This window comes from Pseudomonas sp. NBRC 111138 (genome assembly GCF_001320835.1).
Classification (GTDB): Bacteria; Pseudomonadota; Gammaproteobacteria; order Pseudomonadales; family Pseudomonadaceae; genus Aquipseudomonas; species Aquipseudomonas paracarnis.
In genome coordinates this window covers 1-41,393 of the sequence record NZ_BCBO01000117.1, presented here as the reverse complement: position 1 = coordinate 41,393, position 41,393 = coordinate 1, and the positions used below count along the sequence as shown (strand labels likewise).

Sequence of the window (41,393 nt, the reverse complement as noted above, 5' to 3'; positions counted from 1 at the left end):
GAGCTGGCAGTGAGCAGCCGTTGCGCGCGCAGCAACACCGGCGCATCCACCATCTGCCCATCAATCTGATAAGCCCCTGCCCCATGGGCGCCCGTCTCCACCACCCGCCTGGCCCAGGCCAGCTCTTGGGCGCTCGGCGCTAGCGCGGCATGGATCACCGCCACTTGCTTGGGATGAATGCACAACGCCCCGGCAAAACCCATCTCATAGGCGTGCCGGATCGAACGGTGCAGGCCTTCTGGGTCGTCGATGGCCGGGTGCACGCCGTCCAGCGGCGCCGCCAGGCCCGCGGCGCGCGAATGCACGATCAACGCCAGGCGCGCCTGGTCGAGGGCCAATTCGGCGGCACGGGAGTGACTGCTCAGGTTCAGGTCCAGCGCCAGGTCCAAGCCACCGAACGACAGGCGCTCCACCTGGGGCGCCTGGGCAATCTGCGCCAGTGCCAGCAAACCGCGTGCGCTTTCGATAATCGGCCAGATAGCCTTGCCGGTCGCGGCCACCACAGCCACCTGGGCCGCGCTTTCGACCTTGGGCAGCAATACCCCGGCGACATTTGCATGGGCCTTGCAGAACGCCACGTCCTCAAAATGCTCGGCATGTTGCGGCGCGTTGATGCGCACCCACACCTGGGCCTCAGGATGGGCGTGCAGGAACGCGCCCAGATTATCCCGAGCCTGACGTTTGAGCGGCTCTTCCACCGCGTCTTCAAAATCCACAATCACTGCGTCGGCGCCGCTGGCCAGGGCCTTGGCAAACCGCTCCGGGCGGCTGCCCGGCACAAACAGCGCAGAACGTACTAATGGCTTTGGCATCACGTGATTCCTGATTAGATAACGCCGCGCTCGCGCAGACTGTTAATGGCCTCAATGGAGTAACCCAACTGGTCGAGGATGCCTTGGCTGTGTTGCCCCAGCGCCGGCACGCCGTCCATGCGCGGGGTAAACGCGGCGTTACGGGCCGGTGGCAGCAGCGACGGCAACGGCCCCGCCGGGCTGTCGACGTCACGCCAGCTGTCGCGGGCCTTGAGTTGCGGGTGGTCCCACACGCCTTGCATGTCGTTGACCCGGGCGCTGGCAATTTGCGCGTGCTCCAGGCGCTGGATCACCGCCTCGACGTCCAGTTGGGCAAAGCGCTCCACAATAATCTGGCGCAGCACCTCGCGGTTGGCCGAGCGCTTGAAATTGGCGCTGAAGCGCTCGTCCGTCGCCAATGCCGGGGTGAGCAGCACTTTGTCGCAGAACGCCGCCCATTCGCGCTCGTTCTGCAAGCCGAGCATCACCGTGCCGCCGCCCCCGGTGGGAAACGGCCCGTAGGGGTAAATCGTCGAATGCGCGGCACCCGCACGCGGTGGCGGCGGCGCGCCGTCGAAGGCGTAATACATCGGGTAGCCCATCCACTCCACCAGGCTTTCGAGCATGCTCACATCGATGCGACTGCCCTGGCCGGTTTTGCCGCGCAGCAGCAGCGCCGACAGAATGCCGCTGTAGGCGTACATCCCGGCGGAGATATCCGCGATGGAGCAACCAGCCTTGGCCATCTGCTCTTCACCTGGGCCACCGGTCACCGAGAGAAAGCCGCCCTCGCTCTGGATCAGCAGGTCGTAGGCTTTCTTTTTCTCGTAGGGCCCGCCTTCGCCGTAGCCGGAAATATCGCAGACGATCAGGCGTGGAAAGCGCGCGTGCAGCGCCTCGAACGATAAGCCCATGCGCGCTGCCGCGCCGGGGGCAAGGTTCTGCACCAACACATCGGCATCGGCCAAAAGCGCATCCAGAATAGCGCCCGCCTCGTCCTGCTTGAGGTCCAGGGTCAGGCTTTCCTTGGAGCGGTTGGTCCAGACGAAATGCGACGCCAGGCCACGCACCCGCTCGTCATAGCCACGGGCGAAGTCGCCGGTGCCGGGGCGCTCTACCTTGATGACCCGGGCACCGAGGTCGGCCAGCTGGCGCGTGCAAAATGGCGCGGCAATCGCGTGTTCCAGGCTGACGACGGTGATGCCGTCCAGCGGTCGTTGTTCAGTCATGACAAATCCCTCAAAGCCAATGGGCCATGGACGCGGTAGTGCGCAGGTTCCACACCTGCTCGATCAGGCCTCTGGCCTGAGTCGGGGTAAGGGCGCCACTGAAGTGGGCCAGGCGCTGGAACTTATCCGCCAGTTCGGCCCGACTCAGGGTGTTGCCCGGATCGCCCTTGGGTTCATCAATGGCACCGCGCAGCGTGCGGCCATCGGTGGTGGTGACCGTGACGCGGCCCAGCCAGCGTTGCGGGTAGGCGCTGTCGACTTCCGCGTCCAGGGTCATGCTGACCTTGTCGCGAAACGCCGCGACCGCAGGATCGGTCAACGCCAGCTCATGGAATTCAGGCAACCCGGCTTTGCCATGCACAGCGATCAGCCCAAGCACGGTGCCCATGGAAAATTTGGCCTGGTGCACGGTGGCCGGTACCGTCACTCGGCCGAGTACGTCAATGGCGCCTTGGTGCACGTGGGTTCGCACCTGGGAGATCTGCGCAGCGCTCAAGCCTTCACGCTGCATCACGGCCAGCAGCGCGTCGGCAGCAGGATGGGTGTGGCGACAGGAGGCGTGGAATTTGAACGAGGTTTCCACCAGCGCCCAACGGCTGCCCAGCTCGGCAGACAATTTGCCCGGCTGGGCATCACTGGACATACCTGCCGCCAAACCTTGCTCACCTTCAAGGATATTGCGCGCGCCGGTCAGCCCATCGGCCGTAAGGTAAGCCGCCAGCAAGCCGTCCGCCGCCGCCTTGGCCGTGTGCAGTTGTTTGGAGTCGGCGGCATCGCGCAGAAACTCCCACAGCCCGGCAGCCTGGGTGCCGGCGCTGCCGAGCAGGTTGATGAATTGTTCTTCGTTGAAATCGAGCAACTTGCCCACCGCGACCGCCGCCGCCAGGGTGCCGACCGTGGCAGTGGTGTGGAAGATGCGGTAGTGCGAGCGGCCCATGAACTCACCGATGCGAATCCCCGCCTCGTAGCCGGCCACCGAGGCCAGCAAGAGTTCACGGCCAGACTTGCCGAGGTCCTGGGCAGCCGCCAACGCGGCGGGAAACACCACGGTGGCCGGGTGCAGCACGGAACTGTTGTGCAGGTCATCCTGCTCCACCAGGTGCGAGGAGGCGGCGTTGACCAGTGCGGCGAAATACGCGCTGGTGCCGGTGCCGTTGACGATCACCTGGGCCGGGCCGCTGCTCGGGCCCATCTTCTGCGCGTAGCGTTCAAACAAGGGGATCGGGTGCGCGCCTTGGCTGGCCAAGGCCGACGCGAGCCAATCCAGGTACAGCTCTTCGGTACGCGCCAGCACGGGCTCGGGCAATTGTGAGTACTTCAGCTCGGCCAGGAACCGGCACAGGGCTTGGGTATGATGCATGCTCAAGGCCCTCAGAAGCTGCGTGGCAATTCGAGCAAATGCTCGGCCACGTAGGACAGGATCAGGTTGGTGGAGATCGGCGCCACCTGGTACAGGCGGGTTTCGCGGAACTTGCGCTCCACGTCGTACTCGCAGGCAAAGCCGAAGCCGCCGTGGGTTTGCAGGCAGGCGTTGGCCGCTTCCCAGGACGCCTTGGCCGCCAAATACTTGGCCATGTTGGCACTGGCCCCGGCGTTCTTGCCGCTGTCGTATTCCTCACAGGCACGCCAGCGCATCAGGTCGGCCGCTTCGATCTCGATATGCGCCTCGGCAATCGGGAACTGCACGCCCTGGTTCTGCCCGATTGGCCGGCCAAACACCACACGGTCGCGGGCATAGGCGCTGGCCTTTTCGATGAACCAGCGGCCGTCACCGATGCACTCGGCGGCAATCAGCGTACGCTCGGCATTCAGGCCATCGAGGATGTATTTGAAGCCCTTGCCCTCCTCGCCAATCAGGCTGTCCAGGGGCAGCTCCAGGTTGTCGAAGAACAGCTCGTTGGTCTCGTGGTTGACCATATTGGCGATGGGCTGCACGGTGAGGCCGTTGCCGATGGCCTGGCGCAGATCTACCAGGAAGATCGACATGCCTTCGGACTTTTTCTTTACGTCGGCCAAGGGCGTGGTGCGCGCCAGCAGGATCATCAGGTCGGAATGCTGTACCCGAGAGATCCAGACTTTCTGGCCGTTGATCACGTACTTGTCGCCGCGCTTGATCGCCGTGGTCTTGATCTTGGTGGTGTCGGTGCCGGTAGTGGGCTCGGTGACGGCCATCGACTGCAGGCGCAATTCACCGCTGGCCAGCTTGGGCAGGTAGTAGCGTTTTTGCGCCTCGCTGCCGTGACGCAGCAGGGTGAACATGTTGTACATCTGGCCGTGCACGGTGCCCGAGTTGCCGCCGCAGCGGTTGACTTCCTCAAGGATCACCGAGGCTTCGGCCAGGCCCAGGCCGGAACCGCCGTATTCCTCGGGGATCATGGCCGACAGCCAACCGGCGTCGGTCAGGGCCTTGACGAAGGCTTCGGGGAAGCCTTTTTCTTCATCGATCTTGCGCCAGTAAGCGGCATCGAACTCGGCGCACAAGGCGCGCACGCCTTCGCGGATGGCCTTGAGTTCTTCGTTGTCATGGGCATTCATTAACGGCTCTCCGCCTGTTGTTATCGGGTTATTCGAAATGCACTTGGGCGGTCTGTGCCAGGCCTTCAGTATTGCCCGCCCAGAGTTCTGCGACGCCGGTTGCGGTGATACGCCCGCCCACCTCAAAAGGCTGTGGCGCAATCAGTGGGCGCACGCCGCGATAGGCAAAGCGGCGCAGGGTCGCCTCAGGGTGCGCCCGGCAGAACGCACGCAGGTTCAAAGTGGCGATCAGCGGGCCATGCACCACCAGGCCGGCATAGCCTTCGGTGCCGGTGACATAGGGGTAGTCGTAGTGGATGCGGTGGCCGTTGAACGTGACGGCGCTGTAGCGGAACAACAGGGTCGGCGTCGGCTCGACGGCCTCTGTCCATTCGCCCCGGGCCAGCGCGTCGCCGCTGCCAGGCTTGGGTGGCGTGGGTTCGCGGTAGACGATGTCCTGTTCCTCGCGGATGGCCAGCCGCCCTTCCTGGGAGTAGTCATGGCGCACGGTGACAAATAGTAGTGAGCCGGTGCGCCCGGTCTTTTCTTCGACCTGGGTGATGGTCGACACGCGCGTAGCCGCCTCGCCAGCCCGCAGTGGCTGCAGAAATTCAAGACGCCCACCGGCCCACATGCGATTGCGGTTATCGGCGGGTGGCAGGAACCCGCCGCGTGCCGGGTGGCCGTCGCCGCCCAACGCCACCTCCGGCAGCGGGTCCTGGAAAAAGCACCATTGCCACAACGCAGGCACAGCGTCGCCGTCGGCAGGCACCTCTTCACCTAACGTCGCGGCGATGCGCTTGAGCAGGTTATGACTCAGGTGGTCGTGGGCGGTCTCACTTCGGCCGATCCAATCAGTGGCGCTCATCGGGTGCAGGTCCTCAGGCAGTGGGTGTCTGCCGTGGATCATGCAAGGGCCTGCCCGTTCTGAGAATTTGCATTTCAATAAACCAGCGTTCGGTTAAGCTGAACGCACCATTCCTATGCGTACCTCTTGTGGCGAGGGAGCTTGCTCCCGTTGGGGCGCGAAGCGGCCCCAAAAAACAGGTCTGCTTCGCAGTCCAGCGGGAGCAAGCTCCCTCGCCACGGGTGATCACAAGCCTGGAGTTTTGCATGCACTTCGATCTCGCCGACCTGCGCCTGTTTATCCATATCGCCGAATCCCCCAGCCTCACCCAGGGTGCCAAGCGCGCCTTCCTGTCGCCGGCTGCCGCCAGTGCGCGGATCAAGGCCCTGGAAGGCCAGCTCGACACGCGCCTGTTGTACCGCGACAGCCGGGGCGTGGAGATCACCCCGGCAGGCGAGCGCCTGTTACACCATGCGCGGTTGATCATGCGCCAGGTGGATTACCTCAAAAGCGAGTTCACCCAATACGGCGTGGATTCGGCCGGGCATATCCGTATCTTCGCCAACACCACGGCGGTCACCGAGTTTTTGCCGGAGGTCTTGGCAGGCTTTCTGTCACAGCGCCCGGGCGTCACCGTCGACCTGCAGGAGCGCCTGTCGCGGGACATCGTGCGTGGGGTGCTCGATGGCACCAGTGACATGGGCATCATCGCCGGCCCCGTGGAAGCCTCCGACCTGCAAGTGTTGCATTTCAGCACCGACGAACTGGTGCTGATGGTACCCGTCGGGCATCCGTTGGCCGACCAGCCTTCGGTGACCCTTGAGCAGACCCTGGCGTATCAGCATATCGGCCTGCATGAAGGCAGCACGCTGTTGAGTTTCCTGCGCGAACACGTCGAGCGTCTGGGCAAGCAATTGTCGCTGCGTATCCAGGTCTCGAGCTTCGAGGCGATCTGCCGGATGGTCGAGGCCGGCGTGGGCATCGGTATCATTCCCGAGTCCGCCGCCCTGCGTCACAGCCGCACCATGCAGCTGGTGACGGTAAAACTGGACGAGCCCTGGGCGATTCGCGAGCGCAGCATCCTGGTACGCGAGCTGGAAGCGCTGCCGGGGACCATTCGCGCCCTGATCGCCACGTTGATGCCCGCACCCCTGGGCAAATCCTGATGTTTTTATAAGCGGCCGTTAACAGTCTTTGACAGTTTCCCGACAAAGCACTCAAAGATTCTCGGCCCCCGCCGCCCTAGCATTCCAGCATCCAAATCATCATTCGGGTGCTCTTGATGTTTCGCAGATTGCGCGGTATTCCGCTCTTGGGTTGCCTGTTGGGCAGTATCGGTTGCCACTCGCAACCGCCTGTCCCGCCGCCGATTCAAAAAGGCGATTACGGCGCAATCATCCGCTACCTGCAAACCCGCATTCCCCGGGAGATGGCTCGGGACAATGTGGCGGGATTGTCGATTGCCCTGGTCAATGGCCAGGAGCTGATCTGGGCCCGCGGCTTTGGCCTGGCTGACAAAGACCTGGGGGTGCCGGTCACGCCCAATACCGCGTTTCGCGCAGGTGGCATCTCCAAGCTGCTGACCGCCACGGCGGCGCTGCAACTGGTGGAGCAGCAACACCTGGCGCTGGATGCGCCGATCCAGCAGACCCTGCGTGAGTTCTACGTGCGCTCCCGCTTTCACAGCGATCAGGCCAAGGCGGATCGAGCGATCACCTTGCGGCGCTTGCTCAGCCATCAATCCGGCTTGCCCAGCGAGCACCTGCGCGACCTGCGCAGCACCTATGCCATGGGGCAGATGCCGATGCGTGTGTCGGGTGTGTGGCTGAGCAGCCTGCCGGGCTCCCAAGTGGCGTATTCCAACCTTGGCTATGCCTTGGTGGGCGCCGCCATTGAGCGCAGCAGCGGCAAAAGCTTCGAAGCCCAGTTACAAAGCAGCCTGCTCACACCCTTGAGAATGAACCAGTCCAGTTTCCTGGGCACCGGTGCGCAAATGAGCTATCGCGCCCACGGCTACGAGGATGGTAAGGCCAGCACCGACCCACAGGTGCGTGACCTCTCTGCCGGCGGCCTGTGGACCAGCCCCAAAGACCTCAGCCGCTACGTACGCATGCTGTTTGCCAAGGGCACCTACAAGGGCAGCCAGATCCTCGGTAGCACGTCTATCGACGCCATGTTTACCCAGCAAAACACCGGCAATGCCTTGGATTTCGACTGCCAGATGGGCTTGGGCTGGTTCTTGGCGCCCTGTGGTGACGAGCCCATCGGCCCCAGTGTGCGCACCTACCAGCACAGCGGTGGCGGCGACGACTTCGTGGCCCAGTTGACCCTGCTGCCGGATCAGCAACTGGCCGTGGTCATCATGGCCAACGACAGCAACGCCGAAGACATGGTGGTGTCGCTGACCACCGACAGCCTGCGCCTGATGCTCCAGGCTCAGACCGGCAAGCCCGTATGCGCCGATGACTGCCAGGCCCCCAGCCACGGCCTCAAGCTGCGCCATGTACCGGCGGCGGTGGATCGCAAGCGCCTGGCAGGCTTCTATGCGACCGCCTGGGGCGTGTTCCGCATCAGGGATGAGCATGCGCGCTTGAGCGGTGAACTGGCCGGCTACGATTTCCAGCTATTGCGTGATGAGCAAGGCTGGCTGCGGGCACAGAAAAAGATACTGGGGTTCTGGCGCAAGGACCTCGGCGAGTTGGGCCGCGTGCAGCTGGATGTGCTCACGGTACAAGGCCGCCAAATGCTCACCGCCCGCAGCCACGGCCAACGCATTGCCATCGGCGAGCGCATCGAGCCGCCGCCCTTGTCCGCCGCGTGGGCCAACACGGTCGGCACCTACCAGGTGCTCAGCAGCCATGAACCCGACGCGCCATTGAGTGGCATCAGCGTGCGCCAGGAGGACGGTTTCCTGGTGATTCGCGGCCAATTAAACGGCGAGCCGCTGACCGACTACATCCTGCTGCCCATCGACAACGCCCATGCGGTGCTGGCCGGCAACGGCTACGGCCTGGGCGATACCGTCAGCCGCCAGGTCAACGGCCTGAGTGCTTCGGGCTACTCGTTCAAACGCACCCATTCACCCCACACACCCTTGAACCTCTAACCAGGAAAACACCCTGATGCACTCAAAAAACCTGTGCCTGTCATTGACCTCACTGTGCCTGCTCGCCGCCGCCGATACGGCGCTTGCCGAAGACTGGCAATACAGCCTCGAGGCCGGCATGGCCAACGCCCCCCGCTACAGTGGCAGCGACGAACGTATGACGGCGCCTGTGCTCGGCGGCAGAATCATCAGCCCCTGGGGCGTCTTCCTCGACACTGATACGGGCTTGGGCTGGGGTTACGAAGGCAATGCCCTGAGCTTCAGCGCATACGTTGGCGCAAGCGATTCGCGCAAGGATAAAAATGAAAGCATGCATGCCGGCTCCAAACGCCTCAAAGGCATGGGCGAGATCAAGTCACGTCCGCAATTGGGGGTGAGTGCCGCCTACAACCTCGGCGGTGTGATCATCGGCGCCACCCTGGAACATGCGCTTGAAGAAGATAAACACAAGGAAACCGGCAAGGCTTTTACCCACCTGGAGTTGAGCCTGGGTACCAATCTCTATGAAGGCCGCTACGGCTCCGTCGATGCCGCCATCAACAGCCACTTCGGTGACCGCAACTACCTGCAAACCTGGTACGGCGTGACTGCCGACCAGGCCACCCGCAGCCGCTTCAAGGAATACAAGGCAAGTGCCGGCAATATCAGCAATGGCATGAACCTCTCATGGAGCGTGCCGATCAACGAACACACGCAGTTCTCGACCTTGCTGGATGTGCAATACCTGGCGGATGAAGCAGGCAAGAGCCCGATCGTGGAGCAGCGGCTGCAGGCATCGGTGTTGGGGGAGCTGCAGTACACCTTCTGATCTGACTTGCCCTCTGTAGGAGCGAGCTTGCTCGCGAAAAACTCGCAGGCGCCGCGTTTATCCAGAGAACACGCGTTATCGTTGAGGCTTTTCGCGAGCAAGCTCGCTCCTGCAGGATGGCATTGGGGGAAGCCCCCTTACTCTGCATAGGCCCACGTCATTCGAAACGACGCCCCGCCCCACTCCGAATCCTGCACTTCCACCTGCCCGCCATGCCACTGGCTGACACGCTTGACCAGCGCCAGGCCCAGACCAAATCCGCCTGTGCGGCGGTCGCGGCTGGCGTCAAGGCGCAGGAAGGGTTCGAATATCTTGGTGCGACCCTCCAGCGGTACTCCCGGCCCATCGTCGTTGACCCGCACTTCGTAACCGCTGCCAAACTTGACCAGCGACACTTCCACGCGACGATCAGCATAACGAATCGCGTTGCGCAGCAGGTTGATCACGGCCCGCGCCATAAAGCGTGGCTCGATCTGGATAACGTCCACCTCGCAGGTGCGCAACGACAACTGCACCCCTTCCGCTTCGGCCTCCAGGGCCACGCTGCCGATCACACTGTCGAGCCAACTGTGGGCCTCGATTTGCTCGCGAGTGACCTGGGTCGCGCCTGGCTCAAGGCTGGCATAGGTCAACAGCTCGGAGACCATTTCTTCCAGCTCACCGAGGTCGGCGTACATGTCGTTGATCAATGCTCGGCTTTGCCGTGGGTCGCTCTGCTGCCTGAGCTGGTCCAGCTCGAATGACAGCCGCGCAATCGGCGTACGCAATTCGTGGGAGACCGCGTTGGTGAGTTCGCGCTGGTTGGCGATCAAACCTTCGATGCGCTCGGCCATCTGGTTGAAGTGCCCGGCCAGTGAACGCACGGTGGAGCGAGTCGGCAACAAGATGCGCGAGCCCAGGTCATTGTCACCGAAACGTTGCGCTGCCAGGCGGATGTGCTCCAGGTCGCGCCAGTGTGGACGCACCCAGAAATACAGGACGATGGCCAGGCTCACGCCCAGGAAAGCGTAGGCCCAGAGGTACAACCACTTGGGTTCCTCCGGCAATCTGATTTCGAGCAGTTGCGGGCCGTCGTCGATAGGCGCAAGAAATTTCATGAAGTCCTCGCGCACCACCACCTGGCCAGCCGCCAGGAGTTTCTGTTCCCGTTCGCTCAAATCCTGGGTGTCGCGCTGCACCAGTTCGAGCCGCAAGCCGTAATGCGGTTGCAGTTCGTCCAGGCGTGCCTGGCGCGCCTCTGCCTGCACGGGGCGCAACTGTTCCACCAGGGCCCAGGCCGGGCCGCGCAGGGCTTCACGGTTATAGGTTTCGTTGGACTCGGGCATGTAAGCGTCCAGGCCGAAGTTGACCAACCAGATCGACCCGGCCAGACCGAGCGCGAGAATCAAATAGAGGCGCAGGTACAAGCGCAGCATCTACACCTCCCACGCGAACGGATTGAACAGGTAGCCCTTGCCCCAGATGGTCTTGATGCACACCGGCTCGCGGGGGTTGTCATTGAGCTTGCCGCGCAGTTTGCTGATGTACACGTCTACGCTGCGGTTCAGCCCGTCAAAGGCAATGCCGCGCATGCGGTTGAGAATGTCGTCGCGAGAGAGAATCTTGCCCGCGCTGCTGGCCAGCAACCACAGCAACTCGAATTCCATGGTGGTGAGGTCAATGGTCTCGCCGCCCAGGCGGACCACCCGGCAACTGCGATCAATCGACAAGCGGCCAAATTCCAGGGCACCGCGCACGGTGGGCTCGGGTACCTGGCGGCGCTGCAGCGCACGCAGGCGCGCCAACAACACCGGCGGTTTGATCGGCTTGATCACGTAGTCGTCAGCACCGGACTCAAGGCCAAGGATATGGTCCAGGTCATCTTCCTTGGCGGTGAGGATCACGATGGGCGTGTCCGACACGTTGCGAATCTCGCGGCAGACATGCAGCCCGCTCTGACCCGGCAGCATCAGATCGAGCACGACGATCTTCGGCTTGAAATCCAGGAACGCCACCAGCGCTTCATCGCCCCGGTACACCACCCGTACCTCGAAACCATGCTGCGACAGAAAATGCGAGACCAGCCCTGCCAGCTTTTCATCGTCCTCAACGAGCAGGACCTTGCCCAGACCCAGGTTTTCCATAAGTTCTCAGTGTGGATGCGCGGATTGAAATGGGGCCATTATAGGTGGCAAGCTGGCCGACAGAGGTGGCTGACCAGTCCACAGCGAAGAAGCTTCATGCTTTTAAGAGTTTTTAACAAATAGCCTGCAGTTTTTAACGCCATTGACAGGGAGTTCCATGCGCAAGGATTACCTGGCGTTCTTCATTTCGCTGTTCCTTTCACGGCTGGCCGACCAGGTTCTGCTGTTTATCGTGCCACTGATCGTGTTCCAGACCACGCAAAGCGTGTCGTGGGCGGGGTTGGCATTTTTTGTCGAGTCACTGCCGCGCTACCTGGCGTTTCCGGTGTGCGGGGCGTTGTGCGACAGGTTTTCACCGGTGCGTATCCTGCATATCAGCCAGGTGTATCGGGCCCTGGCCTGCGTGGTGGCGATGGCGCTGTATGGGCTGTTCGACGGTATCCATTGGCTGGTGATGCTGTCCGCGTTGTGCGGCGTGCTGACCACCCAGGGCATCATGGCGCGGGAAGTGGTGATGCCGCATATCTTCGGGCAGTACACCTACGCCAAGACCTTGTCCTATTCGCAGATCGCCGACCAGGGCGGACTGGTGCTCGGGCCATTGGTGGCGGCGCTGATGCTGGAAGTCTGGGCGTGGCCATGGGTAGTGCTGGGCGTCGCCGCGCTGTTTGTGCTGGCAGACCTGGCGATGCTGATCTGGCAGCGCAACACCACGGTGGACCTGCAGATCCATGAACAACAGCCGGGTAACTGGCTGCAACCCCTGCGCACCGCTTTTGGCCACATCCTCAACCGGGTGGAGTTGAAACGCATCATCGTCCTGGCGGTCGGTGTGAACCTGATGGTCGGCGTGACGCTGGCTACCTCGGCTGCCATGGTCACCGGCCACTACGCAGCGGGCAAAGACGCCTATGCCCTGCTGCAAGCCGCCGGGGCGCTGGTGACCATCGCGATTCTGTTCTACCTGGCGCATTCATCACTGAAGCTGAAGGTACTGGGCGGGTTGTCGTACTCGATGATCACCGTGGGCGCGCTGATCACCGCGCTCAGCCCCGGCGTGTGGGCCTACGCGGTGGGTTTCCTGCTGCTGACCGGCTTCGACAAGATGTTCAACGTGTACCTGCGCAGCACCCGCCAACGGGTGATTCCGGTGCAGGACTTCGGCAAGACCGTTGGCGTGATGACCTTGCTCAACAACCTGGCCCAGCCCTTGGCGGGCTTGATGATTGCCGTGTTGGCAGCGCCTTTGGGCACGCCAACGGTGATCCTGCTGCTGACCGGGATCACCGCCTTGATCGGTGTGGCCGTGGCCTCAGGCTGGCACGCCACTGTGAAAGCGGAACTCGACGTCGGGTGATTCGATCAGGTCCTGCTCGGTGGCCCGTACCCGCTCGATCACCTGGGCGATATCCTTGGCGTCGCCGTACTGGTATGCCAGCTTCAAGTAGCCCTGGAAGTGCCGCGCCTCGCTTTTGAGCAAGCCGAAATAGAACTTGCCGAGTTCTTCGTCCAAATGCGGCACCAGCGCTTCGAACCGCTCGCAACTGCGCGCTTCGATAAAGGCCCCCACCACCAGGGTATCCACCAGCTTGACCGGCTCATGGCTGCGCACCACCTTGCGCAAACCCGAGGCGTAACGGCCGGCGTGCAGTTGACGCAGTTCGACCTTGCGCTTTTTCATCAGGCGCATGACCTGCTCGTGGTGCACCAACTCTTCGCGGGCCAGGCGCGACATCATGTTGATCAGGTCAACGTGGCCGTAGTACTTGGCCATCAGGCTCAAGGCGGTGCTGGCGGCTTTGAATTCGCAGTTCTTGTGGTCGATCAGCAGGGTTTCCTGATCGGCCAACGCGGCCTGGACCCAGGCATCGGGGGTGCGGCAGCCGAGGAATTCATGGATTTCGGGCAGGTTCATCGGGCTCACGGGCAAAGGATCACAAAAGGGCGCCGATTATACCGACCCCGTCGCAGACCACCAGCCACCGGCCTTGATGTGTATCAACATGACGGCTGCGTAGCAGCAACTATAGTTATCCAACGCCCGCCCTTTTGGAGATCCCGACCATGCAAGCCATCCGCAGCATCCTGGTGGTCATCGAGCCCGAGCATTCGGAAAGCCTGGCCCTCAAGCGTGCCAAGCTGATTGCCAAAGTCACCGACGCGCACCTGCACTTGCTGGTCTGTGACAAGAAGCACGAGCATTCGGCGCTGCTGAGCCTGCTCAAGGAAGGCTTGAAAGAAGACGGTTACAGCGTCACCACCGAGCAGGCCTGGAACGACAGCCTGCATGAAACCATCATCGATGTGCAGCAAGCCGAAGGCTGTGGCCTGGTGATCAAACAGCACTTCCCCGACAACCCTCTGAAAAAAGCCCTGCTGACCCCGGCGGACTGGAAGTTGCTGCGCTACTGCCCAACGCCGGTGTTGCTGGTCAAGACCGCCACCCCCTGGGCGGGCGGCGTGATCCTGGCGGCCATCGACGTGGGCAACGCCGACGGCGAACACCGCTCGCTGCACAATTCGATCATCGACCATGGCTTTGATATCGCCAGCCTCGCCAAAGCGCAGTTGCATGTGATCAGCGCTCACCCCTCGCCCATGCTGTCGGCGGCAGACCCGACCTTTCAGCTCAAGGAAACCATTGAGGCGCGCTACCGCGAGCAATGCAAGGCCTTCCAGGCCGAGTTCGACGTGGACGACAGGCACCTGCATATCGAGGAAGGCCCGGCCGATGTGCTGATCCCACATATCGCCCATCGGTTGCAGGCGGCGGTGACCATTATCGGCACGGTGGCGCGCACGGGGATTTCCGGCGCGTTGATCGGCAATACCGCAGAAGTGGTGCTGGATGCGGTGCAAAGCGATGTGCTGGTGCTCAAACCGCAGACGCTCATGGACCATCTGGAAGAGCTGGCGACCAAGCCCTGACACCGACCTTCAGGCAATGTGGATCAAATGTGGGAGCTGGCTTGCCTGCGATAGCGGTGTATCAGGAGTAAATGCGCCCGATGACCCACCGCAATCGCAGGCAAGCCAGCTCCCACATTGACCTCGTCAGTCAGTTAACCCAGCGCATCTTTCAAGAAGCCCGGCGCGATATAGCGCTGGTAATGCGCCTCGGACAAGATAAAGAACTCGCGATCAATGGCATCGCGCAGTTCAGGCAGCGCCCAGTCGCGAAACTCCGGCAACAGCACCATGCCATAGGCCTCCAGGTTATTGATCACCCGGGCCCCACGGGCGATCAACTGGTAGGCCCAGCAATACTCGGACTGGTGCGGCACAAAGCGAATCTTGCGTTGCTCCAACTGCCCGCGCAGGGTCTTGGGGTCGAAAACCTCCACTTTACCGGCCATGACCTGCACCAACAGCTGCTCAAGCCTGAGCCAGACCGCGCGTTTTTCTTCTTCGTTATAGCCGTTCCACTGGATCACTTCATGGTGGAAGCGCTTGCATCCACGGCACACGAGATCGCCGTAGACCGTGGAGCACAGGCCGACGCAGGGGGTCTTGATGGTTTGGTTGGGCATAAGCAGCAACACGCAAATCAGCGAAACAGTGTGCCATGTTAGCCCTTTGTCTAAGGTTGATCACCCAGCAAACTTGAGCAGGCAACTTACCTTTAGATTTTTTTTGCCGTAGAATCACCCGGCCTTGTAAGGCGCCAATAATCCGCTGGAAGCTGTTTTCAAAGCGTCACGAGCACAGTCGTTCCTTCAGAACGGTGTTGGCGCAGGTTCGACCCGGTAGGTCAGAGCCCGCGCCAACCCTCATCAGCTCCGTTCTGCAGGCGTAAAACTTTGAAAGCAGCTTCTGTAAGGAATGCCGGCAGCGCTGGCTTTGCGGCCCAAAAAGCCCCCGAGCGCATGCGTGCCGTTCATTTCTGGATGAGCGTCCCGTGGGACCACTGATGAGGGTAATAACTGTGCTTGAAGCCTACCGCAAACATATCGAAGAGCGTGCAGCACTGGGTATCGTTCCCCAGCCGCTTAACGCCGAACAAACCGCAGGCCTGGTCGAGCTGCTGAAAAATCCTCCGGCTGGCGAAGAAGAATTCCTCGTTGACCTGATCACCAACCGCATTCCACCAGGCGTTGACGAAGCCGCATACGTCAAGGCCGGTTTCCTGTCTGCCCTGGCCAAGGGCGAAGCCACTTCCCCCCTGATCGACAAGAAACGCGCTGTTGAACTGCTCGGCACCATGCAAGGCGGCTACAACATCGTGACGTTGGTCGAGCTGCTGGACGACGCCGAACTGGCGCCCGTCGCGGCCGCCCAACTCAAGCACACCCTGCTGATGTTCGATGCGTTCCACGACGTCGCCGAAAAAGCCCGCAACGGCAACGAGCACGCCAAAGGCGTGATCCAGTCCTGGGCTGACGGCGAGTGGTTCCGCAACCGCCCTACCCTGGCCGACAAGATCAGCCTGCGCGTCTTCAAGGTCACCGGCGAAACCAACACCGACGACCTGTCGCCGGCGCCTGACGCCTGGTCCCGCCCTGACATCCCGCTGCACGCCCTGGCCATGCTGAAAATGGCTCGCGAAGGCATCGTGCCGGACGAGCAAGGCAAGACCGGCCCGATGAAGCAGATCGAAGAAATGCGCGGCCAAGGCTTCCCGATCGCCTACGTGGGTGACGTGGTCGGTACCGGCTCGTCGCGTAAGTCAGCGACCAACTCGGTACTGTGGTTCTTCGGTGACGACGTACCTTACGTGCCGAACAAGCGTGCCGGCGGTTTCTGCTTCGGCAGCAAGATCGCTCCGATCTTCTACAACACCATGGAAGATGCCGGCGCACTGCCAATCGAATTCGACGTCACCAACATGAACATGGGCGACGTGATCGACCTGTACCCGCATGCTGGCAAAGTCTGCAAGCACGGCACCGACGAAGTCCTGACCACCTTCGAAATGAAGACCCCGGTGCTGTTGGACGAAGTCCGTGCTGGCGGCCGTATCCCGCTGATCATCGGCCGTGGCCTGACCGACAAGGCACGCGCTGAGCTGGGCCTGGGCCCGACTGACCTGTTCAAGCTGCCTGAAGCGCCTGTCGACACCGGCAAAGGCTTCACCCTGGCGCAGAAAATGGTCGGCAAGGCCTGTGGCCTGCCAGAAGGCAAAGGCGTTCGTCCAGGCACCTACTGCGAGCCGAAGATGACCACCGTGGGGTCCCAGGACACCACCGGCCCAATGACCCGTGATGAACTCAAAGACTTGGCGTGCCTGGGCTTCTCGACCGACCTGGTGATGCAGTCCTTCTGCCACACCGCGGCTTACCCGAAGCCGATCGACGTGACCACCCACCACACCCTGCCTGACTTCATCATGACCCGTGGCGGTGTATCGCTGCGTCCAGGCGACGGCATCATCCACAGCTGGCTGAACCGCATGCTGCTGCCGGACACCGTCGGTACCGGTGGCGACTCCCACACCCGTTTCCCGATGGGCATCTCGTTCCCGGCCGGTTCTGGCCTGGTCGCGTTCGCCGCAGCCACTGGCGTAATGCCACTGGACATGCCGGAATCGATTCTGGTGCGCTTCAAAGGCAAGATGAAGCCTGGCATCACCCTGCGTGACCTGGTTCATGCCATTCCTTACTACGCGATCCAGGCTGGCCTGCTGACCGTAGAAAAGAAAGGCAAGAAGAACGCCTTCTCTGGCCGCATCCTGGAAATCGAAGGCCTGAACGACCTGACGCTGGAACAGGCTTTCGAGCTGTCCGACGCCTCGGCTGAACGTTCGGCTGCCGGTTGCACCATCAAGCTGTCCAAAGAGTCCGTCACCGAGTACCTGAACTCCAACATCACCCTGCTGCGCTGGATGATCGGCGAAGGCTACGGCGATGCACGCACCCTGGAACGTCGCGCCCAAGCGATGGAAGCCTGGGTTGCCAACCCGGAGCTGATGGAAGCCGATGCCGACGCCGAATACGCCGAAATCATCGAAATCGACCTGTCGGAAATCAACGAGCCGATCCTCTGCGCGCCAAACGACCCGGACGACGCCCGTCTGCTGTCCAGCGTCGCTGGCGAGAAGATCGACGAAGTGTTCATCGGTTCGTGCATGACCAACATCGGTCACTTCCGCGCTGCCGGTAAGCTGCTGGAGCAGGTCAAGGGCCAGCTGCCTACCCGTCTGTGGCTGTCGCCGCCGACCAAGATGGACGCTCACCAACTGACCGAAGAAGGCTACTACGGCATCTACGGCAAGGCTGGCGCACGTATGGAAATGCCAGGCTGCTCGCTGTGCATGGGTAACCAGGCACGCGTTGAGCCGAACTCCACCGTCGTGTCGACCTCGACCCGTAACTTCCCGAACCGCCTGGGTGATGGTGCCAACGTCTACCTGGCATCGGCTGAGCTGGCGGCAGTCGCCTCCACTCTGGGTCGCCTGCCGACAGTCGAAGAGTACATGGGCTACGCAGCGAAACTGGACACCATGGCCAGTGACGTCTACCGCTACCTGAACTTCGACCAGATCGCTGAGTTCCGCAAGATCGCAGCAAGCGCCAACATCCCGGTGATTCAAGCTTAACGGTGTGTTGATGTGAAGAACGCCGCGTATCGCAAGGTACGCGGCGTTTTTTTATGCCTGGGATACAACGTCAATACCACCGCAAAACAAATGTGGGAGCTGGCTTGCCTGCGATAGCGGTGTATCAGTCATGAATGTAATGACTGACAGATAGCTATCGCAGGCAAGCCAGCTCCCACACTTTTAGAGCTGTGCAGTCAGACAGACCGCATCAGGGCTCAAGCAATCAGTGAATACACCAGCGCCGTAATCGCCACCAGGCCCACCGCCGTGACAAACACATTCGACGCCTGCCCACGGTACTTGGCCATGGCCGGCACCTTGCGGATGGCGTACATCGGCATCAGGAACAGAATCGACGCAATCACCGGCCCACCCAGGGTCTCGATCATGCCAAGGATGCTCGGGTTAAGCGTGGCGACGATCCAGCACACCACCAGCATGAAGGCGGCGGTCATGCGGTCCAGGGTCTTGGGTGCCGGACGGCGGCCAGTCTTGACCACCAGGCCCTTGAGGCCCTCGCTGGCACCGATGTAGTGGCCCAGGAACGACTTGGCAATCGCCACGAACGCAATCAACGGTGCGGCAAAGGCAATCGTCGGGTTATCGAAGTGGTTGGCCAGGTACGACAGGATCGACAGGTTTTGCGCTTTCGCTTCCGCCAACTGCGCGGGCGACAGGGTCAGCACGCAACTGAACACGAAGAACAGCACCATCGCCACCATCAGCAAGTGCGCGCGGGACAGGATCTGCGAACTGCGCTCCTCGGCGTGGGCGCCGTATTGGCGCTTCTGGTCCACCGCAAAGGCCGAGATGATCGGCGAATGGTTGAACGAGAACACCATCACCGGAATCGCCAGCCACAGCGTGTTGAGCAAGGCTGAAGGCGCGGGGACTTCGCTGGCGGTGCTGAGGATGCCACCGGTCCAGTGCGGCACCAGGTACACGGCCAGGAACAGCAAGGCGACGATAAACGGATACACCATCAAGCTCATGGCCTTGACGATTATCTGCTCACCGCAGCGCACAACGGCGAGCAGGCCGAGGATCAATACAAACGCCAGGATCGCCCGGGGCGGCGGCAGGATGTGCAGTTGGTGCTCCATGAAGCTGCTGACGGTATTGGTCAGCGCCACGCTGTAGATCAGCAGGATCGGGAAGATCGCGAAGAAGTACAGCAAGGTGATCAGTGCACCGGCCTTGATACCGAAATGCTCTTCCACCACGTCGGTGATGTCGGAACCTTCGCGGCCGGACAGCACGAAACGGGTCAGCCCACGGTGGGCAAAGAACGTCATCGGGAAGGCCAGCAACGCCAGGATCACCAGCGGCCAGAAGCCCCCCAGGCCCGCGTTGATCGGCAAGAACAAAGTACCGGCGCCAATGGCGGTACCGAACAGCCCGAGCATCCAGGTGGTGTCCTGGCGGCTCCAGCTTGTGAGCGTTGCAGGTGTCGTTGCATAGCGTTCGTCGACGCTATTGGCCTGATCATTCATCCGGTCGGATCTCCGCATTCACACGGCCAGGACGAGTCAGAAAAACCTGACAGGCAGCGCCCTGACCTTAACAGGGGCGCGATTGTCCGGGATTCTTGTGAATAAGCAAAGACTTAGCTGAGGAACGGCAATGCAGTGCAAAGCCTGGAAGGCGGTCCATGGGCAGCTCAGTTGAGTCAACGCCAGATGCGCACCGCCTTTACCCACCTCACGAGCCCCCCTGCCGGCGTGGCATTGGGAGGGTCGATCACGCAAGGCCGGCGAAGCTGTGTTTAAACAAATCCAGTCATTCAAAGTTCTCCAGTGGCAAGCCGCTGACAGAAACCCAACATCAATTAAAGTTACGCACCCTCACATATAAGAAAGTTCTTACAGACAGTTAATCAGCGCATCTGGACTGAAACTCTAATTATTGCGGGTTTTGTTGCAAGGGTTTTCCCAAGCATTGAGAGCCCCTCCTATCACGTCTATATTCCAGCTCAGCTCAAAAAAACAAAGTCCTCTAAACCCACGACAGCAGAATTAAAAACCTCACTCGCCAGGAGCGACTTGATGAAAAAACACAACCTTATTTTCTCGCTGATACTTGCCACCGGAATGCTCAGCCCATTGGCCAGCCAAGCACAACCGGCAGTAGAAAACTCCGACGCAAGTGCCCTGGGCACATCCCCCCGCTGGCTGACGACAAAAGTTTATATAGAGGGCGCCCCAGAGATCGATGTAAAGGACAAGTACCCAGGTGTCGTTGGAATATCAGCGTGGGACCCTGAGCGTAATCGCTACGAATTTTTCTACACCGATACCGGGCTATCAAAATATGACAACGGCGGCGGCGGTTACTTCATGGTAACAGGGGACAGGAAAAACCATATCCTGATACCCGATAAAGGTGCAACGAGAACCATCGTCAGAAAACTTGAGACGTTGAACAATCAGGAATTCACTTACTCTCGTGAAGTGCCGCGCGACATGATCGACGCCAACCCTCTTGTTCGAATACATGTGGTTCATGCGCCCTATACCGGATCAGTAAAAACCACCCCCACCCACTAACCCTCAACACTCACCCCACGAGTAGCGACAATACTCATAAAAGGCCTCACTCAATGAAAACGCTATTAAAGCCTTTATTGGCGTCTGTTTTATTGTTCTCTACCCTTGTTTCAGGCGGCCTTCATGCGCAGGCTTCCACATCAGGAAAACCTGTCGCCATCAGCGCTGACAATGCGGTGCTGCTGACCGTTTTCCTCAAACATGACCAATCTCGCAACTTGAACGAAATAAGAACAAAACTCACCGAACAGGAACTCTTTAAAGTATTCCCTCCTGAAGGGGTAGAGATCGTCAGTTGGACCATCGCCATGGGGATCGGCCACGTCATCGTTCTACGCTTCCCCGCCTCGCGCCTGCGGGAGGTCAATCTCGCCATCGAACGCTCTGCATGGGGCCCCTTCAGGACAGAGTTCTTTCCTACCTACGATTACATGGACATCGTAGCGGCCGAACAGAGCAAGGTGCGCAAGCCTGCACCCGCTAAATAATTCGCCCGCGTGCAAACAGCGTCTCCCGCTCGCCGAGACGCTGGCACCTTTCGCAAAATCAGTCGCGCTTTCTCGGGCCCTCGGCATTTCGCGCAACAAAAATGCAGCATACTCAGAGCATCGAACTCACCGGAGAGCTGCCCCATGCCCACCACCGTTCTGGTCCTGGTTGAAACCATCAACGAGTACCTGCAAATCATCGAGAGCAATGACTTTCATGTGATTCTGGCGCCGACGCCCGTCGAACGCGCTCAGGCGATCAAGTTGCACGGTGGGCAGATCAAGGCCGTGCTGACCCGTGGCCCGCTGGGGTTGTACGCCGATGAAATCGCGGCACTGCCGTTGTTGGAAATCATCTGCGTGATCGGTGCCGGCTACGAACACGTGGACCTGCAGGCCGCGAGCAATCGTGGGATCGTGGTGACCAACGGTGCAGGGGTAAATGCGCCGTCGGTGGCCGACCATGCCATGGCGCTGCTGCTGTCGCTGGTGCGTGGCATTCCCCAGACGGATGCAGCGGTGCGGCGTGGCGAATGGCCGAAAGTGATGCGCCCTTCCCTGAGCGGTAAACACCTGGGGATTCTCGGGCTGGGTGCGGTGGGGATGGAGATTGCCCGGCGCGCCGCCCTGGGGTTCGGCATGGAGGTGAGTTATCACAACCGCCAACCCCGCGATGACGTGGATTACACCTACTGTGCGACGGCTGTCGAGCTGGCGCGTACCTCGGATTTCCTGGTGCTGGCTACGCCCGGCGGTGCCAGCACCCGTCACCTGATCGACCGTCACGCCCTGGACGCCCTGGGGCCGCACGGCTTTCTGGTCAACATCGGGCGCGGCAGCGTAGTGGTGACCGCCGACCTGGTCGCCGCGCTGGAGCAGCGCCGCATCGGCGGCGCCGCGCTGGACGTGTTTGACGATGAGCCTGCAGTGCCCGATGCCCTCAAGCGCCTGAGCAATACCGTGCTGACGTCCCACGTGGCCGGCCTGTCCCCGGAAGCGGCCCATGACACGGTGCAGCGCGTCGCTGATAACCTGGTGGAATACTTTGCCGGCCGCCCCGTGCTTACACCGGTGGCCTTGCCAGCGCCCGCAAAATGACCAATCAGGCACGCTGATCACCCTTCAACACGCTAACCTATTAAACCGCCCCGACCTTGTCGCTGGGCGGCTATGCGCATTAGATTAGGAAATAGTCCAAGGCCTTTAGAATAAGCAGAAGGGATAAGCATGGCGCTGAACGACCAATCGACCCAGATTCGCCCAGGCGAAGAACTTGATGCCAGCCTGATCGATCCCTACCTCAAAGCTCATATTCCGGGCCTGAGCGGTACCGTCAAAATCAGCCAGTTCCCTGGTGGCGCGTCGAACCTGACTTACCTGCTGGAATACCCCGACCAGGAATTCGTGCTGCGTCGCCCGCCGTTTGGTCACAAGGCCAAGTCTGCCCACGACATGGGCCGCGAATACCGCATTCTCAACCAGCTCAAAGATGGCTTCCCGTACTGCCCCAAGGCGTATGTGCACTGCACCGATGAATCGGTGATCGGCGCCGAGTTCTATGTGATGGAGCGCGTCAACGGCATCATCCTGCGTTCCGACCTGCCGGCTGAGCTGGGCCTGGACGCTACCCGCACCGAAGCCTTGTGCAAGAGCTTTATCGACAAGTTCGTCGAACTGCACCAGGTCGACTACCACGCCTGCGGCCTGGCCGACTTGGGCAAGCCTGAAGGCTACGTGGCGCGGCAGATTCGCGGCTGGGGCGAGCGCTATGAAAAAGCCCTGACGCCCGACGCGCCAAAATGGGAGGCGGTACGCGCCTGGCTCAACGACAAGATGCCTGCCGACCACTCCACCTCCAGCATCGTGCACAACGACTACCGCTTTGACAACGTGATCCTCGACCCGCACAACCCGATGCAGATCATCGGCGTGCTGGACTGGGAGCTGACCACCCTGGGCGACCCGTTGATGGACCTGGGCAACACCCTCGCCTACTGGATCGAAGCCGCGGACCCGGCGCCGGTGCAACTGATGCGCCGCCAGCCGAGCAATGCCCCTGGCATGCTCACCCGCCGCCAGTTTGTCGACTACTACGCCGAGCGCTCCGGCATCCAGATCGACAATTTCGATTTCTATTACACCTACGGCCTGTTCCGTCTGGCCGGGATTGTGCAGCAGATCTACTACCGCTTCTTCCATGGCCAGACCCAGGACAAACGCTTCGCGCAGTTCATCCACATGAACAAACTGCTGGAGCAGATGAGCCTGAATGTCATCGGCAAATCAGCGCTCTGAGTGCAACTACAAGGAACCCTCATGTCCAAGACCAACCTGTTCGACCTCGATGGCAAGATTGCGTTTGTTTCCGGCGCCAGCCGTGGCATCGGTGAAGCCATCGCCAAGTTGCTGGCCCAGCAAGGCGCCCATGTGATCGTCTCCAGCCGCAAGCTGGAGGGTTGCCAGCACGTGGCCGATGCGATCATCGCCGAGGGCGGCAAAGCCACGGCCATTGCCTGCCATATTGGAGAAATGGAGCAGATCACCCAGGTGTTCGCCGGCATTCGTGAACAGTTCGGCCGCCTGGATATCCTGGTCAACAACGCCGCTACCAACCCGCAGTTCTGCAACGTACTGGACACCGACCTGGGCGCATTCCAGAAGACCGTTGACGTCAATATCCGTGGTTACTTCTTCATGTCGGTGGAAGCCGGCAAGCTGATGCGCGAGAACGGCGGCGGCAGCATCATCAACGTAGCCTCGATCAACGGCATCTCGCCGGGCGTATTCCAGGGCATCTACTCGGTGACCAAGGCCGCCGTGATCAACATGACCAAGGTATTCGCCAAGGAGTGCGCGGCGTTCGGTATCCGTTGCAACGCGTTGCTGCCGGGCCTGACCGATACCAAGTTCGCCTCGGCACTGGTCAAGAACGATTCGATCCTGAAAGTTGCCCTGGCGCAGATCCCGCTCAAGCGCGTGGCCGACCCCAGCGAAATGGCTGGCGCGGTGTTGTACCTGGCCAGTGACGCATCGAGCTACACCACGGGCGTTTCTCTCAACGTGGACGGTGGCTTCTTGTCCTGAAGCCGCCTGCACTGTCGGTGGCGAACGGGCTCGCCTGTTTGTCACCGCGCACGTACAGCGCTCATGTCGATCTTAAATAGCACCAGTTTGCCATCTGGCAGGGTCGCACCAATGACCTTGAAAAGCCGTTGACGTGCCAGTGCATCCGCAACCTGCTGCCCGGCACCTGGATCGTGACTGTCCAGTTTGCTCAGGACCCGTGTGACCCAGCCATCCTCCATCTGGAAGTGCTGATTGACCCTAGCCATGCTGACGTGGCCGGATTTGGCATGTTTGACTTCAAGCACATAGACATCGCCCGCCGGCCCCATGAATACCAGGTCGAAGCCATTCTGGCTGCCGCCGTAGGTCCCACCGGGAATGATTCGATAGCCATCATTTTTAAGTAACTCACGGTACATTTGCTCATTGGCCGCCCCACGCTGCCTGGTCTGCTTAATGTCCAACGCCCTCCATTGATCAAAAAAATCCTGTTCATCCCCGCGCCTGCCGCGATAGGGATAATGAAGCTGATCATTGACGGCAACGGCCTCTAGATTGAACGTTCCCTCACGACGAGCCGCCACGGTGGCCATGCCTTGAAACGCATCAAACTGCACAACACCCGCTGGTAATGCGACGCCCTCAGCCCTGGCGTGCATCCCGAGCAACAGGCGGTCATACGGGTAGCCATGGGTCCAGATGTGTGCATCAATCATGCGATCTCGCTGCTGCACGGGCGCGTTGCGGATACGCGGGTTATCGAATGCAATCATCTGCCGCGCATATTGGCGCATATAGCAGTACGTCTGCTTGTCCACCGTCGACATCAAGCCCTGGCTCATATCACTGGTAACACCGGTGTAGCCCAGCGATTTGCGGGCGGCGTTAATGATTGCGCCGATGCTGTCCAAGCGCATTTCGGGCACCCACGATGCCCGGCTGCCGCCAGTATCCAGGTAAATACCCGGCGCGCTGTTGGAACCATTCGGGATCAGTTGGTATTTATTTCTCGTGCTATCAAGCTCGACGCGAACCAGCACGCTCCCCACCTCCAAATAGGCGACGGCCGGGTCACCAGAGAGCTGAATCATCCCGTCTTCGGTGATGGAGCCGCGAGGCTGCAACACACCATTCGCATTCTGCATGTAGAGCCTGTTATCGCCTGCCTTGTAGTGGTCCAACGAAAACAGTTCATCACCGTAGTAGTTTTGCCCGCCAATGACGTACTGTTTTTTCCCCGGGATAGGAGTCCCCGTCGCTGCACCAGCACCTCGCGCATCGTAGAGCTGCAGATCCCACTGCGGATCTCGCGGCCCGGGTGCTGGCATCGTCACTGGCGTGGCTATCGGAGCACTGGAATGCGCTGCGGTCGTCACGTTTGTCCAGGTTGAAGTATTCCCAACCCTCTGTACCACAGCGGAGCCGGCAGCCAGTTGATGCGCCAAGCGCGGGTGATAAGTACCACTGGCCGGCTGATGGACCACTTGCACCGTTTGCCCGGTATCCAGATTGACGTAACTGCGGCCGTTCACATCATGCATACCCTCGGCATTGACGGCTCCAAGCGTATCGCCTGTCACCCATACAGCCGTTGGCGGTGGCGGCCCAGGCAGATCCAAAGCACTTATTTGCGGGACCCCAAGCAAACCACCATTGCGGTATCGCGTGCGCTGCGCGCCTTGATACGCCGGTTGAGTGGTACTGGTCGGGCGGCCATAGTCCCTGACCATGACAGTGTCGGCACCGTCACCGGCACGCCCAGAGGGTCGGCCGGCAGTTCTGGGCGATTGCGGTTTTTGCTGCATAAATTAAAAATCCCTTTTAATGATCAATCAGACTGAGTCAACACCGCTGAACCGCAAGTCCGCAGACGTTACGGTACGCAGCGGATCAACATCCGCCCCCCAGCAATCGCGGCCTGAATCGTAATGAACGCCTGACACCGTGCCGTCGCTCAGCTCCAAGCCGATAACGCGCAGCTGACGCGCCATCAAGGTTGACCACTGGCGAGAACGCCGCAACGCTTCCCAGACCTCGGCTACAGTCTGATAAGGGGAGGCATCCAGTTGCGCGAGATAGATGCCCCCCAGGTCCTGGCGGATGTCGTATTGCTCGCCCTGCTTGGTGAGTACGCTGACTTGTTCCAGCGGCACCGAAGGGTCTGTCACGGGTGGCAGCAGCACCTTCACGCTGCCGAGGGTCAGCGTGTTTTCGTTCAAGACGATGTGCGCCCGCTCAATCAGCTCACCAAGCTTGGCCGTGTTGATCCGCCAGAACGATGCGTCCGACTTTTTGGCCAGCGCGTCCGGCGTGGACAGGTAGATCGTTGAGCCGGTACTGGGCACCACTTCATAGGTCGACGCCCGCCCCATCAACGAGTAAGACTTTTGATAATGCGGTGGGGCAGGAATAACGACTTTCTGCGGCGACGATTGCAACCAGACCCCCTTGGCGCTATGCGGTCGAAAAAAACCGTGTATCCCGGGCCTTTTTACCAATGCCGAGCTGCCATCGAAGGTATTGAAACCTGGTGAGGCGCGGTCCTGGCTATAGGTTTGCTGGGCCGCCTGTATCCGGTATGAGACGCCATCATTCATGACCAGTACAAACTGGCAGTCCAGTTTGAGGCTGACCGCGATGATGTTTGACGTCACGTTGGTGCGTATCGAGGATCGATCACTGGCATATTCGCAGAGGACCAACTGACTGCCGTCGGTGAAACTGATGGTTAATTTCACGTCGCTATAGGTCAGCGAATCGAAGTGAACCAACCTGCGTAGGGTCACACGGTAACCGGCCAATACCTGGAGAATCTCCTGCGACGAATAATCCACGTACAACACGCAAGCAGTCGCGTCGCTTTTAAGACGAACTTCGACCACCTTTCTGTGTGGCCCACGTTCGATGAAACAGCGGGTCGAACGCCCATGGGGCACCACGAACGTTCCGGCGTTCAACACCCTGTCCAGGCTGACGTCCTGTCCACCTGCTCTCACGGCGACGGTCACGTCGGCGTCCTCGTTGCCAACCAATGTCGGTTCGAGAATCGGCTCAAGCATGTAGCCGTCCTCCGTGAGAAACAGCAGGCTGTGCTTGTTCAACCAGCGCCGGTCATCACCTTGCGTATAGAGCTGCTCAAGCTTGATCACGTGCTGCGGCAGTTCGCCATTAACGCCCCGCCAGACCACAATGACCAACGCACACCCCTGGACGCCCCAATGGGCGATAGCCGAGAGAGGCCAGCGCATCTCGATCACGGCACCCTCGGCCCAGTCCTGCTCGTATAGCGAGACCGTGCCGCGGTTGGTGGCCAGAACATAACGGTCCTTGCCCGCTCCGCCGTCCACCCAGGCGTTGGAACCCAGCACGATCACCGTATCATTGCCCTGCGCGGCCTCGATCCGATCGCCATCGCCGTTTGCGATTATCGTATTGGCCTGTTCCGAACCCTTGACTTGGCTGGCAACCCCGGCTGGCGTGGCGATATTTTCTATCGAGTCGAGGCTGATCGAGTGATGAGGCAACGGTTTGTCGATATCTTTGCGCCGCACGACGGTGCCCGCCTGCAGGTCGATGGCATAGCCCTGCGTGTTGTGCTCATAGATTGCCGAGTTGGACAGGTAGAGCGTATCGCTGCCTGCCTCGCCACGCAGCTGACTGGCCGGGCGATGTGCGTCGGCCTCGTCCAGTGTGCCCGTCGGCATGTCATAGCTGAATACGTCGTCCCTGGCGCCACCGGTCAGCTGCTTCTGGCCTTCACCGAACTGAAAAATATTGGGGATCTCAGCGAAGCCTTTGACATCGTCATTGCCGCCCCCCAGCCGCCAAAGCACCGCGGAATTCGCATCACCCTGACCAAGCACCACACCAGGCAGACGGCCAACCGAGGCGCTGGAAGCATCTATTTGATCATTCTGGTCGACGAGCATCGGCTCGGTGGTGTCGATGTAGGGATCCTCACCCTCGGCTTCGTTCCATCGATGCTTCCAATGCCGGACCGGGCTCAGCCGCACCTCAAACCCACCATTGACTACCGCCTGTACGGTGCCTCTGAGCGCCCCCCTGAGCCAGGTCTGGGCCTGATTGGTCAGGTGCTGCGCATACCAATTTTCCATCCTGGCCAGGGCGAACCGCTCACGTATTTCTTTCTCCGGTTCCTTGCCCTGAAATGCCAACCAGCCCGTGTGCAGCCGCTCGAAAACACTCAGCTCGATATAGTCATCAATTTCATCCACCTTACGAACCGCCGCATAGAGTTGCGCGCCAAACATCAATACGGCGGCGGCGGCAATACCCAGCGGGCCGGCCACGCCGAATCCAGCCAACGCTGCAACCCCCAGGGCCACACTGACGCTGGCGCTCACGATACTGAAGCCGGCGTTGACGTAATGATCAAGCGCTTCCTTGCCAGTGCTGTTCGCCGCCTTATGCAGCGATTGCTTGGCATTGTGATAGTCAAACGGCAACGTCAGCACCAGAGCGAACAGGCCGGCGCCCCGTCGCAGCGTCTGGCCAAGAGAACTGGCGCTGAAACCTGCTAACACCTTATGCCCGTTTTCCAGCAGTCGTCTGCCCAAGTGCTCCAGCGCCAACTCCAGTGCCGTGCCCGTGAGGTTGGCAAACAACTCTGCGCCTGTGACTACCGCCTCATTGATATCGCCGGTCTTGATCGCTTCGGCCAACGCGTTGATCGCACTGTAGTACCCGTAAACCTCCAGCCCCGCGCCCATTACCGCCAAGCTTCGGCTTTTCTTCGGCTCGACCCAACCAGGCATTCCCTCCAACTGCGCCGCTTGGTTGAGATTGGTTTTCTGCACTGAACGTAACAGCCTATCGAGCTTGCCCACTGCACCGGGATTTTCGTCTCCCGGCTTGACCACCAGTAAAGGCGCAGCTTGTGTAGAGCGCAACGCCGCGAACTCAAATAGCACAGCGGCGCTGCTGTCGCTGACAGAACTACTCCCACGAAGATAACGCTGCAGTCTGGATGCCGAGAACCGGATTGAATCCAGCAGCGTCTGATCTGCCTCGCGTACCGCCAGACGATGGGTCTTGACCGGTTTTCCCGCCACCTGGGCACCCATGGCGGCCAGGTCTATACGCGAGACAGTCAACTCGCCAACCACCAGCGGTCCCAGGCTCTGGTCCAGGGCGAGCAAGGTCTCAAGCCTCTTTTTAGTATGTGTTTTCGATGTCGTCATGAGTCCGGCTCCCTATGCCATCACGTTGAATAACGCGGGCGGCAGGCAATCGGTGCCTGCTATAGGGGAAATCATGGCGGTCGGTAATAGCCAGGCGACGGTAGATGCTTATACGCAGGGGCGACTGACTCATAGATATTTTGAGCCCGCACCGCAAGCGAGTAGTCTTGGCGCGGAGTGAAGCCTTGGGATGAAACATGGAACTGCACGTGGTAATCAATGGCCGCAAGGACCTGGCCGAACAGCTCTACCAGCAGTTGCGCGAAGCCATCGCCACCGGGCGGCTGTCGGCAGGCGCACAGCTGCCCCCCAGCCGACTGCTCGCCGAACAACTGGGCATCTCGCGCAAGACCGTGTCGGACACCTACGCCACCTTGACCTACGAGGGCCTGCTGATTGGCAAGATCGGCCGCGGTACTTTCGTCAATGCGTGGGCGCCACAGCCCGACCGCGTGCAAACCGCCACCGACTTGGCGTGTGCCGCCAACCTGGGCAAATGGGCCGCACTGCCCTCACCCATGGGCCACCCCGCCCGCGAGGAGATCCTGCGCTACGAATTTATCGGCGGCGCGACGACACGCCACCAATTCCCCCAGGATGAATGGCGGCGTTGCACCCAGGATGCGTTGCGTCGCATCGCCCAGAACAGTGGCTTTTACAGCCAGCCAGAAGGCGTGCCCGCCCTGCGCGAAGCCATCGCCGGGCATATCGCATTTTCCCGTGGGGTGAAATGCGGCGCCCGCGATATCGTAGTCACCAACGGGGCACAGCAGGCGCTGGACCTGCTTGCCCGCGTGGTGCTTGAACCCGGCAGCCTGGTCGCGATGGAAGACCCCGGCTACAGCCCCGCACGCCAATTGTTCGTCGCGATGGGCGCCCGCGTCGCCAGTGTTACCGTCGACGAACAGGGCCTGCAGGTCGACCAGATCCCGGATGGCACGCGTCTGATCTATGTGACGCCGTCCCACCAATTCCCCCTCGGCATGCCCATGAGCCAGGCGCGGCGCGAAGCCCTGCTGGACCGCGCCATTGCGCTCGGCGCGATCATCATCGAAGACGATTACGACAGCGAATTCCGCTACGAAGGCCGCCCCACCGACTCCCTGCAAAGCATGGATACCCGAGGCGTGGTCACCTACGTCGGCACCTTTTCCAAAACCCTGTCGCCGGAGTTACGCCTGGGCTATGCGGTGCTGCCGCCGGCCATTTATGGTGCGGTGCTCAAGGCCAAGCAATTGACCGACCAGCACAGCGCTACCTTGCCGCAGTGGGCACTGGCCAAGTTCATCAGCGAAGGCTACCTGCTCAAACATATTCGCCGCTGTCACGGCGTCTACGCGGGGCGTCGCGAACGCATCCTGCAGCGTCTGGCGGGCGATCTGTCGCCGTGGTTCGAGGCAGTACCGACGGTGGCGGGCTTTCACCTGGCGGCCCTGTGCAAGGTGCCGGTGAATATTCCATTGCTGATGGAACGGGCGCGTCAGGTCGAGGTGGGTTTATATCCCTTGGACGTGTTTTTTCACGACCGCCCGGTGCGCTCGGGGCTGATTCTGGGGTTCGGTGCCATCGAGACTCTGGATATCGACCCGGCGCTGGACAAGGTGCGGGATATCCTCCTGCAGATTGGCTAGGCGGTTTTCCGGCGCATTGGTCATTGGTGGCAAGCCCCCGGCGGCGTAGGGTGAAGCGGTCTTTCACCCGATGGAACCCTCATCATGAAACGCTTGTTCGCTGCCACACTGATGCTCGCCTCCCTCAGTGCATTTGCCCACGACCCGGTCTACAACAAGGAAAAGCTCAAGGTGCTGCAAGAACACGCCTTGACCAACGTGCCGGGCAAGAAAACCATCATGCTCACCGTGGACTACGCCCCCGGCCAGGCCACCGTGCCCCACAGCCACACCGGCACCGCCGTGGCTTATGTGCTCGAAGGCGAGATCACCTCGCGGGTCAATGATGAAAAGGCGATCACCTACAAAGCCGGGCAATCGTTCTACGAACCGGCCGGCTCGCGGCATTTTGAGTCAAGCAATGCCAGCCAGACCCAACCGGCCAAGCTGCTGGTGGTGATGGTGCTGGATGACAAGGCTGAGGTACTTACCCCACTTCCCAAGTAATCAGCAACACCACAATACCCATGTGGGAGCTGGCTTGCCTGCAATAGCGGTGGACCAGCCAGCTCATCTTTTACTGGCCCACCGTTATCGCAGGCAAGCCAGCTCCCACAGTTTTAACCGTATCTGGTCAGGGACGTTTGAACAGGTTGCGCTGGTGTTCAATGCGCGGGCGGCACTCACAACCCTCCAGATGATCATTGACCATTCCCATCGCCTGCATCAACGCATACATCGTGGTCGGGCCGACAAAGGTCCAGCCGCGTTTCTTCAGGGCTTTGGACAAGCGCACCGAAGCCGCTGAGGTCGGATTGGCCGTCCAGTAAGCCATGTCCACCACTGCCGGCCGCTCTTGCGCGTCGGGTTCGAACGCCCACAGCCAGCGCGCCAGCGAGCCGGTTTCCTCCACCAGTTCACAGGCCCGGCGCGCGTTGTTGATGGCCGAGACGATCTTCGCGCGATTGCGCACGATGCCCGGGTCGCTCATCAACCGCTCGATGTCCGCCTCGCCGTAGTGCGCCACCCGGCGAAAATCAAAACCCTCGAACGCCTGTCGAAAGTTTTCGCGCTTGCGCAGGATGGTGATCCACGCCATCCCCGCCTGAAAGCCCTCCAGGCAGATCTTCTCGTACAACGCGATGTCATCCGCCACCGGCACGCCCCATTCGTGGTCGTGGTAATGCAGGTAAGCAGGCGCTGCAGTGCGCCAGGCGCAGTACATGCGCCCTGCTTCGTCGGTTGTCAGCCCTGATTGGTCCATCCATCACCTCGTATGCCGAGGACGATGATACGCAAAAAAAATTAATCTCCGCCAACCGCTCAAGCATCGTACTTACCAACCAACTGGTCAGACCGGGACCTGCCAACCGCCAAATATTTACTTGTGATTTGAAAAAAACCGAGCGTAGACTGGCCCCGCACTGGACTTACCGGTAAGACCACAACAATTAAGCCCTGGAACCACCAGGGCACCGAATAGAGATCCCTCCCATGCTCAGATGGTGCTCGCGTTCGATTTTCCTGCAAGTCGTGATTGGCCTGATGCTCGGCATCGCCTGCGGCCTGGCCCTTCCCGAATTCTCCTCGCAACTCAAACCCCTGGGTGACGGCTTTATCAAGCTGATCAAAATGCTGATCGGCCTGATCGTGTTCTGCGTGGTGGTCAGCGGTATTTCCGGCGCGGGCGACTTGAAGAAGGTCGGACGCATCGGCCTCAAGTCGGTGATCTATTTTGAGATGCTGACCACCGTCGCCCTGGTGCTCGGCCTGATCATGGCCTTCAGCACCGGCATCGGCAGCGGCGCCAATATTCACCTGGAGCAAATCTCTTCCGCCGGTTTGAATGAACTGGCCGACAAGGGCCAGCACATCCGCGGCACCAGCCAGTTTCTGATGGAGTTGATCCCCAACTCGGTAGTTGGCGCCTTTGCCGATAATAACGTGCTGCAAGTGCTGTTGTTTTCGGTGCTGTTCGGCAGCGCGCTGAACCTGGTGGGCGAAGCGGCCAGCGGGATTTCGCGACTGATCAACGAATTGAGCCATGTGATCTTCCGCATCATGGGCATGATCGTGCGCCTGGCGCCGATTGGCGTATTCGGTGCCATCGCCTTCACCACCAGCACCTATGGCCTGGACTCACTGCAACACCTGGGCAGCCTGGTGGGGCTTTTCTACCTGACCTGCTTTGCCTTCGTGGCGGTGATCCTCGGGCTGGTGATGCGCCTGTCGGGCCTGCGCATGTTGCCGCTGCTCAAGTACCTGCGCGAAGAACTGCTGATCGTGATGGGCACCGCTTCGTCCGACGCTGTACTGCCGCAGATCATGCGCAAGCTGGAACATTTGGGAATTGGCAGCTCCACCGTGGGTTTGGTAATCCCCACCGGATACTCGTTCAACCTCGACGGTTTCTCGATCTACCTGACCCTGGCCATCGTCTTTATCGCCAACGCCACCGGCACGCCGCTGTCGATGACCGACTTGCTGACCATCCTCCTGGTATCGTTGATCACCTCCAAGGGCGCCCATGGCATTCCAGGCTCGGCGCTGGTGATCCTGGCGGCAACGCTCACGGCAATCCCGGCGATTCCGGTGGTCGGCCTGGTGTTGGTGCTGGCGGTGGACTGGTTCATGGGCATCGGCCGTGCGCTGACCAACCTGATCGGCAACTGCGTCGCCACGGTGGCGATTGCCCGTTGGGAAAAAGACATTGATATCCAGCGCGCCAACAAAGTGCTCGACGGCCAGCAAGGTTATGCCTTTCAGGCCAAGAAGCCGGTATTACCGGCACATCAGGAGTTCTAACAACGTTACCGTTGCCCCCTGTAGGAGCGAGCTTGCTCGCGAAAAACTTCAAGACACCGCGAGCATCCAGGCTGCCCGCGCTATCGTTGACGATCTTCGCGAGCAAGCTCGCTCCTACAGATGGCGGGATTATTCATTATCAAGGAGCGCACGACGTGATCAGCACCTCAACCGTCGTCAATTCAGTGGTAGAAAAACTGCGCGCCGCCTTGGCGCGAGGCCAGTGGCGCCGCGGTGAAATGCTGCCCGGTCAACGCGAACTGGCCGAACAGCTGGGCATCAGCCGCCCGAGCCTGCGTGAAGCGGTGATCGTGCTGGAGACCCTCGGCCTGGTGCGCTCCATGCCGGGCAAAGGCGTGGTCGTGCTGGAAACCAGCGTCAGCGAGCCGCAATCGAGCGACGCCGTGGCCGATGCCAGCCTCGAGGACATCCTGCAACTGCGCTACACCCTCGAACCTTTCATCGTCGGCCTGGTGGCCCAGTCGATCAGCAGCAAGGAAATCGGCCAACTGCGCCTGACCCTGATGGACATGCGCGAAGCCCTGGATGCCGGCGATGCCGAAGCCGGCATGAACGCCTATATCGACTTCCATGAAGAACTCTTCGCCCTGACCTCCAACCCGATCTTCCAAAACGTGGTGCAGCAAACCAGCACCGCGCTCAAACAAAGCGCCCAGGTGTTGCGTAATTCCCCGGAGCACCTGGCCGAACGCTTGCAAGAGAACGAAGCCGTGGTACGCGCCATCCGCAACAAGAACAGCGCCCTGGCCAGTGCCGAAATGCGTCGGCACATCCTGCAGGAAGGCCTGCGCATGGGCATTCGCTTGAATATCCCGGACGACCATCTGGGCAGTTGATTTTCGGAGACCGGCCATGAACGCTCACGCCCTGCAACGCGATTCCACCCTCACCTCCCTACGCTGGACGCCCGAAAAAAAGCCCTCGGTGGACGATATCTACCCACGCTTGTTCGACGCCATTCTTGAGCAACGCATTGCGCCCGCCAGCCGCTTCACCGAAGAAGGCCTGGGCGAACTCTTTGGCGTGAGCCGCAGCGTGATTCGCCGGGTGCTCGCCAAGCTGTCCCATCAGCAAGTGGTCATCTTGCGCCCCAACCAGCGCGCCCAGGTCGCCGCGCCGGATGCCCAGCACACACGGCAGATTCTGGAAGCACGGCGCCTCACCGAAATGACCGTGGTGCAATTGGCCTGCGCCCAGGCCACAGCGATGCAAATTCGCCAACTGCGCGAGCTGATTGCACAGGAGCGCACCGCCATTGAGCGTGACCAGCGGGGGCCGGCGATCCGGTTTTCGGGAGAGTTTCATCTGCAACTGGCGCACATGGCAGGCAATGCGCCGTTGGCACAGTTTCTCAACAGCCTGGTGCCGTTGACGTCGTTGATCATTGCGCAATTTGAAACAAAGGCCTGCACCTATTGCGCATGGCAGGAGCATGTGGCGATTGTGGATGCCGTGGAACAGCGCGACGCCCACACGGCTGTCGCCCTGATGACCCAGCACCTGGATCACCTGGAAACCCGACTACTCAAACACCACTGATCCCCAGTGAATGAAGATCAACCTGTGGGAGCTGGCTTGCCTTAATGCCATTGTAGGAGCGAGCTTGCTCGCGAAAAACTCACAGGCGCCGCATTCATTCAGCAAGCACGCGTTATCGTTGACGTTTTTCGCGAGCAAGCTCGCTCCTACAGTAAGGTGGCAAGCCAGCTCCCACATTGATCGCATTCCAGATCAAACAAAAAGCCCCCGCATCTCACGATGCGGGGGCTTTTTGTTTAGCGAGGCATCAAGCCGGTTGCAACACCGACTGGCCACTCAGCGCCAGGTCCAGCAACTCACGGTTGGCCACCGCGTACATGGCGTAGTCCGTGCCCACTGCGGCACGAATTTCCACCATCATGGCGCGCCAGCGATCCGCCATGTCCTGATGCTGCTCAAGCCACAGGGCCACGCGGGCTTCCATGTCTTGTGGCGCATCGGCCATTTGCAGGACCGAGATGGTGATCGCCCGTTGCTGCCAGTCCACGTCATCGCGGAAGGCTTCGCGGGCCTGGGCCTGCCAGTTGTTGGCCACTGGCAGATCGCTGATCTGCTGCAGGTACCACGGCAAGTCCAGGGCGCTGCCGACGGCGAAGTAGGCCTTGGCCACTTCGGCGGCGTCATGCCCGGTCACGTCGGCGGCTTCGATGATCGGCAGCAAGGTGTACAGGTGGGTAGTACCCGCAACCATGCGCGCCAACAACTCCGGTACGCCGGCCTGGGTGTAGGCCTGGTAGCGGTTCTGCCAGCCTTCGCGGGTCGGGCCTTCCAGCAGTTCGTCGAGCTTGAGGCCCAGCGCCGCCAGGTGCGGACCGAAGTGCGCGGTGTCGCGCCCGGCGTCTTGCTCGTTGCGACGGCTGCGCAGGAACCAGCGCGTAGCGCGACGGCCCAGGCGCATCAACTCGTCCATCAGCTCCAGTTGCACGTCAGCGGAAACCTGGTGGTCCAGGGCTTCAATCTGACGGAACCAGTGCGGGAGATGGAAGATGTCCCGCACGATCACATAAGCGCCCGCCACGTTCGCCGGGCTCATGCCGGTCGACTCTTTGAGTCGCTGCACGAAGGTGATGCCCATGTGGTTGACCAGATCGTTGGCGATCTGGGTGCTGACGATCTCGCGCTTCAGACGATGGCGACGCATGGCTTCGCCGAACTTGGCCACCAGGCTCGGTGGGAACGCGGTCTCCATGTCACGGGTCAGGTACTCGTCATCCGGTACCAGCGACTTGAGCAGTGCTTCCTTGAGGTCGATCTTGCTGTACGAGATCAGCACCGACAGTTCCGGACGGGTCAGGCCCTTGCCGCTGGAGGCGCGCTCGGTGAGCTGCTCCTCGGTCGGCAGGTACTCGATGGCGCGGTCCAGCTTGCCACGGCCTTCCAGGTCGCTCATCAGGCGCTTGTACTCGGCAGCACGCTCGTAAGCCTTGCGCGCGGCCAGGGACAGGGCCTGGGTCTGCTTGTAGTTGTTGCCCAACACCAGGTTGCCGACTTCGTCGGTCATGCTCGCCAGCAGTTGGTTGCGCTGCTTGTCGGTCATGTCACCGGCCTGCACCACTTCGTTGAGCAGGATCTTGATGTTCACTTCGTGGTCGGAGCAATCCACGCCACCGGCGTTGTCGATGAAGTCGGTGTTGGAACCGCCGCCATTGAGGCCGAACTCCACCCGGCCCAGCTGGGTCATGCCGAGGTTACCGCCCTCGCCCACTACCTTGCAGCGCAGCTCGTTGCCGTTGACGCGCAGTGCGTCGTTGGCCTTGTCGCCCACATCGGCATGGCTCTCGGTGCTGGCCTTGACGTAGGTACCGATACCGCCGTTCCACAACAGGTCCACCGGCGCCTTGAGCAAGGCGTTGAGCAGTTCGGTCGGGGTCAGCTTGTCGGCCTGGATGTCGAAGCGTTCTTTCATCTGTGGCGAGATGGCAATGCTTTTCGCGCTGCGCGAGAAGATACCGCCACCTTCAGACATGATGCTGGTGTCGTAGTCGGTCCAGGCCGAACGCGGCAGTTCGAACAAACGCTTGCGCTCGACGAAGCTGGTGGCCGGGTTCGGGTTCGGGTCAACGAAGATATGCAGGTGGTTGAACGCTGCGACCAGTTGCAGTTTGTCCGACATCAACAAGCCGTTACCGAACACGTCACCGGCCATATCGCCGACACCTACCACAGTGATGCTGTCTTCCTGCACGTTGATGCCGCGCTCACGGAAGTGACGCTGTACACCGACCCATGCGCCCTTGGCGGTGATGCCCATTTTCTTGTGGTCGTAACCGGCCGAACCACCGGAAGCGAACGCATCGCCCAGCCAGAAGCCGTAGTCGATGGCAATGCCATTGGCGATGTCGGAGAAGGTCGCAGTGCCCTTGTCCGCCGCCACCACCAGGTACGGGTCATCGTCGTCATGACGCACGACGTTGGCCGGCGGCACCAGCGCGCCGTCTTTCAGGTTGTCGGTGATGTCCAACAGGCCGGAAATGAAGATGCGGTAGCAGGCGATGCCTTCGGCCGCGATCTCGTCCCGGCTGCCGCCCAATGGCAGGCGACGCGGCAGGAAGCCGCCCTTGGCGCCCACCGGCACGATCACCGAGTTCTTCACTTGCTGGGCTTTTACCAGGCCAAGCACTTCGGTGCGGAAGTCTTCTTCACGGTCCGACCAGCGCAGGCCGCCACGGGCCACGTTGCCAAAGCGCAGGTGCACGCCTTCGACCCGTGGCGAGTACACGAAGATTTCAAACTTCGGCACTGGCTTGGGCAGCTCGGGGATAGCACGCGGGTCGAACTTGAAGCTGAAGTACGACTTGTTCTGGCCGTTGGCATCGGTCTGGTAGAAGTTGGTACGCAGGGTGGCCTTGATCAGGTCCAGGTAGCGACGCAGGATGCGGTCTTCGTTGAGCACCTGAACGTCGTCCAGGGCGCTGAGGATCGCTTGCTCCAGGCGTTGCTGCTTGTCTTCCAGGTCGTCGGCAGTGAGCTTGCGCGCCAGGTAGAAGCGGGTCTTGAACAACCGGGTCAACTCGCGGGCGATGTCGGTGTGGTTGTTCAGGGTGCTGGCGATGTAACCCAGGTCGAAGCCCAGGCGAATCTGCTTCAGGTAACGGGCATAGGCACGCAGCAGCGCCACGTCGCGCCATGGCAGGCCGGCGGTGAGGACCAGGCGGTTGAACGCATCGTTCTCGGCATCGCCATGCACGATGTGCACGAACGCATCCTGAAGGGTGTCGTTGAGCTGCTGGATATCCAGGTTCACGCCTTCGGCGGCGATGAACGCAAAGTCATGGATCCAGAACTCGCGGCCATTGGCATGGCGCAGGCGATACGGGAACTCGCCCAGCACACGCAGGCCGAGGTTTTCCAGAATCGGCAGCACGTCGGACAGCGCCAGCGGTGTATCAGCGTGGTAGAGCTTGCAATGCAGCTCGCGCTGGCCGGAGACCTGGCCCAGCGGCTGATAGAAGCTCATTACCAGCGGGTTGGCTTCGGTCAGGCTGTTGAGGTGTTGCATGTCGACCACAGCCGAATGCGCGGCGAAACGCTCGCGGTAGCCAGCCGGGAAGCCTTTGGGGAAATCCGCCAGCACGTTGGTGCCCTGGGCTTCGCCGAAGCTTTCCACTACCAGGCTGGCGTAGTCGTCCTGCCAGCTGCGGCAGGCCTGCACCACTTCTTTTTCCAGTTGCAGCGGGTCGATGTCCAGGCGGTTCTTCGGGTCAACCCGCAGAATCAGTTGTACACGGGCAAGCACGGACTCGGAGAAGAAGGTCCAGAACTCGCAGTCCGAGGCCTTCAGACGGTCCATCAGCACTTGCTGGATCTTCTGGCGTACTTCGGTGGAGTAGATGTCGCGTGGCACGTACGCCAGGCAGTAGCAGAAACGACCATAGGGGTCTTTGCGCAGGAACACGCGGATCTTGTTGCGTTCCTGGATCTGCACAATCGACATCACGGTGCTGAACAGCTCGTCAACCGGAGTCTGGAACAGGTCGTCACGGGGCAGTACTTCCACCACCTGGGCAAGCTCTTTACCCAGGTGCGCCTTGGCCTGGAAACCCGAACGACGTTCGATTTCCGCGACCTTGCGACGGATGTAAGGGATCACCCGCACGCTTTCGCCGTACACCGAGGAGGTGTACAGGCCCATGAAACGGTGTTCCTTGATGACCTTGCCGTCGGCGCTGATCTCGCGGATCGACACGTAGTCCGGGTAAGCCGGACGGTGCACGCGGCTTGGGTGGGCGGCCTTGGCGAACGACAGTACGGTCGGCTCGCGCAGGTAGGCCACGGCGTAGTCTTCGATGCGCAGGTCTTCGGCGGTAAGGCCGGCGCGCAGCAGCTTGGTCAGACCGAGGAAGGAGCTGGCGTCATATTCGATATGACCGCCGTCCGCCTCGTCACGTACCACGAACTCTTCGTAGCCCAGGAAGGTGAAATGGTTGCCCACCAGCCATTCGAGGAAGTTCTTGATTTCGGCTTTTTCTTCGCCGTCGATGGCGAACGCGCTGGCGTCGATACCGGCCAGCAGGTCCTGGACCTTGGCTTTCATCGGTTCGAAATCGGCCACAGCCACGCGTACTTCACCCAGCACCTGCTCAAGCTCTTTGCTCAGCACGTTCAGTTCGGCGGCGTTGGCGCAGCGGTCGATCTCCAGGTACATCAGCGATTCTTGCAGGATGCCTTCGCCCTGGGTGCCCTTGGGCAGGATTTCCAGCAGCTCGCCCTTGCTGCCACGACGCACGCTGAGCACGGTGGTTTGCAGGGTATGGATGCTGTAGCCCCGGCGATTCAGCTCGGTGCGTACCGAGTCGACCAGAAACGGCAGGTCATGGTGCAGCACTTCGACCGCGGTGTGGGTCGATTGCCAGCCATGACGTTCGTAATCGGGGTTGTAGACCCGCACTTGCGGTTGGGTGTGATCAAAGCGCTCAAGCAGGCGCCAGGCAGACAGGGTGCAACCGGCCAGGTCGGAAAGGCGACGCTGGGTCAGTTCGTCCAGGGAAATGATGCCGAAGAATTGTTCAGCGAACAGCGCCACTTGTGGCAGTGCCTGTTCACTGAGGTGCTGCGCCAGTGCCGCTTGCAGTTGATGCTGGAAGTCGGCCTTGCTGGCTGCGGTGAAGAACGCCATCTGTGGTACTCCGCTTGGGCTTGTTATTGATGAAAGCGTCGCGTGTTATCCCCTTGCGGGGAGACCGTCAGCTCTGTTCGCTGGTGTGCTGACAAGCACCATAAACGAATCAGGGTGACAGGTGGGTGAAGCTGGACAGGACAGTCAGGTCACATACAACTTCCATACGGCATGCCGTTGGCCAGATGACGATACGACGGGCAGGTCAGGCGCCTGGCACAGGGCACATCCGTTGCGCAGCTTAACGAGTGTAGGAAGAACGCTGCTTGCGACGCTGCGACATATTCGGTCATCGGTAAGCAGGGTGTCGGTTGCAACTTGGGCAACCCCGGATTTTCGGTAGAAAATCTTGCTACTTTGCACACCATCAGTACCAGAAATGACCGATCCGGCCCGTGAGGTCATGCCTGACTTCCGACACAGGATGAAGCACAAAATTCGCCGCAGTGGCACAATTGCCCTCCCCTACACAGGATTGCCCCATGCTGCAGCTGAAAACCGACGCCCTGATGGCCACCCCGTGCGACGACGAAGAAGACAACATGGCCATGCTTTGCTGTCACGGCAAGAACGGCGAAATGTTCATGCTCACCCGTTACCCGGATGAAGACGAAGTGGAGCTGACCTGGGACTACGAACCTTCGACCCTGGATGGGCTGAAAGTGACGTTGGGCGAGACCACCTTATTGATCGAACTGGCGGCCGGCGATGCCGATGCCCTGGGCGGCAAGGACCAGCTGGAGATCACCCACAGCACCGCCGCGTCAGACATGGCCGAAGTGCAGGAAACCCTGCAGAACATCCTCACAGGCACCGGCACGTTCATTCGGACTTGAAACCGGTCACTTGAACCTTCGGCACGACGCTAAATCTGTGGCGAGGGAGCTTGCTCCCGTCACGGCCTAACAGCCGACGCTGATCTGGCTGAGGCACGGCGATCCAAATGTGGGAGCTGGCTTGCCTGCGAAGACGGCCTAACAGTCAACACAGTTGAACCGGGTACATATCCGTTATTTAGGTAACGGCCACCTAGGGTTCCGCTCTG

The 41,393-nt window shown here is 60.7% G+C and carries 31 protein-coding genes; 17 read left to right on the top strand and 14 right to left on the bottom strand.

What is annotated here, in order from left to right:
• From APH41_RS21400 to APH41_RS21380, 5 genes are all read right to left on the bottom strand, one after another.
• The coding region (locus tag APH41_RS21400; RefSeq protein ID WP_054921336.1) for a CoA ester lyase at positions 1-812 on the bottom strand (812 nt) is incomplete at its 3' end.
• A 14-nt stretch (positions 813-826) separates the two neighbouring features.
• Positions 827-2,020, bottom strand: a complete 1,194-nt coding sequence (locus tag APH41_RS21395) for a CaiB/BaiF CoA-transferase family protein (protein ID WP_054921333.1) — start codon at positions 2,018-2,020, stop codon at positions 827-829.
• A gap of 10 nt (positions 2,021-2,030) precedes the next feature.
• Positions 2,031-3,380, bottom strand: a complete 1,350-nt coding sequence (locus APH41_RS21390) for an MmgE/PrpD family protein (protein WP_054921331.1) — start codon at positions 3,378-3,380, stop codon at positions 2,031-2,033.
• Positions 3,381-3,391: 11 nt separating this feature from the next.
• Complete coding sequence (locus tag APH41_RS21385) at positions 3,392-4,555, bottom strand: acyl-CoA dehydrogenase family protein (RefSeq protein ID WP_054897950.1); 1,164 nt, start codon at positions 4,553-4,555, stop codon at positions 3,392-3,394.
• Between the two features lie 28 nt (positions 4,556-4,583).
• Positions 4,584-5,402 carry a MaoC family dehydratase N-terminal domain-containing protein gene (locus tag APH41_RS21380; RefSeq protein WP_054921342.1) on the bottom strand — a complete coding sequence of 273 codons (819 nt, stop codon included), beginning with the start codon at positions 5,400-5,402 and terminating at the stop codon, positions 4,584-4,586.
• Between the two features lie 245 nt (positions 5,403-5,647).
• On the opposite strand from APH41_RS21380, the gene APH41_RS21375 reads away from it, so the two are divergent.
• The 3 genes from APH41_RS21375 (at position 5,648) to APH41_RS21365 (ending at position 9,295) form a co-directional block, all read left to right on the top strand.
• Positions 5,648-6,547 carry a LysR family transcriptional regulator gene (locus APH41_RS21375; protein ID WP_054921328.1) on the top strand — a complete coding sequence of 300 codons (900 nt, stop codon included), beginning with the start codon at positions 5,648-5,650 and terminating at the stop codon, positions 6,545-6,547.
• Positions 6,548-6,663: 116 nt separating this feature from the next.
• A complete protein-coding gene (locus APH41_RS21370; RefSeq protein ID WP_054921326.1) occupies positions 6,664-8,487 on the top strand; it encodes a serine hydrolase in 1,824 nt (607 codons plus the stop codon).
• A gap of 16 nt (positions 8,488-8,503) precedes the next feature.
• Entirely contained in the window at positions 8,504-9,295 is a 792-nt protein-coding gene (locus tag APH41_RS21365; RefSeq protein ID WP_054921323.1) for a MipA/OmpV family protein, read from the top strand.
• Positions 9,296-9,432: 137 nt separating this feature from the next.
• Here APH41_RS21365 and APH41_RS21360 read toward each other — a convergent pair whose 3' ends face one another.
• Positions 9,433-10,710, bottom strand: a complete 1,278-nt coding sequence (locus tag APH41_RS21360) for an ATP-binding protein (protein WP_034126004.1) — start codon at positions 10,708-10,710, stop codon at positions 9,433-9,435.
• On the bottom strand, positions 10,711-11,418 hold the full coding sequence (locus tag APH41_RS21355) for a winged helix-turn-helix domain-containing protein (protein WP_054921321.1): 708 nt from the start codon (positions 11,416-11,418) through the stop codon (positions 10,711-10,713).
• 157 nt (positions 11,419-11,575) lie between these two features.
• Between APH41_RS21355 and APH41_RS21350 the strand changes: the two genes are divergently transcribed.
• A complete protein-coding gene (locus tag APH41_RS21350; RefSeq protein ID WP_054921318.1) occupies positions 11,576-12,775 on the top strand; it encodes an MFS transporter in 1,200 nt (399 codons plus the stop codon).
• Here the strand turns inward: APH41_RS21350 and APH41_RS21345 are convergent.
• Positions 12,731-13,333: a tRNA-(ms[2]io[6]A)-hydroxylase gene (locus tag APH41_RS21345; RefSeq protein WP_032892116.1), complete on the bottom strand. Its 603-nt coding sequence runs from the start codon at positions 13,331-13,333 to the stop codon at positions 12,731-12,733. The two genes, APH41_RS21350 and APH41_RS21345, sit on opposite strands and share 45 nt — an antisense overlap.
• Before the next feature lie 149 nt (positions 13,334-13,482).
• Between APH41_RS21345 and APH41_RS21340 the strand changes: the two genes are divergently transcribed.
• Positions 13,483-14,346, top strand: a complete 864-nt coding sequence (locus APH41_RS21340; protein WP_034126007.1) for a universal stress protein — start codon at positions 13,483-13,485, stop codon at positions 14,344-14,346.
• A gap of 134 nt (positions 14,347-14,480) precedes the next feature.
• Here the strand turns inward: APH41_RS21340 and APH41_RS21335 are convergent, their stop codons facing one another.
• Positions 14,481-14,948 carry a DUF1289 domain-containing protein gene (locus tag APH41_RS21335; RefSeq protein WP_003190830.1) on the bottom strand — a complete coding sequence of 156 codons (468 nt, stop codon included), beginning with the start codon at positions 14,946-14,948 and terminating at the stop codon, positions 14,481-14,483.
• 395 nt (positions 14,949-15,343) lie between these two features.
• Here APH41_RS21335 and acnB point away from each other — a divergent pair, with 395 nt between their 5' ends.
• Positions 15,344-17,953 (top strand): bifunctional aconitate hydratase 2/2-methylisocitrate dehydratase, encoded by a 2,610-nt coding sequence (gene acnB / locus APH41_RS21330; RefSeq protein ID WP_003190828.1) that lies wholly within the window; start codon positions 15,344-15,346, stop codon positions 17,951-17,953.
• A gap of 218 nt (positions 17,954-18,171) precedes the next feature.
• Here the strand turns inward: acnB and APH41_RS21325 are convergent, their stop codons facing one another.
• Positions 18,172-19,449: a serine/threonine transporter gene (locus APH41_RS21325; RefSeq protein ID WP_054921316.1), complete on the bottom strand. Its 1,278-nt coding sequence runs from the start codon at positions 19,447-19,449 to the stop codon at positions 18,172-18,174.
• A 552-nt stretch (positions 19,450-20,001) separates the two neighbouring features.
• Here APH41_RS21325 and APH41_RS21320 point away from each other — a divergent pair.
• From APH41_RS21320 to APH41_RS21300, 5 genes are all read left to right on the top strand, one after another.
• Complete coding sequence (locus APH41_RS21320; protein ID WP_034126009.1) at positions 20,002-20,502, top strand: DUF4822 domain-containing protein; 501 nt, start codon at positions 20,002-20,004, stop codon at positions 20,500-20,502.
• 53 nt (positions 20,503-20,555) lie between these two features.
• Complete coding sequence (locus APH41_RS21315; RefSeq protein ID WP_054921314.1) at positions 20,556-20,990, top strand: hypothetical protein; 435 nt, start codon at positions 20,556-20,558, stop codon at positions 20,988-20,990.
• Positions 20,991-21,134: 144 nt separating this feature from the next.
• Positions 21,135-22,088: a 2-hydroxyacid dehydrogenase gene (locus APH41_RS21310; RefSeq protein ID WP_054921312.1), complete on the top strand. Its 954-nt coding sequence runs from the start codon at positions 21,135-21,137 to the stop codon at positions 22,086-22,088.
• 129 nt (positions 22,089-22,217) lie between these two features.
• Positions 22,218-23,285, top strand: a complete 1,068-nt coding sequence (locus tag APH41_RS21305; protein WP_020301516.1) for a phosphotransferase family protein — start codon at positions 22,218-22,220, stop codon at positions 23,283-23,285.
• A 21-nt stretch (positions 23,286-23,306) separates the two neighbouring features.
• Positions 23,307-24,074, top strand: a complete 768-nt coding sequence (locus tag APH41_RS21300) for an SDR family oxidoreductase (protein ID WP_034126013.1) — start codon at positions 23,307-23,309, stop codon at positions 24,072-24,074.
• A gap of 41 nt (positions 24,075-24,115) precedes the next feature.
• Here APH41_RS21300 and APH41_RS21295 read toward each other — a convergent pair whose 3' ends face one another.
• On the bottom strand, positions 24,116-25,861 hold the full coding sequence (locus APH41_RS21295) for a hypothetical protein (RefSeq protein WP_173647469.1): 1,746 nt from the start codon (positions 25,859-25,861) through the stop codon (positions 24,116-24,118).
• A gap of 27 nt (positions 25,862-25,888) precedes the next feature.
• Positions 25,889-29,257 carry a hypothetical protein gene (locus APH41_RS21290; protein WP_054921311.1) on the bottom strand — a complete coding sequence of 1,123 codons (3,369 nt, stop codon included), beginning with the start codon at positions 29,255-29,257 and terminating at the stop codon, positions 25,889-25,891.
• A gap of 197 nt (positions 29,258-29,454) precedes the next feature.
• Between APH41_RS21290 and APH41_RS21285 the strand changes: the two genes are divergently transcribed.
• Positions 29,455-30,888, top strand: coding sequence for a PLP-dependent aminotransferase family protein (locus APH41_RS21285; RefSeq protein ID WP_054921308.1), 1,434 nt, complete (start codon positions 29,455-29,457; stop codon positions 30,886-30,888).
• A gap of 84 nt (positions 30,889-30,972) precedes the next feature.
• Positions 30,973-31,374 (top strand): cupin domain-containing protein, encoded by a 402-nt coding sequence (locus APH41_RS21280; RefSeq protein WP_054921306.1) that lies wholly within the window; start codon positions 30,973-30,975, stop codon positions 31,372-31,374.
• Between the two features lie 127 nt (positions 31,375-31,501).
• On the opposite strand, the gene APH41_RS21275 is transcribed toward APH41_RS21280, so the two are convergent.
• Positions 31,502-32,131, bottom strand: a complete 630-nt coding sequence (locus tag APH41_RS21275; protein WP_054921304.1) for a DNA-3-methyladenine glycosylase I — start codon at positions 32,129-32,131, stop codon at positions 31,502-31,504.
• Positions 32,132-32,346: 215 nt separating this feature from the next.
• On the opposite strand from APH41_RS21275, the gene APH41_RS21270 reads away from it, so the two are divergent.
• From APH41_RS21270 to APH41_RS21260, 3 genes are all read left to right on the top strand, one after another.
• The gene (locus APH41_RS21270) at positions 32,347-33,672 is read left to right on the top strand and encodes a C4-dicarboxylate transporter DctA (protein WP_177333588.1); all 1,326 of its coding nucleotides are present in this window, start codon (positions 32,347-32,349) and stop codon (positions 33,670-33,672) included.
• Positions 33,673-33,827: 155 nt separating this feature from the next.
• Positions 33,828-34,529 carry a FadR/GntR family transcriptional regulator gene (locus APH41_RS21265; protein ID WP_014718317.1) on the top strand — a complete coding sequence of 234 codons (702 nt, stop codon included), beginning with the start codon at positions 33,828-33,830 and terminating at the stop codon, positions 34,527-34,529.
• A 16-nt stretch (positions 34,530-34,545) separates the two neighbouring features.
• Positions 34,546-35,232 carry a GntR family transcriptional regulator gene (locus tag APH41_RS21260; RefSeq protein ID WP_054921299.1) on the top strand — a complete coding sequence of 229 codons (687 nt, stop codon included), beginning with the start codon at positions 34,546-34,548 and terminating at the stop codon, positions 35,230-35,232.
• A 247-nt stretch (positions 35,233-35,479) separates the two neighbouring features.
• Here APH41_RS21260 and APH41_RS21250 read toward each other — a convergent pair whose 3' ends face one another.
• The gene (locus tag APH41_RS21250) at positions 35,480-40,348 is read right to left on the bottom strand and encodes an NAD-glutamate dehydrogenase (protein ID WP_054897965.1); all 4,869 of its coding nucleotides are present in this window, start codon (positions 40,346-40,348) and stop codon (positions 35,480-35,482) included.
• 482 nt (positions 40,349-40,830) lie between these two features.
• Here APH41_RS21250 and APH41_RS21245 point away from each other — a divergent pair, with 482 nt between their 5' ends.
• On the top strand, positions 40,831-41,184 hold the full coding sequence (locus APH41_RS21245) for a hypothetical protein (RefSeq protein WP_034126020.1): 354 nt from the start codon (positions 40,831-40,833) through the stop codon (positions 41,182-41,184).
• The last annotated feature ends 209 nt before the right edge of the window (positions 41,185-41,393 follow it).

Excerpts from the sequence above, each read along its gene's own strand:
- APH41_RS21395 (WP_054921333.1), bottom strand. The coding sequence starts at position 2,020 with ATGACTGAACAACGACCGCTGGACGGCATCACCGTCGTCAGCCTGGAA.
- APH41_RS21390 (WP_054921331.1), bottom strand. The coding sequence starts at position 3,380 with ATGCATCATACCCAAGCCCTGTGCCGGTTCCTGGCCGAGCTGAAGTAC.
- APH41_RS21385 (WP_054897950.1), bottom strand. The coding sequence starts at position 4,555 with ATGAATGCCCATGACAACGAAGAACTCAAGGCCATCCGCGAAGGCGTG.
- APH41_RS21380 (WP_054921342.1), bottom strand. The coding sequence starts at position 5,402 with ATGAGCGCCACTGATTGGATCGGCCGAAGTGAGACCGCCCACGACCAC.
- APH41_RS21375 (WP_054921328.1), top strand. The coding sequence starts at position 5,648 with ATGCACTTCGATCTCGCCGACCTGCGCCTGTTTATCCATATCGCCGAA.
- APH41_RS21370 (WP_054921326.1), top strand. The coding sequence starts at position 6,664 with ATGTTTCGCAGATTGCGCGGTATTCCGCTCTTGGGTTGCCTGTTGGGC.
- APH41_RS21365 (WP_054921323.1), top strand. The coding sequence starts at position 8,504 with ATGCACTCAAAAAACCTGTGCCTGTCATTGACCTCACTGTGCCTGCTC.
- APH41_RS21360 (WP_034126004.1), bottom strand. The coding sequence starts at position 10,710 with ATGCTGCGCTTGTACCTGCGCCTCTATTTGATTCTCGCGCTCGGTCTG.
- APH41_RS21355 (WP_054921321.1), bottom strand. The coding sequence starts at position 11,418 with ATGGAAAACCTGGGTCTGGGCAAGGTCCTGCTCGTTGAGGACGATGAA.
- APH41_RS21350 (WP_054921318.1), top strand. The coding sequence starts at position 11,576 with ATGCGCAAGGATTACCTGGCGTTCTTCATTTCGCTGTTCCTTTCACGG.
- APH41_RS21345 (WP_032892116.1), bottom strand. The coding sequence starts at position 13,333 with ATGAACCTGCCCGAAATCCATGAATTCCTCGGCTGCCGCACCCCCGAT.
- APH41_RS21340 (WP_034126007.1), top strand. The coding sequence starts at position 13,483 with ATGCAAGCCATCCGCAGCATCCTGGTGGTCATCGAGCCCGAGCATTCG.
- APH41_RS21335 (WP_003190830.1), bottom strand. The coding sequence starts at position 14,948 with ATGCCCAACCAAACCATCAAGACCCCCTGCGTCGGCCTGTGCTCCACG.
- APH41_RS21325 (WP_054921316.1), bottom strand. The coding sequence starts at position 19,449 with ATGAATGATCAGGCCAATAGCGTCGACGAACGCTATGCAACGACACCT.
- APH41_RS21320 (WP_034126009.1), top strand. The coding sequence starts at position 20,002 with ATGAAAAAACACAACCTTATTTTCTCGCTGATACTTGCCACCGGAATG.
- APH41_RS21315 (WP_054921314.1), top strand. The coding sequence starts at position 20,556 with ATGAAAACGCTATTAAAGCCTTTATTGGCGTCTGTTTTATTGTTCTCT.
- APH41_RS21310 (WP_054921312.1), top strand. The coding sequence starts at position 21,135 with ATGCCCACCACCGTTCTGGTCCTGGTTGAAACCATCAACGAGTACCTG.
- APH41_RS21305 (WP_020301516.1), top strand. The coding sequence starts at position 22,218 with ATGGCGCTGAACGACCAATCGACCCAGATTCGCCCAGGCGAAGAACTT.
- APH41_RS21300 (WP_034126013.1), top strand. The coding sequence starts at position 23,307 with ATGTCCAAGACCAACCTGTTCGACCTCGATGGCAAGATTGCGTTTGTT.
- APH41_RS21295 (WP_173647469.1), bottom strand. The coding sequence starts at position 25,861 with ATGCAGCAAAAACCGCAATCGCCCAGAACTGCCGGCCGACCCTCTGGG.
- APH41_RS21290 (WP_054921311.1), bottom strand. The coding sequence starts at position 29,257 with ATGACGACATCGAAAACACATACTAAAAAGAGGCTTGAGACCTTGCTC.
- APH41_RS21285 (WP_054921308.1), top strand. The coding sequence starts at position 29,455 with ATGGAACTGCACGTGGTAATCAATGGCCGCAAGGACCTGGCCGAACAG.
- APH41_RS21280 (WP_054921306.1), top strand. The coding sequence starts at position 30,973 with ATGAAACGCTTGTTCGCTGCCACACTGATGCTCGCCTCCCTCAGTGCA.
- APH41_RS21275 (WP_054921304.1), bottom strand. The coding sequence starts at position 32,131 with ATGGACCAATCAGGGCTGACAACCGACGAAGCAGGGCGCATGTACTGC.
- APH41_RS21260 (WP_054921299.1), top strand. The coding sequence starts at position 34,546 with ATGAACGCTCACGCCCTGCAACGCGATTCCACCCTCACCTCCCTACGC.
- APH41_RS21250 (WP_054897965.1), bottom strand. The coding sequence starts at position 40,348 with ATGGCGTTCTTCACCGCAGCCAGCAAGGCCGACTTCCAGCATCAACTG.
- APH41_RS21245 (WP_034126020.1), top strand. The coding sequence starts at position 40,831 with ATGCTGCAGCTGAAAACCGACGCCCTGATGGCCACCCCGTGCGACGAC.